The sequence below is a fragment of the Pseudomonas sp. genome (assembly GCF_033723075.1).
Taxonomy (GTDB): Bacteria; Pseudomonadota; Gammaproteobacteria; order Pseudomonadales; family Pseudomonadaceae; genus Aquipseudomonas.
Genome location: NZ_JAWVXU010000014.1, coordinates 114682 through 165448 on the forward strand (window position 1 = coordinate 114682; position 50767 = coordinate 165448).

Here is a 50767-nt window from a genome sequence, read left to right on the forward strand (position 1 = left end):
AGTTGCATGACAGATTCGCCGGCGAATACCTGGCGCGCTTCTCGGAAAGCCGGGTGAGTCACCAGGCCCGGCAAGTGCTGTGCCGCCTGTTACCCCAGGGCGAGCCCAAGCGCGAGGCGGTGGCGCAGGCGCTGCATGTGTCGCAGAGGACCTTGCAACGGCGTCTGCAGGACGAGGGGACGAGTTTCCAGCGCCTGCTCGATGACACCCGTCGCGAACTGGCCGAGCAGTACCTGGCCCAACCCAACCTGACCCTGCTGGAAGTGGCCTATCTGCTTGGCTTTGCCGATCCGAGCAATTTCTTCCGCGCATTCCGTCGTTGGTTCGCCATCACCCCAGGCGAGTACCGCGCGCGCTTGTAGCCCGCAGGCTCGGTAGCCGCAGGTGAGCGAGGATGTGGACAACCCGCCACCCGCCGTGCCGAGTCTGGTAGGCCGGTGAAATGTCGCTCAATGGCGCCAGAAGGCGCGGGTGACCAGCACCAGGACGGTCAGGATTTCCAGGCGACCCAGCAGCATGCCCAGCGATAGCAGCCATTTGGCGGCATCCGGCAGGCTGGCGAAGTTGCCGGCCGGGCCGATGATCGGGCCCAGGCCGGGGCCTACGTTGCACACCGCGGTGGCGGCGCCGGTCAGCGCGGTCATCCAGTCCAGGCCGAGCAGCGTCAATCCCAGGGCGATGGCACCGATGGTGACGGTGAAAAAGAACGAGAAGGTCAGGATCGAACGGACGATTTCTTCATCGAGATTGTGCCCGTTGTACTGCTGCTTGATCACCGCGCGCGGGTGAACGAGCTGGGTGAGGCCGCTACGCAATAGGGTGTAGGCCACCTGGAAACGAAATATCTTCAGCCCGCCCGAGGTCGAGCCGGAACAGCCACCAACGAAGGTCAGGTAGAAAAACATCATGACCGCGAAGTCGCCCCACAGGCTGTAATCGCCCAAAGCGTAGCCGGTGGTGGTCACCACGGAAACGACGTTCAAGGTGACGATGCGCAGCGCATCGAAGTAGTCGTGATCGGAGTGCAGCCAGAGCCAGATGCTGAACATCAGGCAGGTGACCGCCAGCATGCCGAGAAATCCACGCACCTGTTCGTCTTTGATCAACGCCTGGCGGTTGCCGCGGATGGTGGTGACGTAGAGGGTAAAGGGCAGGCCGCCCAAGAGCATCAGGACAATGGCCACCCAGTGCGAGGCCGGGCCGAAGTTGCCCATGGAGCTGTCGGAGGTGGAGTAGCCGCCGGTCGCGATTGAGGTCATCGAATGGTTGATTGCATCGAACCAGCTCATGCCCGCTAGCCAGAAGGCGAAGGTACCGAGCAGGGTAAAACCGATAAAGATGGAGATGATGTACTTGGCGGCTATATGCGAGCGCGGCATGACTTTCTCGCCCCAGTCCGAAGACTCGGTCTGGAACAGGCGCATGCCACCGACCCGCAGCAACGGCAGGATCGCCACGGCCATGCCGATAAAGCCGATGCCGCCGAGCCATTGCAGCATCGAGCGCCAGATCAGCAGGCCCGGCGAGGCGTTGTCGAGGTCGGATAACACCGTCGAGCCGGTGGTGGTGATGCCGGACATGGTCTCGAAGAAGGCATCGGTGTAGCTGATATGGTGAATCAGCGTCATCGGCAGGGCGGCGAATATGCACACGATCAGCCAACTGGCGGTGGTCAGCATGTACATGTCGCGCGGCCGTAATTGAACATCTTTCGGGCGCCCCTGGGCCACCATGGCCAGCCCGGCGACAAAGGTGATCATGCTCGACCAGAGGAAGGCATTGAGCTCGTAGGATCTGTCGAAGATCAGCAGGGTGAGCATCGGCACGATCATGCTGATGGCCAGTGTGATCAGGAAAATGCCGTTGATGAACGCGATGATCCGTAGGGTCGGCAAGGCCATGCAGGGGGGCTCGGAGTGAGGGCGGCAAAGGGCGCCATTGTACTCGCGCGGCAGGGGCTGTAAACCAGCCATTATCAGGGGCTTTACAAGCGCATGGCTCGGCATAGAATAGCGACCAGGTGCCGGCCCTTGCCGGTTTCTGAGCCCTCTAAAATCATGTCGAACGCTAATCCTTGCCTTACGTGTGGCGCCTGCTGCGCGCATTTTCGTGTGTCTTTCTTCTGGGGTGAGTGCCAATCGGCCGGCGGCACGGTGCCGGATGACCAGGTGGTGCTGATCACTCCGCATCGGGTCGCCATGCGCGGCACCGAGTTCAAACCGGCTCGCTGTGTCGCCCTGCTCGGTGAAGTGGGGCAGGGCGTACGCTGCACGCTCTATGAACAACGCGCCAGCCCATGCCGCGAATTCGAGGCGTCCTGGGCCAATGGCGAGCCTGAGCCACGCTGTGACGATGCACGGCGCGCCCACGGTCTGCCCCCGTTGACGCCGCCCGTACGGCCGAGTGTGGCGCCGGAGCGGGTTGCCTGATTGGCCCTGCTTCTCTCCCGCGTCGTATGCGACCGAGCTGCAATTTTTTCCCGCCATCCGCTGCCACGCTCTAGAATTCCCGCTTATTTTGTTCAAGAGGTGGCCGATGGATGCTCTCGATGCTCTGCTCAATCGTGTTTCAGTGCCGCGTTTGCGCGAGCCCGCACCGGATGCCGCGCAGCGCGAACTGCTGTTTCGCGCCGCATTGCGTGCACCGGATCACGGACAGTTGCGGCCGTGGCGCTTTCTTACGGTCGAGGGGGCGGCGCGTGAACATCTGGGTGAGTTGTTTGCCCAGGCCCTGACGGCCGGCGCTGGCGACGTCAGCGAGGAGGCCCTGGCCAAGGCGCGAGCCATGCCCATGCGGGCGCCTCTGCTGGTCGTGGCGGTCGCGCGCGTGCGGGGCCATGCCAAGGTGCCGCCGCAGGAGCAGGTGATCGCCGCGGGTTGCGCTGCCCATGCCATTCTGCTCGCCGCCCATGCCCAGGGTATTGGCGCGGTCTGGCGCACAGGTGAGCTGGCCTATAACGCTCAGGTGGCGACGGGTCTTGGCTTGGCCAGTGACGAACAAATCGTTGCCTTTCTCTACCTGGGAACTGCCGAACGCGAATTACGCAAACCCGCACCCTTGGCTGTCGCTGATTTCGTCAGCGCCTGGCCGGGCGCGTAACGGGCAATTCGCAGGGGGGATCGCCGCAGGCTGTGCACTGTGGTCTCATCGGCCCGGCCCAAATACTGGCGGGCTGTCGCTTCGCTACGAACGGATCATCGCCCGGGCCATCCCTTATAGTCTGGCCTGCGGCTTTAGCGGCAGCAGCAGGCTGGCGCTGAAACCGCCTTCGGGGTGGTTGTTCAGTACCAGTCGGCCGCCGTGACGCTCGGCGGCGCGGCGGGCAATCGCCAGGCCGAGCCCATGTCCGGGGGTGCTTTGCCCTGGGGCACGGAAGAAGGGTTCGCCCAGACGGGTCATGTATTCGGCGGGAACGCCCGGGCCGTGGTCACGTACGCTGAGGCAGAGTTCGTCGGCCTGACGCTCGACCTTGAGTTCGATCGGTTGGCCTGCCGGGTTGAAGCGCAAGGCATTGCGCAGCAGGTTGTCCAGCGCCCGTTCAAGCATGTCCGGCCAGCCGTGCAGGCTCGCGCCGGGTTTCAGTTTGATCTCCACTCGCTGCTCCGGGGTGTCGAGTTGTGCCTCTTCTTGCAGATTGCGCAGCAGCGCGACAAGGTCGACTGGTTGCGCTGCGCCAGGATCGGCGTCGAGGCGGGCGAGGGCGAGAATCTCGCTGATCAAGGCCTCCAGGCGGTCGCACTCGCGCGCCAGGCGTGGCCAGAGTTTTTCCCGTTCGGCGGCGTCGGCGCGTTCGGCCAGGGCCAGTGCCACGCGTAGGCGCGCCAGCGGCGAGCGCAGTTCGTGGGACACATCACGCAGCAGCTGACGCTGGCTGCCAATCAGCCCTTGCAGGCGCGCGCCCATGCGGTTGAAGTCGCGGGCCAGCACGCCCAGTTCGTCGCGTCTGTTGGCCAGGCGGGCCAGGCTGTTCTGCTGGTAGGCGGTCTGGCCGAGGTCGTGCACGGCGCCACGCAGACGATTCAGTGGACGGGTGATGGACAGGGTCACCAGCAGACTGAACAGGGTCAGTACCACCAGGGCGATGCTCAGTGCGCTGAGCGGCCAGAGCAGGCTGTCTTGATGCCAGGCGGCCAGTTCCCGGTGCGGGATACGGTAGATGAACAGGTAGGTTTCGCCGGTCTGCGGGCTGCTGTATTCGGTGGTCAGGCGGCGCCAGGGCAGGCGCTTGTCATTCTGCTGGCGCGCCTCGAAGGCGGCGGCACGCGGCGAGAAGGTGCCCTTGACCAGGGCTTGGCTGTTGTCGTCGAGCACTTGCACGTTGAGGCGCGAGGCTTCTTTGCGCTGCTCGAGAAAGGCCTGGGCGGCGTCGGCGCCGCGCTCTTCATAAAGACTGGTCCAGGTTTCGGCCAAGCCATCCAGAGCCGGGTGCTGGCTGAGAATCCAGGCGTCCTGGTTCAGCGCTCGTCCCAGCAGCATGGATAGCCCGGCAACCAGGGCAAGGGCCAGCCAGAAGCTGGCGAAGATGCGCCAGAACAATGAACGCACGGATGACTCCTCGGTAGCGAAAAAACCCATCAAGCCAGGGCTTGATGGGTGGGTTTGTGCTGGTATGTACGGCTGACCGGGGCCAGCCTGCTGCGCTTATTCGGCCTTGCTGGCCTGCTCGGCTTTCCAGGCGTTGAAGGCTGCACGTTCGGCGCGGCGCTCCTGCATTTTCTTCTGGTGCTCGTCGAAGGCCTTCTGCTGTTCGGGTTTGAGCAGGTCGCGAATGCTGCTGTGCTGCTTGTCCTTGGCGGCTTTCAGCTCATCCTGCATGGCTTTCTGTTCGGCGGCTGGCAGTTTTTCCAGATAGCTTCGGGTGATCTCGTGGCGGCTTTTCATCTGCTCGCCCATCAACTTGCGGATTTCACGGTGTTGCTCCCGGCTCAGGTCGAGGTCTTTGAACATCCGCGAACCGTGTCGGTTACCGTGGCCGCCGCCGTGGCCATAGCCGTCGCCATGGTGCGGACCACCTTCGGGCATGGCCATGGCCAGCGTCGGCAGAGTCAGTGCGAGTAACAGGGCGGTGAGAGTCTTGCGCATCATGTTGTGTCTCCTTGTCTCGATGCCGGTCAGTTACCGGATGTGCCCAGTCTAGGGCGGTCAAGGTCAAGGGCCGTCAGGCAAGGGTAAAGCCTGGGTAAAGTCGAGCAGAGCCTTTACCCACGGGTCAGGCACTGTAGTAGTAACCGCGGCTGCGCAAGGCGAGGATGCGCGGGCGCCCGTCCGGATGTGGGCCGAGCTTCTTGCGCAGGTTGCTGACGTGCATGTCCAGGCTGCGATCGTACAGCGTGAGCTTGCGGCCCAGCGCCAGTTGCGCCAGTTCTTGTTTGTCCACGGGTTCGCCGGGTTGCTGCAGCAGTGCTTCGAGCAGGCGGCTTTCCGACAGCGTGAGGACGACCTCGTGCTCGCCGATCGACGCCACGCCGCGCGCCTGGCTGAAGCACAGGTCACCCAACTGCAGTTGACTGGACACGGCAGGATGCAGGCTGCGCCGCAACACGGCGCGCAAGCGGGCGGTCAGCTCGCGGGGGTCGCAGGGCTTGGCCAGGTAGTCGTCGGCGCCGAGTTCCAGACCGAGGATCCGGTCCAGCGGCTCGCCGCGGGCAGATAGCATCAATACCGGCAGCCCGGGATGGTCGCTGCGCAATTGCTTGAGCAGTTCCAGGCCGCTGCCGTCGGGCAGCATCACATCGAGCACCACCGCGTCGGGAGCCTGATCGTCCAGGGCGCGGCGTGCGCTGTTGCCATCATGGCAGGCACTGACCTGGAAACCTTCCTGGGTCAGCCAACTGGCCAGCAGTTCGCACAGTTCGATGTCGTCGTCGATTAACAGGAGGGTGCTCATACGGGGTTCAGTTTATCCACTCACGCCGCGAGCGGCGTTTGCCGCGCAGCAATCCGCCGAGAATGACGCCCAGCAGTGCTGCGCCGGCGCCGACGGCAAACCATTGTTGCCGATCGTCGAGCAGAGGCTCGGGCGCATCGGCCTGGGTTTTCTTCAGCTGCAGCTTGAGGCGTTGGTTTTCCTGGCGCAGGCGCTGTATCAGCGCGCTATCGCTATTGCCACCACTGGCCTGCAGCTCTGCGCCCAGCGCTTCGCGTTGTTGCTCGCTGGTGGCCAGGCGCTGTTCGAGGGCATCAATCTGAGCTTGCTCTGCCGTAGCCGTTGCTGAGAGTGCAGGCGGGGTTTGTTCGGCGTGCAGAGCAAACGGCAGCAACAATAACGTAAACAGAAAAGACCTCGGGCCTGGGCGCATCGGAACTCCTATGTCCTAGTGGATTGTTGTCAGCAAGCAGCGACTAGCGGATTAAGGCAGAACCAGTTTGAACGGCTTGACCAGCACCGAGGCGTAGACACCCGCCGCTCGGTAAGGGTCGGCATCGGCCCAGCTTTGGGCTGCATTCAGGGACTCGAACTCGGCAACGATCAGGCTGCCGGAAAAGCCTGCCGCACCTGGATCGTTGCTGTCGACCGCAGGGTGCGGGCCGGCAAGTACCAGACGACCTTCGCTTTTCAGTTGCTCCAGCCGCGCGACGTGCGCAGGGCGAGCAGCCAAACGGTTTTCCAGGGAGTTTTCGACATCGGTGGCGATGATGGCGTAGAGCATCTCAATCCTTAGTGGCTGGTATGCCAGTCGGTATTAGCGCAGAAAAGCAGTACGGACTGGCAAAGTCGAGGAATTGTTTAGCAAGCTGTAGAACATTTTCCCGGCCTGCAGACTGCTGAAAAATTAGCGAACGAGGGTTGGTTGCCTCATTCATATGCTCATTTACAGCACGCGGACTGCGTTTCTGACTTGCTTGGTTTGCAAGTCTATTTCAACAGTCTACTTAGTGATATCAGCAAGAGTTCGCCAGTGTCGGCATAATAACAAACATAAATTCTTGAGAAGTCGTTCCTTATGGATGTTGATTTGCATTGTCACAGCACGGCCTCAGACGGTGCGCTTGCGCCAGCCGTGGTGGTCGCGCGGGCGCATGAGCGTGGCGTGCGGCTATTGGCGCTGACCGATCATGACACCCTGGAAGGACTCGAGGAAGCGCGTGCCGCGGCCGGGGTGCTGGATATGCAACTGGTCAATGGCATCGAGTTGTCCTGCACCTGGGGTGGCGCCACCATTCATGTTCTCGGTTATGCCTTCGTCAGCGATGCGCCGGCGTTGCTCCAGTCGATTGCCGAGTTGCATGAAGGCCGCTGGTTGCGTGCCGCAGAAATCAGCAAGCGCCTGGACAATAAAGGCATGCCCGGCGCACTGGAGGGCGCGCGGGCCATGCAGCAGGAATTGGGCGACAGTGGCAACGCCCCGGCCCGCCCGCACTTCGCCGAGTTCCTGGTGCGCGCCGGTCACGTCAAGGATCGCGCCGAAGCCTTTCGCAAGTGGCTTGGGTCGGGCAAGTTGGGTGACGTCAAACAGCATTGGCCGACGCTGGAGCAGGCCATTGGCACCTTGCTGCAGGCGGGGGGCTTGATCAGCCTGGCGCACCCGTGGCAGTACGACTTTACTCGTAGTAAGCGGCGCAAGTTGATCGCCGATTTTGTCGCTGCCGGAGGCCATGCGCTGGAGGTGGTCAACGGCATGCAGCCGGCCGAACAGGTTGGCGGTCTGGCGATTCTGGCTCGCGAATTCGGCCTGCTGGCAAGTGCCGGCAGTGACTTTCATGCACCTGGCGACTGGTCCGAACTGGGTATGTACCGCCCGGTACCCGAAGACTTGTCGCCCCTATGGGCGCGTTTTCAGCATGTCCAACAGCCTACTGCAATTTGAACAGGGAGTTAGCGTGAGTCAATTTTTCCAGGTTCACCCGGAAAACCCGCAGCTGCGCCTGATCAAACAGGCGGTGGAAATCATCAGAGCCGGCGGCGTGGTGATTTATCCCACCGATTCGTCCTATGCACTCGGTTGCCATATCGGTGACAAGAATGCGGTGGAGCGTATTCGCCGTTTGCGCCAGTTGGACGACAAACACAATTTCACCCTGGTCTGCCGTGACCTGTCGCAGATTGGTCTGTTCGCCAAGGTCGATACCGGCGCCTTTCGTTTATTGAAGAACCATACGCCTGGGCCTTACACCTTCATTCTCAGTGCCACGCGCGAAGTGCCGCGCATGTTGCTGCACCCCAAGCGCCGCACCATCGGTCTGCGGGTACCCAATCACCCTATTGCCCAGGCGTTGCTCAGCGAACTCGGCGAGCCGCTGATGAGCGTCAGTCTGATTCTGCCGGGCGAGACGCTGCCGATGAGCGACCCCTATGAAATGCGCCAGATCCTCGAACATCAGGTCGACCTGATCATCGATGGCGGTTTTGGCGGGCTGGAGGCCTCGACCGTGATCAATCTGGCTGATGACGAGCCGCAAATCATTCGTGTCGGCTGCGGCGATCCCGCACCTTTCGGCGCGGCGTGAGGGCCTCGCCATAGTGCGAAATCCCGCGAGCTCAGAGGTTGTGAAAATATCGAGCGCCGTAGGCGAGCGTTTTTCACAGGCTTTCCGCGGCTATAGAATGAGCACCACCAGCAGAGCAACCAGCAGGATGATGACGAAGTCGGTACCGCTGAGCGCGCCAGCGGCTGGCAACGCGTCAATCCGTTGCGCCAGTGTGGCGATTTCCGCGGGTGTCAGGGCATCCACCCGGCTGCGGGCCAGGGCCGCGGGGACATCCATGGCCTGCAAGCTCTGCTCGACATCGGCGCGGTTGAGGAACTCACTGACTTTGTCACGATCGGCCTGAGCGGTCTGCTCGGCGAGGACTTCTTGGGTGCCGATCATGCTGGCGTGGGCGGTTATCGGCGGTAGGAGTAGCAATGCTGCCAGTAGGGCGACGGCGAACCTTAGGGCGGGAATTTTCATGCTGTGACCCTCGACGAATGGTCGGGATTCGCGCCAAATCTGGCACTGCTGTTGGCGCGCAGTGCTGCCGTCAGTTTGCTCGGGCGGCTTCATTAATTAAGACTGGCCTTTTGCCCGAACGGTTCCATGGTCGTTTTTTCCGCGGCAGCGTCTGGCCTCGCTATACTCGCGTCTTGTCGATTCGCTTAGGTAACCTGGTTTGAGCCTTGTTGATTCCGAACGCCGCGTGCTGTCCGGCATGCGTCCCAGTGGCCGTTTGCACCTTGGCCATTATCATGGCGTGCTGAAAAGCTGGGTCAAGTTGCAGCACGAATACGAATGCTTTTTCTGCATCGTCGACTGGCATGCACTGACGACCAACTACCAGGATGTAGGGCAGATCTCCCAGCATGTCATGGACATGGCGGTGGATTGGCTGGCCGCCGGGGTCAGCCCCAGTTCCGCGACCTTGTTCATCCAGTCGCAAGTGCCGGAGCACGCCGAGCTGCATCTGCTGCTATCGATGATCAGCCCGCTCAGCTGGCTGGAGCGGGTGCCGTCCTACAAGGAACGGCAAGACCTGCTGCCGGGGCGGGAACTCGCCACCTATGGTTTTCTCGGTTATCCATTGCTGCAGGCGGCGGATATCCTGTTGTATCGGGCCGGGCTGGTGCCGGTTGGCGCCGATCAATTGGCGCATATCGAGTTCGCGCGCGAAGTGTCACGACGGTTCAATCATCTCTATGGTCGTGAGCCGGGCTTTGAACTGAAAGCCGAGGCGGCGATCCGCAAACTCGGCAAGAAAACCGCCACGCTCTACAACAATTTGCGCAAGGCGTATCAACAGCAGGGCGATGTCGAGGCTCTGGAAACCGCCAGGGCACTACTTAAAGACCAGCAGAGCATCACCCTGGGCGACAAGGAGCGTCTGTTCGGTTATCTGGAAGGTGGCGGCAAGGTCTTGTTGCCTGAGCCGCGGCCACTGCTCAGCGATGCGCCCAAGCTGCCGGGGCTGGATGGCTGCAAAATGTCCAAGTCCAGCGGTAATGCAATTTTTCTGCGTGACAGCAATGTCGAAGTCGAAGAAAAGATCAGGCGTATGCCCACTGACCCGGTGCGGGTGCATCGGGATGATCCTGGCAATCCTGATCATTGCCCGGTATGGCCGTTGCATGAGGTGTACACCAGTGAAGATGTGCGCGCTACGCTGCAGCAAGGCTGCAAGAGCGCCCGTATCGGTTGTCTGGAGTGCAAGGGGCTATTGATCGAGGCCGTGCAGAAAGAGCTGCAGCCCTTGCAGGCGCGTGCCGCCGATTATCAGGACAACCCCGAGTTGCTGCGCAGCATCCTGGCCGAGGGCGCCGAGCGCGCGCGCAATGAAGCCCGGGAAACCTTGACCGAGGTGCGTTTGGCCCTGGGTCTGAATTACCGCTGAGCAGGAATTTCATAAATAGTTATGCACAGCCAGTCAGCCGATAGGCCCGTCGAGAGTCAAGAAGGCGCTCAGCAGGAGCTGCCGTTCGCCTTGGTATACGGCCGGGCGGTGACCGAGATGCCGCTGGATCTGTATATCCCGCCGGACGCACTGGAGGTGTTTCTCGAGGCATTCGAGGGCCCCCTGGATCTGCTGCTCTACCTGATTCGCAAACAAAATATCGATGTGCTGGATATTCCCGTGGCGGAAATCACCCGGCAGTACATGGGGTATGTCGAATTGATGCAGTCGGTGCGCCTGGAGTTGGCCGCCGAGTACCTGGTGATGGCGGCGATGCTCGCCGAGATCAAGTCGCGCATGCTCCTGCCGCGTTCGAGCGAGGCCCCGGAGGAAGAAGACGATCCGCGCGCCGAGCTGATCCGCCGTCTGCAGGAATACGAACGCTACAAGGCTGCTGCCGAAGGCCTCGATATGCTGCCCCGGGTCGGCCGCGACCTGACGGTACCGCGCCTGGAGGCGCCGCAGGCACAGGCGCGCAAGCTGCTGCCGGACGTCGCTCTGGAGGAATTGTTGTTGTCGATGGCGCAGGTGCTGCGCCGCGCCGATATGTTCGAGAGTCACCAGGTCAGCCGTGAGACGCTGTCGACCCGCGAGCGCATGAGTGAAGTGCTGGAGCGCCTCAAGGGTGGGGCTTTTGTGCCCTTTGTCGAGCTCTTCACGGCCGAGGAGGGGCGTCTGGGCGTGGTGGTGACCTTTATGGCGGTGCTCGAGCTGATCAAGGAGTCCCTGGTCGAGCTGGTGCAGAATGAAGCCTTTGGACCCATCCACGTGCGTGCTCGAGCCGAATGACCATGAATCTGACCGATCCCCGTGAACTGGCCAGCCTGCTGGAAGCCTTCTTGTTTGCCTCCGGCAAGCCGCAATCGTTGGAGCGCCTGTTCGAGTTGTTCGAAGAGGCTGAGCGCCCGGCGCCTGCGGTGTTCAAAAAAGCCCTGGAACGGCTGCGTCAGTCCTGCGCGGGTCGTGCCTTCGAATTGGTCGAGGTGGCTTCCGGTTACCGTCTGCAGGTGCGCGAATGCTATGCGCCCTGGGTCGGACGCTTGTGGGAAGAGCGCCCGCAGCGTTATTCGCGGGCCATGCTGGAGACCCTGGCGCTGATTGCCTACCGCCAGCCGATTACCCGCGGCGAGATCGAGGATATTCGCGGCGTGGCGGTCAACAGCCACATCGTCAAAACCCTGCTGGAGCGCGAGTGGATCCGCGTGGTCGGTCACCGCGACGTGCCGGGCAAGCCGGCGATGCTGGCGACCACCAAGGCGTTTCTCGATCACTTCAATTTGAAGAGTCTCGACCAGCTACCGCCGCTGGCGGCCCTGCGTGAGCTTGAGCCCGAACCCATGCTGGCCTTCGATGACGAGCTTGCTGCGCCACAAAGCCTGCAGGCCCGCGCCGACCTGGCGTTGGCCGATGAACAGGTAGTGGAGACGAGCGAGGAAACCAGTTTCGGCAGCCTGCTGGCCGAGCTGGATTCCATGGAGCAGGGCTTGAAGACCGATTTCGATGATTTTTCGGTGCAGGCGCTGGATGGGACCGACGGCGACGAACTGACCGAGGCGGCGGATGAAGAGGAGTTGCCGCGTCATAGCTAGCCCGGATTGCATCCGGGCTGCGGGTAACAATGCCATTGCGGATGCACCGGCCGTCGAAAAGACCGATGACTGCTCGTCTGCGGGCTAGCCTAAAACGGTGCGTGTGCTGCGCGTTTCGCGTATGATCCGCGCCCCTTCGACGACTTGCTGTCGTCCATCACTAGAGATACACCGGGAGGTGCCCAGATGAGTGAATCCGAAGAATACAGTCCAGCCGGCGAAAAACTGCAGAAAGTCATGGCGCGCATGGGTCTGGCTTCACGCCGCGAAATCGAAGGCTGGATCAGCGCCGGCCGGGTCAAGGTCAATGGCGCCGTTGCCGGCCTCGGCCAGCGTGTTGACCTGCACGATGCCATCGCCATCGATGGCCGCCTGATCAAGCGCGAAGAAGCCGCCGAAAGCGTGCGCCGTGTGATCATCTATAACAAACCCGAAGGCGAGATCTGCACCCGCGACGACCCAGAAGGTCGCCCGACCGTATTCGACCGCCTGCCGCGGCCGAAAGAGGGCCGTTGGATCAACATCGGTCGCCTCGACATCAACACCACCGGTTTGCTGATGTTCACCACCGACGGTGAGCTGGCCAACCGCTTGATGCATCCGTCCTACCAGATGGACCGCGAGTACGCGGTGCGCGTGCGCGGCGAAGTCGACGAGGAAATGATCGAGCGGCTGAAAGCCGGCGTGATGCTCGAAGACGGTCCGGCCAAGTTCACCGATATCAAGGTGGCTCCGGGCGGTGTTGGCTTCAACCACTGGTATCACTGCGTGGTGATGGAAGGCCGTAACCGCGAAGTGCGCCGCCTGTGGGAATCCCAGGGCCTGGTGGTCAGTCGCTTGAAGCGCGTGCGTTTCGGGCCGGTATTTATCACCTCGGATCTGACCATGGGCCGCTGGCGCGAAATGAGCCAGCGCGAAGTGGATATTCTCAGTGAGGAGGTCGGCCTCAAGTCGGTCGCCTTGCCGGATATGAAAGAGAAAACCCGCGACAAGCTCGAGCGTCTGCAGCGTAAGTCGGCCAAGCCGGTCGGCCGCGGCGAGCGTCCGCAGCGGACCCTGCGTCCAGCCCATGGCGGTCCGGTGACCGGTGAGCGTGCTGGCTCCGGTCGTAGCCCGCGTGGCGAAGATGGTGAGCGTGCCGTGCGTACTCCGCGTAGCGAAGGTGGTGAACGTGCAGTGCGTACCCCGCGCAACGAAGGTGGTGAGCAGGCCGTACGTACTCCGCGCAGTGAAGGCAGTGCGGTACGTACGCCGCGCCCGCCGCGCGCAGACAAGGGCCGTACGGAGCAAAGTCGTCCGGCTTCAGGCAAGGGCACGCCAGTCGCCGAGCGGCCGCGGGATGTCAACAAGAAGACGCCGGGCAAGTCCAAAGCTGTGCGTCCGGGCGTCGAGCTGAGCGAGCGCCCGGGGCGCAAGCCGGCCGCTCCAGCCAAGCGCCGCAGCCAGCCGGCGGGCGAAGGTCAGCGTCCCGGTTTTGGTCGTGGTGCGCGCAAGCCCCAGTAAACTGAGGGGTCGCGCTCTTGCGGCATAAAAAAGGGACTCGATTGAGTCCCTTTTTTACGTGCTGCTTTTAGCCGGCCATGCTCAGGCGATTGCGCCCGTCGCGCTTGGCTACATAGAGCGCGCTGTCGGCGCGCCGTAACAGGCTCTCTGCCGACTCGCCCGTCAGCAGGGTTGCGCAGCCGAGGCTGATGGACACCTCTATCGGTCGGCCTTGGGCCAGGCATTGCAGCTCTTGCACGGCATGCCGCAGGCGTTCGCCGACCATGCAGGCCGCTTCGCGGCAGGTACCCGAGAGAACTACGAGAAATTCTTCGCCGCCATAACGGAACACCATGTCGATGTTGCGTAGCTGGCTTTTCAGGGTAGCGGCAACGTCGATCAAGACCTCGTCGCCGATGCTGTGGCCGTGGTTGTCGTTGATCCGCTTGAAATGGTCGAGGTCAAGCATCAGCAGCGAGAGCGGTTGCTGATTGCGTTGCGCCAGATCGATTTCACGCTGCAGAATCTGGTCCATGGCAATGCGGTTGCCGGTGTTGGTCAGAGGGTCACGCAGCGCGCTCTGGATCGCCGCGCGGTAGAGCAGGGCATTGCGCAGCGGGAACAGCAAGCTGGCCAGCAGGGACTCCAGTTGGCCGAGTTCCTCGTCGCTGAAGCGCTGCTGGCGGCGGAAAATCAGCTCGCCGAGGTATTCGCCCTCATGGCTTAGTCGATAACCGGCCGAGTGGCTGGCACGTTCACCCAACTCCAGGCGCAGGTCAGAAGTTGGCTGTTGATAGGTCAGGGCATTCAGTGGCACCAGACTCTGCACGGCGGTGAAGAACAGTTTCAGGATGCGCTCGGCATCCAGGCTGGTTTGCAGTTGCATGCTGAGTTGCTGGCGTAGTTGCGCCAGACTGATCGGGCGCAGGGATGGCGCGCGATTGCCGGAAAAACCCAGGCGCTGAAGCTTGGCTGCATCAAAATCGATGGTGTTGGTTTGGCTGGGGGTAATCATAAATGCTGAGCCTCTGGCGCATTGATGCGGCAACACTGGCTATAGAGCGAATTTCATGCCAGAGGGTTCAGAAAATATGAAAATTATTTGAAGTCAGTCACTTACGCCGGTTTTGCGCGGCAAATGGCCAGTATCGGCAATTCCCTTGCCTGGTCGGCCGGCAAGCTGTTGCCGGTTTGTGCATGAGTCGCCATTTTTCTGCCGCTTCAGCTCGTGGGTTCTGGCTTTACTGGGCGTCGAATGCCTGGCCATTGACGCCGTTGCTGTCAGGGCCCATCAGGTACAGGTAAACCGGCATTATCGCCTCGGGTAGCGGGTTGCTCGCCGGATTTTCCCCTGGATAAGCCTGGGCGCGCATGTCTGTGCGAGTAGCGCCCGGGTTAACGCTGTTGGCGCGTACCGGCGCCACGCCGTCGACTTCATCGGCCAGCACTTGCATCAGGCCCTCGGTGGCGAACTTGGAGACCGCATAAGCGCCCCAGTAGGCGCGGCCTTTGCGTCCGACACTGCTCGAGGTGAACACCACCGAGGCATCACTGGAGAGTTTCAGCAGGGGCAGCAGGGTGCTGGTGAGCATGAAGGTGGCGTTGACATTGACCTGCATCACCCGCATGAAGTTGTCGCCGGAGAGCTGCTCCAGTGGTGTGCGCGGGCCGACGATCGAGGCGTTGTGCAGCAGGCCATCGAGCTTGCCGAATTCGTTTTCGATCATCGCTGCCAGTTCGTCGTACTGGTGTGGCAGGGCGGTTTCCAGGTTGAACGGGATCACTGCGGGCTGCGGGTGGCCGGCGGCCTCGATGGCGTCGTAGACCCGGCCGAGGTTGCCTTCGGTCTTGCCCAGCAGCAGCACGGTCGCCCCATGGGCGGCAAAGGTCTGCGCGGCGGCGGCGCCAATCCCGCGGCCGGCGCCGGTGACCAGAATCACCCGATCCTTGAGCAGGTCGGGACGGGCTGAATATTGGAACATGGGGGCTCCTTCGGGGAGTGGCACGCTGCAAGCCATAAGCGACAAGTTGCGCGGCTGAATATGAATATTGATACGGGCAAGGCCGGGCCGCGTTGGCTGAGCGCCGCGAAGCCCAGCATTACGTTTGCATGGCGCTCAGCAGCGGCACAGCGCCCGTTCGAGCACTGCACGCAGTTCCAGTGGATGATCGACGACTACGTCGGCCCCCCAGTTTCTCGGGTTGTCGTCCGGGTGGATATAGCCGTAGGTCACTGCCGCTGTTCTGGTGCCGGCGGCGCGTCCCGACTCGATGTCGCGCAGGTCGTCGCCGACGAACAGGACGCTGGCCGGATCCAGGCCCAGTTGGCTGCAGGCAAGTATCATCGGTTCTGGGTCAGGTTTGCTGTGGGTCACATGATCCGGACAGATCAGGATAGCGGAGCGCTCGGCCAGGCCCAGTTGCTGCATGATCGGTTCGGCGAAGCGCAGCGGCTTGTTGGTCACCACGCCCCAGATCAGCTTGGCCTGCTCGATATCGGCGAGCAGTTGATTGATGCCGTCGAAAGGTCGGGTCAGCACTGCGCAGTGATCCTGATAGCGCTCGAGAAACTCCAGGCGCAGGGCCTCGAACTGTTCGGCCAGCGGATCCATGGCGAAGCTCGCGGCAACCATGGCGCGGGCGCCGCCGGAAATCTGATCGCGGATCAGCTTGTCATCCACTGCTGCCAGGCCGCGCTCGGCGCGCATCGCCTGGCAGATGGCAATAAAGTCCGGCGCACTGTCGAGCAGGGTGCCATCCATATCGAAAAGAACTGCGTGCAAACGCATCAGGCCTCCTTCAGCGTCTGGATCATGTAATTGACGTCGACATCCGCTTGCAGTTTGTAGTGTTTGGTCAGCGGGTTGTAGGTCAGGCCGATGATGTCTTTGACTTGCAGGCCGGTGTCGCGGCTCCAGGCGCCCAGTTCCGAGGGGCGGATGAATTTCTTGAAGTCATGGGTGCCGCGCGGCAGCAGGCGCAGCAGGTATTCCGCGCCTATCACCGCGAACATATAGGCCTTGGGGTTGCGGTTGATGGTGGAGAAAAACACCTGGCCACCAGGTTTGACCAGGGTGTGGCAGGCGCGGATCACCGAGGCCGGATCCGGGACGTGTTCGAGCATTTCCAGGCAGGTGACCACGTCGAACTGCTCGGGCATTTCCGCGGCCAGGGCTTCGGCGGTGATTTGCCGGTACTCCACCGAGACGCCGGATTCCAGTTGGTGCAGCCGGGCCACGGCCAGGGGCGCTTCGCCCATGTCGATGCCGGTTACCTCGGCGCCGCGCTGGGCCATGGCTTCGCTGAGGATGCCGCCGCCGCAGCCGATGTCGAGCACCTTCTTGCCGGCCAGGCTGACGCGCTCCTCAATCCAGTTGACTCGCAGTGGATTGATGTCGTGCAGGGGTTTGAATTCGCTTTCGCGGTCCCACCAGCGGTGGGCGAGGGCTTCGAATTTGGCGATTTCGGCGTGATCGACGTTGCTCATAATGTTCCCTGAATAGAACTGGAGGCGGGAAGCCTGACGCTTGAAACGTCTATGGTGCCAGTTTCACGCTGTGGGGTGGACGCCTGTGGGCGAATCAATGTATGTCAGTTTGTCGCACTATCTAGGTGTTGGCCGGTGTTGGCCGGAGGGGCTTTAGCCGCGATTGGTCAAATGAGATGCCTGCTCATCGCGGCTAAAGCCCCTCCCATAAGCCCTTCCGGCTGGTGTTTTCGTGCTATCGCCGAGCGATCTTCGCGCCCCAGGTGCGGGCGTTGGCGATGATCCGTTGCTCGTCCAAGCGCGTCAGTCGGCCGCTGTCGAGCAGGTGCTTGCCGCCGACCCAGACATCCTCGACGCAGTCGCGGTTGCTGGTATAGATCAGTTGCGAAACCGGGTCGTAAATCGGCTGCTGGGCCAGGCCGGACAGGTTGAATACCGCCAGGTCGGCGGCTTTGCCGACTTCCAGCGAGCCGATCTGCTCATCCAGGCCGAGTGCGCGCGCGCCATTCAGGGTTGCCATGCGCAGTGCGCGATGTGCGTCCAGGGCGCTGGCCGAGCCGGCCACGGCTTTGGCCAGCAGGGCGGCCGTGCGGGTTTCGCCGAGCAGATCCAGGTCGTTGTTGCTGGCGGCGCCGTCGGTGCCGATGGCCACATTGACCCCGGCCTGCCAGAGCTGTTCTACCGGGCAGAAGCCGCAGGCCAGCTTGAGGTTGGACTCCGGGCAATGGATCACGCTGCTGTTGCTAGCCACCAGCAGGGCCAGATCCTCATCATCGATCTGGGTCATGTGCACGGCCTGGAAGCGCGGGCCTAGCAGGCCGAGTCGCGCCAGTCGCGCCAGCGGTCGCTCGCCATGTTGTTGCAGGCTCTGTTGCACCTCGAAGGCGGTCTCATGCACGTGCATATGGATGCCGGCATCCAGTTCCGCGGCGAGCAGGCGGATGTTTTCCAGCTTGTCGTCGCTCACCGTATAGGGCGCATGGGGGCCGAAGGCGACGCTCAGGCGCGGGTGGTGCTTGAGGTCGTCGAACAATGCCAGCCCTTTGCGCAGGGCCTCGTCGGCATCGCGGGCGCCGGGAATGGGGAAATCCAGTACTGGAATGGTTATCTGGGCGCGAATGCCGCTCTTGTGCACCATCTCGCTGGCCACTTCGGGAAAGAAGTACATGTCCGAGAAGCAGGTGATGCCGCCCTTGAGCTGCTCGGCGATGGCCAGTTCGGTGCCGTCCAGGATGAACTGCTCGTCGACCCACTTGGCCTCGGCGGGCCAGATGTGTTGCTGCAGCCAGTCGCTCAGCGGCAGCTCGTCGGCCATGCCGCGGAACAGGGTCATGGCCGCGTGGCCATGGGCGTTGACCAGTCCCGGTGTCAGCAGCCTGCCGGGCAGTTCGCGCACTTCCAGTGCCTTGTGCTTGAGCGCTTCGGCGCGCGGGGCGATCAGGGCGATGCGTCCGTCGCGGATACCCAGGCCATGCTCGTGCAGCACCACTCCCGCCGGCTCGATTGGCACCAGCCAGGTTGGGAGTAGGAGGAGATCGAGCGGGGCTTCGGGCATGCCTGGGGCTTCCTGCGGGTGTCTGAGAGGCTGAGTTTATAGGGGAACGGCGTGCGCTTGAAGCGGCGCAGCACCATGCCATAAGTTCCAGGCGGAAAGTAAGCTGACCCGTTCCGGGGGGTGGCGCTGATTCGCTTGCAGCTTGCGGCCTGCTTCTCTGGGTATAATGATCGGCTTTTCCGGGGGTGGGGTGTGTCATGCGCGAGCAATTGCTAGCTGCAGAGAAGGTTCAGGCCATTGAATGGCGCGATGGCGCTCTGCACCTGCTCGATCAGCGTGTGTTGCCGTTCGAGGAAACCTGGCATGTCTGTCATTCTGCTGCGGCCGTAGCCGAGGCGATTCGCCTGATGGTAGTGCGCGGGGCGCCGGCCATCGGTATCAGTGCGGCCTATGGCGTGGTGCTTGGCGCGCGCGCGCGGGTGGCCGAGGGTGGCGACTGGCGTGTGGCCCTGGAGGCGGATTTTCAAGCGTTGGCCGACTCGCGACCGACCGCAGTCAATCTGTTCTGGGCGCTCAATCGAATGCGCGAGCGCATGGCGCGTATTAAGGAAGGTGACGATCCGCTTGCGCTGCTGGAGGCCGAGGCGCTGGGTATCCACCTGAGCGATCGTGAAGCCAATCTGACCATGGCGCAGCTCGGTGTCGACCTGATTCGCAAGCATCAGGGCAATCAACAGAACCTGTTGACCCACTGCAATGCCGGTGCCCTGGCCACTGGCGGCTTCGGCACGGCGCTGGGGGTGATTCGCGCGGCCTATCTGGAGGGTTTGGTCGAGCGCGTCTATGTCGACGAGACCCGGCCTTGGCTGCAAGGGTCGCGCCTGACCGCCTGGGAGTTGGCCGGCGAAGGCATTCCGGTTTGCCTGAATGTCGATTCGGCCGCCGCGCACCTGATGAAGACCCGCGGTATCACCTGGGTCATCGTCGGTGCCGACCGGATTGCCGCCAATGGCGATGTGGCGAACAAGATCGGCACTTACCAGTTGGCGGTCAATGCCATGCACCATGGCGTGCGCTTCATGGTGGTGGCGCCGAGTTCGACCATCGACATGGCGCTGGAGAGTGGTGACGACATCCCTCTCGAGGAGCGTGACGCCAGTGAGTTGCTGGAGCTCAATGGGCAGCGAGTGGCAGCGGGCGTGGATGCGCTCAATCCGGTGTTCGATGTGACGCCGGCCGACCTGATCGATTTCATCGTCACCGAGAAGGGTGTGGTCGAGCGGCCGGATGCGACAAAAATGACCAGGCTGATGTGCCGCAAGCGTCTGCATTGAACGTGTTGCGGCTGGTCGGCGGGCGTTGCAGTGGCGGCTGCCTGGGGATAGGTGCAGGGCGCCAATTGTGGTAAGATCCGGCCGTTTTCAGGGGCGCTGGCAACGGTCGCCTTAACTGCGCAGATACATGGCATAACTCATTGATTTGTCGTGAGTCGCTGCTGGCCAAGAGCCGCGCGGCACGCTTCGCCTCGTTCGGGATGAATGGTGCGGAGTATCACCAGAAAAAGGAACCAGGCTACTCATGGGCGAACTGGCCAAAGAAATCCTCCCGGTCAATATCGAAGACGAACTCAAGCAGTCCTACCTCGACTACGCGATGAGCGTAATCGTCGGGCGCGCCTTGCCGGATGCACGCGATGGCTTGAAGCCCGTGCACCGCCGCGTGCTGTTTGCGATGAGCGAGTTGGGCAACGACTGGAACAAGGCATACAAGAAGTCCGCCCGCGTGGTCGGTGACGTGATCGGTAAGTACCACCCGCATGGCGATACCGCGGTGTACGACACCATCGTCCGTATGGCTCAGCCATTCTCCCTGCGCTACCTGCTGGTGGATGGTCAGGGCAACTTCGGTTCGGTGGACGGCGACAACGCCGCCGCCATGCGATACACCGAAGTACGCATGACCAAGCTGGCCCATGAGCTGCTGGCCGATCTGCATAAGGAAACCGTCGACTGGGTGCCGAACTACGACGGCACCGAGATGATTCCGGCGGTGATGCCGACCAAGGTGCCCAACCTGTTGGTCAACGGTTCCAGCGGTATCGCCGTGGGCATGGCCACCAATATTCCGCCGCACAACCTCACGGAAGTGATCAACGGCTGCCTGGCGCTGATCGACAACCCCGAGCTGACGATCGATGAGCTGATGCAGTTCATCCCGGGCCCGGATTTCCCGACAGCGGCGATCATCAACGGCCGTGCCGGCATCATCGAGGCCTATCGCACCGGCCGCGGGCGCATTTACATGCGCGCCCGGGCGATCATCGAAGACATCGACAAGGTTGGCGGTCGCCAGCAGATCATCGTCAGCGAGCTGCCGTACCAGCTGAACAAGGCGCGACTGATCGAGAAGATCGCCGAGCTGGTTAAAGAGAAGAAGCTCGAAGGCATCACCGAGCTGCGTGACGAGTCCGACAAGGACGGCATGCGCATCGTGATCGAGCTGCGCCGCGGCGAAGTGCCGGAGGTCGTGCTCAACAACCTCTACGCCCAGACCCAGATGCAGAGTGTGTTCGGCATCAACGTCGTGGCGCTGATCGACGGCCAGCCGAAAGTCCTGAATCTCAAGGACATGCTCGAAGCCTTCGTCCTGCACCGGCGTGAAGTGGTCACCCGGCGCACGGTGTTCGAGCTGCGCAAGGCGCGTGAGCGTGGGCACATCCTCGAAGGTCAGGCCGTTGCGCTGTCCAACATCGATCCGGTGATCGCCCTGATCAAGGCTTCGCCGACTCCGGCCGAAGCCAAGTCCGCGCTGATTGCCACCGCCTGGGAATCCACTGCGGTGGAAGCCATGGTCGAGCGCGCCGGCGCCGACTCCTGCCGTCCGGAAACCCTCGAGCCGCAGTATGGTCTGCGCGATGGCAAGTACTACCTGTCGCCGGAGCAGGCTCAGGCCATCCTCGAGTTGCGCCTGCACCGCCTGACCGGTCTGGAGCACGAGAAGCTGCTGGCTGAATACCAGGAAATTCTCACCCAGATCGGCGAGTTGATCCGCATCCTCACCAGCGCCGTGCGCCTGATGGAAGTGATTCGCGAAGAGCTGGAAGCGGTCAAGGCCGAGTTCGGCGATGCCCGGCGCACCGAAATTCTAGATGCCCGCCTGGATCTGACCCTGGGTGATCTGATCACCGAAGAAGAGCGGGTAGTGACCATCTCCCACACCGGTTACGCTAAATCGCAGCCCCTGAGTGCTTATCAGGCGCAGCGTCGCGGCGGTAAAGGCAAGTCGGCCACCGGCATCAAGGATGAGGACTACATCGCTCACCTGCTGGTCGCCAACAGCCACTCCACCCTGTTGCTGTTCTCCAGCAAGGGCAAGGTGTACTGGCTGAAGACCTACGAAATTCCCGAGGCCTCGCGTGCCGCCCGTGGTCGTCCGCTGGTCAATCTGTTGCCGCTGGGTGAGGGTGAGTACATCACCACCATGCTGCAGATCGACCTGGAAGCCCTGCAGCAGAGTGCCGGTGTCGATGAAGAGCTGGACGACGCCGAGGACGGGGTGATCGAGGGCGAGCTGGTTGAAGCCGACGATGCTGCCGATGTGGCCGAGGCCGAGGAAGTCGACGGCGAGACGGCGGAACTGGTGGCCGAACCCACCGGCGCCTACATCTTCATGGCCACCGCTTTCGGTACGGTGAAAAGGGCCCCGCTGGCGCAATTCAGCCGGCCTCGTTCCAGTGGCCTGATCGCCCTCAAACTCAAGGAAGGCGACACGCTGATCGCCGCCGCCATCACTGACGGTTCCACGGAGGTCATGCTGTTCTCCGAGGCTGGCAAGGTGATTCGTTTCGCCGAGAGCGCGGTGAAGGTCAGGAACCGTGTCGCGGGTGGTATCCGCGGCATGCGGCTGGGCAAGGGCAAGCAGTTGATCTCCATGTTGATTCCCGAGTCGGGGGCGCAGATTCTCACCGCTTCCGAGCGTGGCTTCGGCAAGCGCACGCCGTTGAGCAAGTTCCCCCGTCGCGGGCGTGGAGGGCAGGGCGTGATCGCCATGGTCAGCAACGAACGCAACGGCAAGCTGGTTGGTGCCGTGCAGGTGCTCGACGACGAGGAGATCATGCTGATTTCCGATCAGGGTACCCTGGTGCGGACCCGCGTCGGCGAAGTCTCCAGCCTGGGCCGTAACACCCAGGGTGTGACCCTGATCAAGCTGGCCAAGGATGAAAAGCTGGTCGGCCTCGAGCGGGTGCAGGAGCCTTCGGCCGAGGAAGACGAGGAACTGCTGGAAGGTGGCGAAGTGCTGGGTGACGATGCCGTCGAGGCTTCGGATGCTGGCGCTGACGAGAGTCCAGCCAGCGAAGAGTGATCTGCGTGAGCGAGGCTGGACCTCGCTCGTTGCAGCGTTGGATTCGACGACTGACCGGCAGTGGTCAGTCGTCCAACATTTGAGCGAGAGTGGATGTGAGCAAGCGAGCCTATAACTTCTGCGCCGGCCCGGCCGCGCTTCCCGAAGCTGTTCTGCAACGCGCCCAGGCGGAACTCCTTGACTGGCACGGCAAGGGCCTGTCCGTGATGGAGATGAGCCACCGCAGTGACGACTACATGGGCATTGCGGCAAAGGCCGAACAGGACCTGCGCGACCTGCTCGCCATCCCCTCCGACTATAAGGTGCTGTTCCTGCAGGGCGGCGCCAGCCAGCAGTTCGCCGAGATTCCGCTTAACTTGCTGCCGGAAGACGGTGTCGCCGACTATATCGATACCGGTATCTGGTCGAAGAAGAGCATCGACGAGGCGCGTCGCTACGGCAACATCAACGTCGCCGCCAGCGCCAAGCCCTACGACTACTTCGCCATTCCCGGGCAGAACGACTGGCAACTGTCGAAAGACGCCGCCTATCTGCACTACACGCCGAACGAGACCATCGGCGGCCTGGAGTTCGACTGGATTCCCGAAACCGGCGACGTGCCGCTGGTGGCGGACATGTCTTCCGACATCCTCTCGCGCACCCTCGATGTCTCGAAGTTCGGCCTGATTTATGCCGGTGCACAGAAGAACATCGGTCCCAGCGGCCTGGTGGTGACCATTGTGCGTGAAGACCTGCTCGGGCGCGCCCGCAGCATCTGTCCGACCATGCTCAATTACAAGGTCGCTGCCGACAATGGCTCGATGTACAACACTCCGGCGACCTTCTCCTGGTACCTGTCCGGCCTGGTGTTCGAGTGGCTTAAAGAGCAGGGCGGGGTCGAAGCCATGGAGCGGATCAACCGCGCAAAGAAGGACCTGCTGTACAAGGCCATCGATACCAGCGATTTCTACAGTAACCCGATTGCCGTGAATGCCCGTTCCTGGATGAACGTGCCGTTCCGCCTGGCCGATGAGAAGCTGGACAAAGCCTTCCTCGCCGGTGCCGAGGCCCGCAGCCTGCTCAACCTCAAGGGCCATCGTTCGGTCGGCGGCATGCGTGCCTCCATCTATAACGCCGTGGGTCTGGATGCCGTTGAGGCGTTGGTGGCTTATATGGCGGAATTCGAGAAGGAACACGGCTGATGACGGATCCAATCTCCGAGCAGGAACTGCAAGCCCTGCGCCTGCGCATCGACGGCCTGGATGAGAAAATCCTCGAGCTGATCAGCGATCGCGCGCGCTGCGCCGAAGAAGTGGCGAGGGTCAAGATGGCCTCGCTGCCGGCTGGCGAGAAGCCGGTGTTCTACCGCCCGGAGCGGGAGGCCCAGGTGCTTAAACGCATCATGGAGCGCAATCAGGGGCCGTTGGGCAATGAGGAAATGGCGCGGTTGTTCCGTGAAATCATGTCGTCCTGCCTGGCCCTGGAAAACCCGCTGAAAGTCGCCTACCTCGGCCCGGAAGGTACCTTTACCCAGGCCGCCGCGATGAAGCACTTCGGTCATGCGGTAATCAGCGAGCCGATGGCGGCGATCGACGAGGTGTTCCGCGAGGTGGCCGCCGGCGCGGTCAACTTCGGCGTGGTGCCGGTGGAGAACTCCACCGAGGGCGCGGTCAACCACACCCTGGACAGCTTCCTCGAACACGACATGGTGATCTGTGGCGAGGTCGAGTTGCGCATCCACCACCATCTGCTGGTCGGCGAAACCACCAAGGTCGACAAGATCACTCGCATCTACTCCCACGCCCAGTCCCTGGCGCAATGCCGCAAGTGGCTGGACGCGCATTACCCGAACGTCGAGCGCGTGGCGGTGTCGAGCAACGCCGATGCGGCCAAGCGGGTCAAGAGCGAGTGGAACAGCGCGGCGATCGCCGGTGACATGGCGGCCAGCCTGTACGGCCTGACCAAGCTGGCCGAGAAGATCGAGGACCGCCCGGACAACTCCACGCGTTTCTTGATCATCGGCAGCCAGGAAGTGCCGCCGACCGGCGACGACAAGACCTCGATCATCGTCTCCATGCGCAACAAGCCGGGCGCCCTGCACGAGCTGTTGGTGCCGTTCCATAACAACGGCATCGACCTGACCCGCATCGAAACCCGCCCCTCGCGCAGCGGCAAGTGGACCTATGTGTTCTTCATCGACTTCGTCGGCCATCACCGCGATCCACTGATCAAGGATGTGCTGGAGAAAATCAATCAGGAAGCCGTGGCGCTGAAAGTATTGGGGTCGTATCCGAAGGCGGTACTTTAAAACTGCAGCGGCAAGTGCCAAGCCTAAAGCTACAAGCGGATCGACGCCTGGCTGTGCTTGGGCTTGCAGCTTTTAGCTTGAGGCTTATGTTATGACCGATTTCCTCGCCCTGGCCCAGCCAGGCGTGCAAAAGCTGTCGCCCTATGTGCCGGGCAAGCCGGTGGATGAGTTGGCCCGCGAGCTGGATCTGGATCCGGCCACCATCGTCAAGCTGGCCAGCAACGAAAATCCGCTGGGCCCCAGCCCCAAGGCGCTGGAGGCGATCCGCGCCGAGCTGGCCGAGCTGACCCGTTACCCCGATGGCAACGGTTTCGCCCTGAAGAGCCGCCTGGCCACGCGCTATGGCGTACAGGCGCAGCAGGTCACCCTGGGCAACGGTTCCAACGATATTCTCGAACTGGTCGCCCGTGCCTACCTGGCGCCGGGTCTGAACGCGGTGTTCAGCGAACACGCCTTCGCCGTCTACCCGATTGCCACCCAGGCAGTCGGTGCGCAAGGCAAGGTGGTGCCGGCCAGGAACTTCGGCCATGACCTGGACGCCATGCTCGCGGCCATCGACGCCAACACCCGGGTGGTGTTCATCGCCAACCCGAACAACCCCACCGGCACCTGGTTCGGTCCGCAGGCGCTAAGCGATTTCCTTGCCCGGGTGCCGGAGCATGTGCTGGTGGTGCTGGATGAGGCCTACATCGAATACGCCGAAGGCGATGAGCTGCCGGACGGGCTGGAATACCTGGCTAGTCACGAGAACCTGCTGGTGTCGCGCACCTTCTCCAAGGCCTATGGCCTGGCCGCGTTGCGCGTCGGTTACGCCATCAGTTCGGCGCAGATCGCCGACGTGCTCAATCGCGTGCGTCAGCCGTTCAACGTCAACAGTCTGGCCCTGGCGGCGGCCTGTGCGGCCCTGGACGATAGCGACTACCTGGTGCGAAGTCGCCAGGTGAACGATGCCGGCATGGCCCAGTTGGAGGCGGGCTGCCGCGCCCTGGGACTGGGCTGGATTCCGTCCAAGGGCAACTTCATCGCCATCGATTTCGCTCGCGACACTGCGGCGATCAACCGGGCCCTGCTGCGTGAAGGGGTGATAGTGCGGCCGGTGGGCGGTTACGGCATGCCCAACTACCTGCGTGTCTCCATCGGCTTGCCCGAAGAAAACGCCCGCTTCCTCGATGCGCTGGCCAAGGTGCTGGGCGAGTGAGCGAAGCGAAAAGCGCTGTCACCAAGGCGCAACCCGGCAAGCCTATGATCGGTCGGCTGGTGGTGATCGGCCTCGGCCTGATCGGAGGCTCGTTCGCCAAGGGTTTGCGTGAGCGTGGCCTGTGCCGGGAAGTGGTGGGGGTCGATCTCGATCCGCAGTCGCGTCGCCTGGCTGTCGAGCAGGGGGTGGTCGACCGCTGTGAAGAGCAGTTGGTCGCCGCCTGTCAGGGCGCCGAGGTGATCCAGCTGGCGGTGCCGATCCTGGCCATGGAAAAACTGCTGGTGGAGCTGGCCAGGCTCGACCTGGGCGATGCGGTGCTTACCGATGTTGGCAGTGCCAAAGGCAATGTGGTGCGCGCAGCGCGTCTGGCGTTCGGCGAGTTGCCTGCTCGTTTTGTGCCGGGTCACCCGATTGCCGGTTCCGAGCAAAGCGGGGTGGAGGCAGCCAATGCCGAGCTGTTCCGCCGGCATAAGGTGATCTTGACGCCGCTTGCGCAAACCGATCCGCAGGCCTTGCAGCTGGTCGACCGGCTCTGGCGCGAGCTGGGGGCCAAGGTCGAGCATATGCAGGTCGAACACCATGATCAGGTGCTCGCCGCGACCAGTCATCTGCCCCATTTATTGGCGTTTGGTCTGGTCGACTCGCTGGCCAAGCGCAGCGAGAATCTGGAGATTTTCCGTTATGCCGCTGGCGGTTTTCGTGATTTCACGCGGATTGCCGGCAGTGACCCGGTGATGTGGCACGACATCTTTCTCGCCAATCGCGAGGCCGTGCTGCATACCCTGGATCTATTTCGCGGCGACCTCGACGCCTTGCGCGACGCGGTCGACGCTGGGGATGGCCATCAGTTGCTGGGGGTGTTTACCCGCGCTCGTGTGGCCCGCGAACATTTCAGCAAAATTCTAGCCCGACGGGCCTATGTGGACGCTATGCACTCGAATGATCTGATTTTTCTGGCTAACCCCGGTGGCAAGCTGTCCGGGCGGATTCGTGTTCCGGGCGACAAGTCCATCTCGCACCGCTCGATCATGCTGGGTTCGCTAGCCGAAGGTACTACCGAAGTCGAAGGTTTCCTCGAGGGCGAAGATGCCCTGGCCACCCTGCAGGCCTTCCGCGACATGGGGGTGGTGATCGAAGGCCCGCAGCATGGTCGGGTAACCATTCATGGCGTTGGTCTGCATGGTTTGCAGGCGCCACCCGGGCCGATCTATCTGGGTAACTCGGGCACCTCCATGCGCCTGCTCGCCGGTTTGCTGGCCGGGCAGTCGTTCGACACCGTCCTGACCGGCGATGCGTCGCTGTCCAAGCGGCCGATGAATCGTGTAGCCAAACCGCTGCGCGAGATGGGCGCGGTGATCGAAACCGCTCCGGAAGGGCGGCCACCCTTGACCATTCGTGGCGGCCAGCGCCTGAGCGGCATGCATTATGAAATGCCGATGGCCAGTGCCCAGGTGAAATCCTGCCTGTTGCTGGCGGGCTTGTATGCGACGGGGCAGACCTCGGTGACCGAGCCCGCGCCCACCCGCGATCATACCGAGCGCATGCTGCGCGGCTTTGGTTATCCGGTGGCGGTCGACGGCAGTACGGCCAGCGTCGAGTCGGGCCACAAATTGACGGCTTGCCATATCGAAGTACCGGCGGATATTTCCTCGGCAGCTTTCTTCCTGGTCGCCGGTAGCATTGCCGAAGGCTCCGAGCTGGTGCTGGAGCACGTCGGCATCAACCCGACCCGTACCGGGGTAATCGATATCCTCAAGTTGATGGGGGGCGATATCGGCCTGGAGAATCAGCGCATCGTGGGTGGCGAGCCGGTGGCGGACATTCGCGTGCGCAGCGCCAAGCTCAAGGGCATCGATATTCCTGAGCACCTGGTGCCGCTGGCCATCGACGAATTCCCCGTGCTGTTCGTGGCGGCTTCGTGTGCCGAGGGTCGTACCGTGCTGCGCGGTGCCGAGGAGTTGCGGGTCAAGGAATCCGACCGCATCCAGGTCATGGCCGATGGCCTGCTGACACTGGGCGTCAAGGCTGAGCCCACTCCTGATGGCATCGTCATTGAAGGAGGTGGCATTGGTGGTGGCGAGGTCTGGAGTCATGGCGATCACCGGATCGCGATGGCCTTCAGCGTGGCATCGCTGCGGGCTACGGCACCGATCCGGATTCATGATTGCGCCAATGTCGCGACCTCGTTCCCGAACTTCCTCGCCCTGGCTGCGCAGGTCGGTATCCGCGTGGCTGAGGAGACCGAGTCATGATTGCTCTGGCACCGATAGTCGCCATCGATGGGCCAAGCGGCTCCGGCAAGGGCACGATCGCCGGCTTGTTGGCGCAGAAACTGGGTTGGAATCTGCTGGATTCCGGCGCCCTGTACCGTCTGCTGGCTTTTGCCGCGCGCAATCATGGCGTCGATCTGACCAATGAAGAGGCCATGAAGGTGCTGGCCGCGCACCTGGATGTGCAGTTCCTCGCCGGTGCCCAAGGGCAGGGCCAGCGGATCATTCTCGAGGGCGAGGAGGTCACCGATGCCATCCGCAATGAAGGTATTGGTGCCGGTGCCTCGCAGGTGGCTTCGTTGCCCGCTGTGCGCGAGGCCTTGCTCCAGCGTCAGCGGGCGTTTCAGGAGATGCCAGGGTTGGTCGCCGATGGTCGCGATATGGGTACCGTGGTGTTTCCCGATGCACCGCTGAAGATTTTTTTGACCGCCAGCGCCGAGGAACGTGCCCGGCGACGTTACTTGCAGTTGAAGGCCAAGGGCGATGATGTTAATCTCGCGAGTCTTCTCGATGAGATTCGGGCGCGTGATGAGCGCGATACCCAGCGTGCAGTGGCTCCGCTCAAACCGGCAGTCGATGCGATCCAGCTGGATTCCACCGAACTTTCCATCGAGCAGGTAATGGAACGTATTCTGAGTGAGATCGCCAATCGCGATCTTGCCGGATGACAAGAGCCCCGGCTGCTTAAGTCGGTCAGCTCACAAGGAGGCATGCGGGAATCCAGTCCTAGACCCGTAGGCCTCTTTTTATATGAACGTACCCACATTGTCTGGAATGTGGTTTGGGCGGATTCCCCGCCCTGAATCAACAGGAATTAAAATGAGCGAAAGCTTTGCTGAACTATTTGAAGAAAGCCTAAAAACCCTGAATCTTCAGGCTGGCTCGATCATCACCGCTATCATCGTCGACATCGATTACCAAGCTGGTTGGGTAACCGTTCACGCTGGCTTGAAGTCGGAAGGCCTCATCCCGCTGGAGCAGTTCCACAACGACGCTGGCGAGCTGACCATCAAGGTCGGTGACGAAGTTCACGTTGCGCTGGACGCGGTTGAAGATGGCTTTGGTGAAACCAAGCTGTCCCGCGAAAAAGCCAAGCGTGCCGAGTGCTGGATTGTTCTGGAAGCAGCTTTCGCCGCTGAGGAAGTGGTCAAGGGCGTTATCAACGGTAAGGTTAAAGGCGGCTTCACTGTCGACGTTAACGGCATCCGTGCGTTCCTCCCAGGTTCCTTGGTCGATGTTCGTCCGGTGCGTGATACCACTCACCTGGAAGGCAAAGAGCTCGAATTCAAAGTCATCAAGCTGGACCAGAAGCGCAACAACGTTGTCGTTTCCCGCCGCAGCGTGCTGGAAGCCGAGAACAGCGCCGAGCGCGAAGCTCTGCTGGAATCCCTGCAGGAAGGTCAGCAAGTCAAGGGTATCGTCAAGAACCTCACGGATTACGGCGCATTCGTCGATCTGGGTGGCGTCGATGGCCTGTTGCACATCACCGACATGGCCTGGAAGCGTATCAAGCACCCGTCCGAGATCGTCAATGTTGGCGACGAGATCGATGTCAAGGTACTGAAGTACGATCGCGAGCGTAACCGCGTTTCCCTGGGTCTGAAGCAACTGGGCGAAGACCCATGGGTTGCTATCAAGGCGCGTTACCCGGAAGGCACTCGCGTCAATGCACGCGTAACCAACCTGACCGACTACGGCTGCTTCGCAGAGCTGGAAGAAGGCGTGGAAGGCCTGGTGCACGTATCCGAAATGGATTGGACCAACAAGAACATCCACCCGTCCAAAGTCGTACAGGTTGGCGATGAAGTGGAAGTTCAGGTTCTGGATATCGACGAAGAGCGTCGTCGTATCTCCCTGGGTATCAAGCAGTGCAAAACCAACCCGTGGGAAGACTTCTCCGGTCAGTTCAACAAGGGCGACAAGATCTCCGGCACCATCAAGTCGATCACCGATTTCGGTATCTTCATTGGTCTGGATGGCGGCATCGACGGCCTCGTTCACCTGTCCGACATCTCCTGGAACGAAGTAGGCGAAGAAGCTGTACGCCGCTTCAAGAAGGGCGACGAGCTGGAAACCGTGATCCTCTCCGTTGATCCGGAGCGTGAGCGCATTTCCCTCGGCATCAAGCAGCTGGAAGAAGATCCGTTCTCCGACTACGTTGCTGTTAACGATAAAGGCACCATCGTGCGCGGTATCGTTAAGGAAGTTGACGCCAAAGGCGCCATCATCACTCTGGCCGATGGTATCGAAGCCACACTGAAAGCCTCCGAAATCAGCCGCGATCGCGTTGAAGATGCGCGCAACGTGCTGAAAGAAGGCGAAGAAGTAGAAGCCAAGATCATCAGCGTCGATCGTAAGAGCCGTGTAATCAGCTTGTCGGTCAAGTCGAAAGACGTTGAAGACGAGAAAGAAGCTATCAAGGAAATGCGCAAGCAGGAAGTTGATGCTTCGGGTCCGACCACCATTGGTGATCTGCTCCGTGCGCAAATGGAAAAACAGAACTAAGTTCGGTTAATCCAGAAAAAGGGCGACTTCGGTCGCCCTTTTTTGTACCTGCGTTTTAGCCAGTTGTCAGCTTGCCGGGCGCGGGCAGCGGTTCGGCTGCCGCGACTCGGCGCAGGGCGCGTCGTGCGCAGGTCTCTACAGGTTGCCATCTGGCTCGGCATTTAACTGCTACAGCGTCTTTTGTAACGGCCAGCCAATCCGTGCCCTACGGACGGTCTAGCCTGGCAGGCGGCTGGACTGCGCTGCTTGCCGTGGTGGCGGCCGTGCTCGGTCGCACCACCAGCCACAGGGCGATGGCGATCAATACGCCGCCATACAGGTAGGCCCAGGACAGGGGTTCGTCCAGTAGCAGGGCGCCCCACAACACACCGAATGGCGGGATTAGAAAGGTGGTGGTCGATGCCTTGATCGGGCCAATATCCGTCAGCAGGCGGAAGTACAGCACGTAAGCGAAGGCCGTACAGATAAAGCCAAGTCCGGCAAGGGACAGCCACACGTGAAGGTCGCCCCAGCTGGCTGGTGGTTGCACGATCAAGCTGCCGGCGAACAGGGGTAGAAGGAACAGGCTGGCGCCGCAGAGGCTGCTGAATGCGGTGAGGCGATTGTCCAGGCCACCTTGTTGGCCGATCCAGCGTCGGGTGAGAAAACCGGCGAATCCATAGCAGGTGGTGGCTATCAGGCAGGCCGCTGCGCCGAACAGCAGTTGTAAATCAACCTCGATCGGACCGGTTCGGGTCAGCACGGCGACACCAAACAGTCCAAGTGCCACCCCGGCGGCTTTGCTCAACGTCAGCGCCTCGGCGAAGAACAGCATGCCGATCAGCACGCCCATCATCGGCGTGGTGGCATTGAAAATCGCCGAATAGCCGGCAGGAAGCACCAGTGCCGCCAGACAATACATGGCCGATGGCAGGCCCGCACTGATCACCCCGAGTACCAGGCATTGCTTGAGCTTGCCGCGAAAGTCCCACTGCACACGCATGATCAGCAGAATCGCGAGCAGGCCGAGAGCGCCCAGACTGGCACGGAAGAACGCGGTCGGCATGCTGCCGAGCACCGGTGCAATGATCCGCATGAATAGAAAACTCGCGCCCCAGATGGCGGCGAGCAATAACAGGCGCAGCAGGTCGGCGGGACGCACGACGGACTCCAAATCGGCTCAGGGACGAGCAGTGTTGCCGGGCATGCCGGGCAAGGCAATGCGGAAGTGGCTTTTAAATCGTCTCAGGCGGTAATGTTGTGCGGGGGATAAAGCCTTAACGACCTTTGCTGGCTTTTCCCCGGTGCCACTACTGGCTAAGCTCGGCAGTCGATACAGTCGGTTCATTTTTCACTTAGAGGTTTGCCCATGCCGCAGCAATGGCCCGCCAGCGCGATCGCCACGCTTATCCTCGAAGGTTTCGACGATTATCGTGAGCAGTTCCGTCAGATCACCAATGGGGCCCGGGAGCGTTTCGAGCAGGCGCAGTGGCAGGAAATCCAGCGGGCTGCGGCCGCTCGTATCGCCCTGTACGAGGAGTTCGTCAGCGAAGTCAGTGAGCGGCTACGCCAGGCTTACCCGCCTGAGGTGTTGCTGGATGTGGCGCAGTGGCCACTGGTCAAGTCGGCCTACATCACCTTGATTGATCTGCGTTGCGACGATGAACTGGCGGAAACCTGGTTCAACTCGATCTTCTGCGGGCTGTTCAGCCATGACCAGATCAGCGATGGCTGCATGTTCATTCACACCACGCGCCCGGCGTTACGCGCCAATGCCCCGGCACCGCTGACCCGGATATATCGACCCCAAGGTAATATCGAGCAGGCGCTGCGGCAGATCTTCGAGGATTACCGTTTTGAAGTGGCTTACGAAAGCGTCGAGCGAGACCTGGCACGACTGATCAAGCAGATGCGTGAGAACCTGCCGGACTGGGTGTGCAAGGATCCGGAGTTGAGTATCGAGCTGTTCTCCTCGCGTCTGTATCGCAACAAGGGCGCCTATCTGGTCGGGCGCATCAATACTCGTGACGAGCAATGGCCGCTGGTGATCCCGCTGTTGCACCGTGAGGGCCAGGGTATCCAGATCGATACGCTGATCACCGATGAGGCCGAGGTGTCGATCATCTTCTCGTTCACCCGTTCCTATTTCATGGTGCGGGTTGGCTACCCGGCGGAGTTTGTCGGCTTTCTCAAGCGCATCCTGCCAGGCAAGCATGTCGCCGAGCTGTACACCTCGATTGGCTTCTACAAACATGGCAAGTCGGAGTTCTACCGAGCGCTGATCAATCACCTGGCCAGCACCGATGACAAGTTCGTCATGGCGCCCGGGGTGCGCGGCATGGTCATGAGCGTATTCACCCTGACCGGCTTCAACACCGTGTTCAAGATCATCAAGGATCGTTTCGCGCCGTCGAAGAACGTCAGTCGCGCCACTGTGATCGAAAAATATCGCCTGGTTAAAAATGTCGACCGGGTCGGCAGGATGGCCGATACCCAGGAATTCGCCGATTTCCGCTTCCCGCTCAGCAAGTTCGAGCCGCAATGCCTGGCCGAACTGCTGGAGGTGGCACCGTCGACCGTCGAGGTCGACGGCGATACCGTGCTGGTGCGTCACTGCTGGACCGAGCGGCGCATGACCCCGCTGAACCTGTATGTCGAAAATGCCAGCGAAGCCCAGGCGCGCGAAGCGCTCGACGATTACGGCCTGGCGATCAAGCAGCTGGCCGCCGCCAATATCTTCCCCGGCGACATGCTGCTGAAGAACTTCGGCGTCACCCGTCACGGTCGGGTGGTGTTCTACGATTACGACGAAATCAGCTTCCTTACCGAGGTCAATTTCCGGCATATCCCGCCGCCGCGCTACCCGGAGGATGAGATGGCCTCCGAACCCTGGTATTCCGTGGCGCCGATGGACGTGTTCCCCGAGGAGTTCCCGCCTTTTCTGTTCGCCGATATCAAGCAGCGTCGCTTGTTCAGCCAACTGCACGGCGAACTGTATGACGCCGATTACTGGAAAAGCCTGCAGGGTACGATTCGCGCCGGTAAGGTGATCGATGTATTTCCATACCGGCGCAAAGCCGAGCAGGCCGAGTAGGGGCTGGCAAGGGTGGGGCTGCTGCCACTGGTTGCGTGACCGGGCCGACAGCCGGTCATGTTCAGGGCTGTTTGATTTGCATCATGCTTCTGCAAGTGCGCTGGGTTAACCTATGCTGACAGAAGGTGCTCTCGAGCGCCTTGTCGAAGTCCTTGGCAGGAGGGAATTCCATGAGCGCCAAGTTGCATAACGCCTTACACGATCTGCTGGTTGCCCTGGGTTTGCTTGATCGGCCGAAACTGCAACCGGTGCCGGTGCGTGATGACGACCAGCGCCGCCCGCAAGCGCCGCGCCGACGCCGCTGATATTTCAAGGTGGGGGTTGCTTCAAGGTAGGGTGGGCTTTAGCTCGCCAAGATTATTGATCGGCAACTGCCATTCATCGGCAGCACAAATTGAGCTGGTTCACAGGCAAGCTAAGTTAGCTGCGGGTGGTCGGTAAACCACATCGCGATCAGTTCGCGCATGCGCTCACCGGAAAAGCTCGGGAAGTGTCCGCCATGTACGTTGCGTACCGGCAGTTTGCTCAGCCGTTCCAGGCTTTGCACGTAATCCTGCAGATTCGAATGGTAAGCATCTTCGATCAATGGGCCGTCGTAGAGGATGTCGCCGGAGAACAACGTCTGCGTCCTCGCCTCCCACAAGCTGATACCACCGGGTGAATGACCCGGGGTATGCAGCACCTGCAATACCCGGTCGCCCAACTCCAGCACATCACCGTCCTCGATCAAGCGCGTTGCGGGCGCAGCCCTGACCCGGTACTCGGCATAGCACAGCGGGCAATCTGGATGCGCCTCGAACATGTCGTCGCCGACGAAGTCTGCGGCCAGGGTATTGGCCCCGCTCGGTGCGGCGAGGATGTCTGCTTCTGCGGGATGCACCAGGCGTTCGGGGAATTCGTGATGGCCGGCAATATGGTCGAAGTGGGTGTGACTGGCCACGGCCAGCAGTGGCTTCTCGGTCAGCCAGGGCAGTTGCTCGCGCAGGCTGACCAGGCCGGAGCCGGAGTCGACCAGCAGATCCCGTTCACGACCCTGAATGTGCCAGATATTGCAGCGATAGAAGGGGCGGATATAGGGCTCATGGATCAGTGTGACGCCATCCTGCAGGTGGCGTACTTCGAACCAACTGTTGCGGCTGACGATTTTCATACTGATCCCGCTCGTAGTTCGCCCCCAAATTGTAGGCGCCAGGGCGACGCCGGACCGCAGAAAGCTGACTTCTGCGCACCTGCATCTTGATCATTGGGCCACCTGCGTCCGCGGCGCCAGCACTCAGCGGCGCAGCATGCCACGACCTTAGAGCGTACTGCTTCGCGAGTACGGTCTAAGGTCGTGCGTTCACGGATGGAACGGCGGCGCCTCCAGGATTTCGATCAGCAGCGGGCGATCTGCCGGGGCGCTGTGCAGCAGCTCGGCCAGGTGCGCGTGGTCGCGGGCGCGTTCGGCGGCGCAGCCGAAGCCGCGGGCGATGGCCAACAGGTCCGGGGTGTAGATGTCCACGCCGAGCGGGGTGATGTCGCGCTTTTCCATATAGCGCTTGATCTCGCCGTAGCCGCTGTTGTTCCACAACAGCACGATGATGCCGACCCCAGCTTCTACTGCGCTGGCCAGCTCGGGCAGGGTGAACTGGATGCCGCCGTCGCCCATAAGGCTGATCACCGGGCGGCCCGGTTCGGCCAGTTTGGCGCCGATCGCCGCCGGCAGGCCGTAACCCAGGGTGCCGTAGCCGGTGGAGGCATTGAACCAGCGCCGCGCTCCGTCCAGCTCGACCAGGTGGTTGCCGCTGTACACGGTCTGGGTCGAGTCGCCGACGAAGCGCGCGTCGGGAAGCGTTTCCAGCAGCGTGTCGAACAGCTGGCGGTAATGCGCCCAACCGGAAAAATCCTCGGCCAGCCGCGCCTGCACGGCGGCGGTGCGCATGGCGCCCGGGCTGTTGGCGCGTAGCTCGCCGGGATTCAGCTCGGCCATCAGCATACGCATGGCCAGGCGTGCATCGCCCTGGATCGCCAGGCTCGGGGTGAAGTTGCGTTGCAGCTGCTGGGCGTCGATATCGATGCGGATCAGTTGGCCGCTCAGCTGGAAGTTGCCGTCGAACACCACGTCGTAGTCGGTCTCGCCCAGCTCGGTGCCGATGGCCAGTACCACGTCCGCTTCTTGCGCCAGTTGGCGCACTGGCAGCAGCGACTGGTTGCTGCCGAGCAACAGTGGATGGCCCGGCGGCAGCAAGCCCTTGGCATTGATGGTCTGCGCGGTCGGCGCATCCAGGGCCACCGCCAGGGCGCGGGCCTCGGCTTGCGCGCTGACACAGCCGCCACCGAGCAGCAGCAGCGGGCGTTTGGCGTTTTTCAGCATGGCCGCCGCTTCGCGGATCAGTGCGCGATTGGGTGACGGACGCTGGATGCTCGGTCGTGGCGCCAGCTGCATGTGATCTGCCGGCGCGGTGATGATGTCCAGTGGCAGCTCGATGTGCACCGGGCGCGGTCGTTCGCCCTCGAACACGGCAAAGGCGCGTGCCAGCACGCCAGGCAGTTCCTCGACGCTCATCAGGGTATGGCTGAAGGCGGTGACGCCGGCGGTCATGGCGCGCTGGTTGGGCAGTTCGTGCAGGTAACCCTTGCCCAGACCTAAACGGTTGCGCTCGTTGACGCTGGAAATCACCAGCATCGGGATCGAGTCCGCATAGGCCTGGCCCATGGCCGTGAGAATGTTGGTCATGCCCGGCCCGGTGATGATGAAGCACACCCCCGGCTTACCCGAGACGCGCGCATAACCGTCGGCCATAAAGCCGGCACCTTGCTCGTGACGCGGGGTGATGTGGCGGATGTTGCTGTGCGGCAAGCCGCGGTACAGCTCGACGGTGTGTACGCCGGGAATGCCAAACACGGTGTCGACGCCCCAGGCTTCGAGTTGTTTGACGAGAAATTCGCCGCAAGTGGTCATGTAATCGAGTCCTGTTGATTGCCTGGATAGCATCGTAGGAGCGGGCCGCGCCCGCGATGCTTGCATGCCGCGCGGTGTTCGCGGGCATGGAACTAGGCGTCCCTCCGCGCTCCTACGGTTTGAGTTTGACGCTGCCTCTCAACCGACTATCCAGTGGGCCATCAGCGCGATGATCGGCAGGGTGATCAGGGTGCGGATGATAAAGATGGCGAACAGTTCGAGCAGGTTCAGCGGCAGCTTGGCCTTGATGATCAGTACGCCGACTTCCGACATATAGATCAACTGGGTCAGCGACACGCAGGCCACCACGAAGCGGGTCAGCTCGCTCTCGATGCCCTTGCCCAGCACCGCCGGCAGGAACATGTCGGCAAAACCCACCAGCATGGCTGGCGCGGCCTTGGCGGCTTCCGGTAGTTGCAGGGCTTCGAGCAGCGGTACCAGGGGGTAGGACAGCCAGTTGAAGATCGGCGTGTACTCGGCAATCGCCAGGGAAACGGTGCCGATTGCCATCACCAGCGGCAGCAGGCCGAGCCAGATATCCACCACGTTATGCACGCCGACCTTGACCATCTGCGCCGGCGAAGGGTTGTTGTTGGCGCGTTTCACCGCCTGCAGCACGCCCCAGCGCAACAGCGAGCTGCCAGTGGGGACGTCTTCCTTGATCTGCTTGCCGACACCGGCGACGTAGTCGTCCTTCTTCCACGACAGCGGCGGGATGCGCGGGGTGATGATGGCGGCAGCCAGGCCGGCCACCACTACCGTCAGGTAGAAAGGTACGAACAGATGGTCGAGCTTCATGAAGCTGGTGATTAGCAGGCTGAAGGCGATCGAGGCGACCGAGAAATTGGTGGCGATCACCGCCGCTTCCCGGGCGCTGTAGAAACCCTTCTGGTATTGCTGGGCGGTGATCAGTACGCCGACGGTGCCCGAGCCGAGCCAGGAGGCGATGGCATCGATGGCCGAGCGGCCCGGCAGGCCGAAGATCTTGCGGAACACATTGCGTACCAGGGTGCCGCAGAATTCCATCAGGCCGAAGTCGGTGAGCAGTGGCAGGATCAGCCCAGCGACCAGGAAGAAGGTGATCAGCACCGGGGCCAGGTCTTTCAATACCACGCCGCCGGTGTTGGCGTTCCAGATCCACTCCGGGCCGAACTGCCAGAAGGTCATTGCCGCGAAAATTGCGCCAAGCACACGCAGGCCAAGCCATAGCGGGTGCAGGTTGAACAGCTCGTTGAGCGTGTGGCGCTGGGTGAGCCAGCGCGGCTTGAGGGCCGAGCCGAGTAGGCCGAGGGCGGCGGAGAACAGCAACAGGCCGGTGGCGATGGCCGGCAACCAGGCGCTCAACGAGGTCTTCAGGGCATCGGCCATTACGCCGAGGCCGATGGTGACCTTGCCGTCGTAGACGATTGGGGTGAGAAACAACAGTACGCCGAGCAGCGAGGGGATCAGGAAGATCAGCAGCTGGCGCAGGCTGTAGGACGTATCCGCTGGTGGTTGGTCGTCCAGCAGGGGCATGGCTTGTTCAGAGTTCATCTTGGCACCCTATTTTATTGTTGTAGTGCGCGGGCACCGCACGCGGTGCCCGTTCAGTATAAAAAATCCGGGTTAGCTTCAGCGGTGCTGCACACCCGGCAATACGCAGAGCATTTCGTAGAGCAGGTTGGCCCCGAGCAACGAGGTGTTGCCGGTGGTGTCGTAGGGCGGCGAGACCTCGACCAGATCGCCGCCGATCAGCTGCAGACCCTGGCAACCGCGAATGATCTCGATCGCCTGGATGGTGGTCAGGCCGCCGATTTCCGGGGTGCCGGTGCCTGGCGCCCAGGCCGGGTCGATGCCGTCGATGTCGAACGACAGGTAGACCGGGCCGCCGTCGACCTTGGCGCGCACTTCCGCCATCAACGGCGCCAGGGATTTGTGCCAGCATTCTTCGGCCTGGACCACACGGAAGCCCTGCTTACGGCTCCAGTTGAAGTCCTCGGCGGTGTAGCCCTGGGCACGCAGACCGATCTGCACCACGCGGTCGCAGTCGAGCAGGTCTTCCTCGACGGCGCGGCGGAAGGTGGTGCCGTGGGCGATTTTCTCGCCGAACATATGATCGTTGACATCCGCATGGGCGTCGATATGTACCAGGCCGACCTTGCCGTGCTTCTTCTTCAACGCGCGCAGGATCGGCAGGGTGATGGTGTGGTCGCCGCCGAGGGTCAGCGGGATGATCCCGTGTTCGAGAACGTTGTCGTAGAACTCCTCGATGATGCGTACCGCTTCCAGCATGTTGAAGGTATTGATCGGGACGTCGCCGATGTCGGCCACGTTCAGCGAGTCGAAGGGGGCGGCGCCGGTGGCCATGTTGTAAGGGCGGATCATCACCGACTGGGCGCGGATCTCGCGCGGGCCGAAGCGGGTGCCGGAACGCAGCGAGGTGCCGATATCCAGCGGTACGCCGATGAAGCCGACATCGAGATCGCGCTGCTCGACGGACGTCTGGATATGCGGCAGGCGCATCATGGTGGCTATGCCACCAAAACGGGGCATCTCATTGCCGCCCAGGGGCTGGTGCAGAATCTTGTCCATAGCTAGGCCTCGGAGTTCTTGTGGTTATTGGAGTCGTTGGGCGGATTCTTGACCAGGTCGTCCCTGCGACAAATCGCTGCAGGCAAAAACTTAGTTCAGAAATTTCTAAACTATCGGCCGCTTCTGTAGCATGAGTGGGACCGCCCAGGTCGGGCCGCGCAGGTTGAGTGCAGCGCTACCCCATGCCGCCATGCCATGGGTTACGCCGCTACGCGTCTAACCTGCGTAGCCCGTCTCATCCTGCGAGGACCCCTGATCGATGAGCCAAACTCTGCCCGACCTCAAGTTGCTGCGCATCTTCGTCAGCGTGGTGCGCCAGCAGGGTTTCGCCGCGGCGCAGCAGGAGCTAAACCTGTCGACTTCGGCGATCAGCACCTACATGAGTCAGCTGGAAGGTCAGCTCGGCCTGAGCCTCTGCCATCGCGGGCGTGGCGGCTTCAGCCTGACCAGCAAAGGCGAGCTGTTCTACCAGGAAACCCTGCGCCTGCTCGGGGAACTGGAGGGTTTCGAGCGCTACTCCGCCGCGCTCAAGGGCGAACTGCGCGGCACCCTCAACCTGGGCGTACTCGACTCCACCGTCGGTGACCCGGCGTTGCCGCTGGCCGAAGTGATTGGCGCTTACAGTCAGGAGCACCCGGCCGTGCACCTGCACCTGTCGGTGATGAGCCCCTATGAGTTGCAACTGGCGGTGCTGGACAACCGCCTGGACCTGGCCATCGGCGCTTTTTCCACGCGGATGAACGGCCTGGTCTATCAGCCGTTGTACCGCGAGCAGCACTGGTTGTACTGCAGCGAGCGTCATCCGCTGTTCGGCGAGCGGCGCATCCCCGAGGAGGTGATTGCCCAGCAACGCATGGTTGGTCGCGGCTACTGGAGTCAGGCCGAACTGGCGCGGCATGGTTTCAAGCACAGCGCAGCGACGGTGGAGTCGATGGAAGCGCAGCTGATCCTGGTGCTGTCCGGCGCCTACATCGGCTACCTGCCGGAACACTACGCACAGCCCTGGGTCGATCAGGGGCGCTTGCGTGTATTGCTGCCGGCGACCTTCGGCTATCAGGCGCCGTTTTCTCTGATCCTGCGCCGCGGGCGTTCGCGCGAGCCGCTGATCCAGACCTTCAGGGACTTGCTGAAAGCGCAGCTCAACGCTCGCTGAGGCAGGGTGGCAGGTTGAGCTGTTTTAACGTTCGTGCCGACATGGCGTATTACCACCTGTGGTGCTAGACCTGAACGCTTGTGAATAAACTCTCGCCTACTGCGGCCGCCTTCCAGCGCCCGCTGCGGCGTTGCGCTACGTGAGCGCCTGGGTACGGTCTCGCGACGGTGCTCGATATTTTCACAACCCCTGAGCGTTACCTGATTAGCCATGAACCTCTGCCCGAGCCAGCGCAAGTCGGCTGGGGATCACAGCAGGCGATTTTCCAGTTCACTGTGCCAAACAAATGCGGGTAACCCCGTGATATTCGCCTCCTGGTTCGTTCGCGAAGAACCCTGGCGGTAGTTGTTTGCTAATCAGGTGCTCATCTGTGCGACAGCGCACCGACTCTGCTTTACTCCAGTGAGATGGTTTTTACTCTGGTTCGCCGCAATCTCGCGGAATCGTGTGCTCAATCGAGATCGCGATTAAATACTGCGCGCGAACACAGTGAGGCCAGCCGTAAATAACCCGCAGTTTTCAGCCGCTACCCTGTGCTGGTGCGCATCGCGCGGCGAGCGATTCAGACCACCAACCATGCAAGGTCTTTCTCAATGTAAGAGGCGTGTGTGAACTAAAAACCACCTGATTAGCAATGAACTCTGCCGGAGCCATCGCCTGCCGGCCGGGACTTCGGTACGGCGACTTCCCCGCTCACCGTGCCAAACACCTGCGGGTAAAACGGTGATTTTTGACTCCCGGTCAGTTCGCAAAGGATCGCTGGAGGTAGTTGCTGAGCCTCATTGCTAATCAGGAAGCGTCATGAATAGGGACATAAAATTCATCAACAACAGGGATTGCATGCGATGCGCCAGAATCTTCCGGTGACACAGCGGGAAAGAACCTTTGCCGCCCACGAGCGACTGATTTCAACCACCGACCTCAATAGCAACGTCACCTACTGCAACGATGCTTTCGTCGCCATCAGCGGTTTTACCCGGGAAGAGCTGATCGGCAATCCGCACAATCAGGTGCGCCACCCCGATATGCCGGCAATGGTATTTGCCCAGATGTGGGAAACCATCAAACAGGGCAAACCCTGGATGGGAATCGTCAAGAACCGTGCGAAAAGCGGTGACTTCTACTGGGTAAGCGCTTATGTCACGCCGATTTATGAAGGTGGCAAGGTGTCCGGATACGAGTCGGTACGCACCTTGCCCAGCGAGGCACAGAAGCGCCGGGCCGAGGCGCTCTATGCACGACTCCGGGCTGGCAAGTCAGCGATACCGGTGTTCGAGTCCTGGACTCAGGGCCTGGTTCGCTCCTGGCCACTGATTCTCGCCGGCCTGACGATTTTTGCGGCGCATTGGTTGGTTGCGGGCCCCTGGTTGCTGACCTTCATCGCGGCAACCTTGTTTATTTTGGGCGTCTATCAACTATCCAGTAGTAATCAGTCGATTCGGCGAACCCTGGCCGAACACCCCAAAGCCTTCACCAGCAGCTTGGTGGCCTTGACCTATAGCGACAATCGTGGCGCCCAAGCCCTGCTGGATATGGCGATGTTCAGCGAAGAGGCGCGTTTGCAGACGGCGCTTACCCGCCTGGAAGATGCCGGCATCAACGTCAAGAAACATGCGGCGCAGTCGGCGCAGCTGTCGCGTTCCGGTGCCGAGATGCTCGATCAGCAGCGCAGCGAGGCCGATCAGTCGGCCACCGCGATCAACCAGATGGCCGCGACCATTCAGGAGGTCACGCACAACGTGCAGAACACCTCCCATGCGGCCGAAGAAGCGGATGGGTTGGCCAAGCAAGGCCTGCAACTGGCCGCAGACAGCCTGCTGTCGATGCAGCATATGGCCAAGTCGGTAGTCGATATTGGCCAGGCGGTGAATGATCTGGCCAGCTCGACCCAGTCGATCGGCAGTGTGGCCGATGTGATCACCGCGATTGCCGAACAGACCAACCTGCTCGCGCTCAATGCCGCCATCGAAGCGGCGCGTGCGGGTGAACAGGGGCGTGGTTTCGCCGTGGTAGCCGACGAGGTGCGGGCACTGGCTGCGCGTACTCGCGAGTCGACCGAGCAAATTCACCAGATCATCGCCTCCCTGCGCGCCGGTGCCGAACGGGCGGTGGTTACCGCGGGCAGGGGTGAGGAGATCTCGCGCGCGAGTGTACAGAGCGTCGAAGCGGTGCGCTCGGCGCTGGATGGCATCAGCACGTCAGTCAGCCGTATCACCGGCATGAGTCAGCAGATTGCTGCCGCCTCGGAGGAGCAAAGCCACGTGGCCGAGGACCTCAGCCGGCAGATTACCCGGATTGCCCAACTGTCCGACCAGAGCGCCGGGCAGGCACACCAGGGCGCAACCGTCGGCAAGGAGCTGGAGCAGATGGCCGACTACCTGCACAGCCTGGCCGAGCGGTTCAATCGCTGACAGCAGGCTGCTCATCTGTAAGGATCGGCAGTCAGGCAATTCTGCTGATTGACGCCAGGTGAGCAGCATTTTTGTCGCCCGGATGAAATCCGAATCTCGCGCCGGCATCCTGCCCGGGATTGCATCCGGGTTACGTGCAGGGCATTGCCCCCGGAACGGATGCGATCCCTTATGTGAATAGCTTGGCGCCAAGGGGATCGTTTGACTCTGGTGGCTCCTGCATCGAAGGCGCTGGCATAGCGCAAACCGCCTTTCGATATGTTTGGGCAAGTGGCTTGCAGCTGGGCCTGTGGCAAACTGTTCGGCCAAGGAGATGCCGATGTCACGCCCCCATTGCACGCGCTGTTGCCGCCCGCGAGGCCACTGTTTATGTGCGCTGATCCCGCAGTTGTCGAGCCGTACGCGGGTGTTGGTCCTGCAGCACCCGAGCGAGGTCAGGCATGCACTGAATACCGCGCGTTTGGCGGCGCTGGGTCTGAGCAACGCCGAGTTGCGCGTTGGCGAGGTGTTTGAGGATTTAGCCGGGTTGCTGGCGCAGCCGGGTTACCAGGCTTGTCTGTTGTTTCCGGGGGAGGGTGCGCTGCCGCTGGCGCAATTCGTCGAACGGGTTGACGAGCAGCCGTTGTTGCTGGTGGTACCAGACGGCACCTGGCGCAAGGCGCGCAAATTGTTGCACTGCAATCCGCTGCTGGCGGCGTTGCCGCGAGTCACGCTCGCGCCCGGACTGCAGTCGCGCTATCGCTTGCGCAAGGCGCCAATGCCGGGGGCTTTGTCGACCATAGAGGCGGTTGTCTGTGCGCTGGATATCCTGGAGGCGCCAGCGCAATTCGATGCGTTGCTCAAGCCGTTCGAGGCCTTGATCGAAGGACAGATCGCGGCGATGGGCGAGCAGACTTACCTGCGCAATCACCGCGATGGTGCATAGCCTCGGATGTTGTGAAAATATCGAGCGCAACGTCAGCAGCGGGCGTCTGGAGGCGGTCGCAGTTTTTCACAAACTCTCAAGTATTAACCCGCGGATTGACACCAACAGCTTTGTAGCCCGGAGCAGCCTTGGCGCAAACCGGGTTACGCTACCCGGATTGCGCTTATCCAGGCTAAGGGATTGCGCGCTCTTGTAGCGCGGATGAAATCCGGGAACGGCTTGGTAGGCGCAGGATTTCCCCGGATCGCATCCGGCTACAAAAACGCTTTGCGGCTCTCCATCATTGACTTCTAGCGCTCGCGCAACGCTTCGGCACGGGCCTTGAGCACGGGTTTGAGCAGGTAGTCCAGCACGCTTTTCTCGCCGGTGATGATGTCCACGGTGGCGATCATGCCGGGAATGATCAGCAAGGGATGCTCATCGCTGCCCAGGTGGCTTTTATCCGTACGCAACTGGATCAGGTAGAAGCTGTTGCCTTCCTCATCGGTGATGGTGTCGGCGCTGATCAGTTCCAGATTGGCCCTGAGTCCGCCATAGATGGTGTAGTCGTAGGCGCTGAACTTGACCATGGCCCTCTGCCCCGGATGGAGAAAGGCTACATCCTGCGGGCGCACCTTGGCCTCTATCAGTAGATTGTCTTCCAGCGGTACGATTTCCAGCATGTCGCTGCCTGGCTGGACGACGCCGCCAATGGTGTTGATCTTCAATTGTTTTATGACGCCGTTGACCGGAGACAGCACGGTGGTGCGGCTGACCCTGTCCTGAATCGCCGAACTGGAGGCGGTGATTTTCTTCAGTTCGGTGCGGGCATCATTGAGCTCCTTGAAGGCCTCGGAGCGAAAGCCCAGCTCGGATTCCTCGATCTTGCTCTTGATTTCGTTGACCGCCGCTTCCGCCCTGGGGATGGCCAGGTTGGTTGCATTCAGTGAACCACGCATTTCGACCGCGCTGCGGCGCAGGCGGAGTATTTCCACCGGGGAAATTGCCCCGGAGGCTACCAAGGGTTGCGACATGTTCAGCTCTTGCTGAATCAGGCCCAGGCTGGAGCTGTATTGCTGAGCCTTGGAGCGAAATTCCGCGAGCTCCTGGGTTTTCTGCAGCAGCTGTTCGCCGAGTGTTCGTTGTTCGCTGTGCAGACGTTGTTGCCGCGAGCGGTAGAGGGCCCGTTCGTCCTCGGCCAGTTGCGCTGCCGTGCGGGTGATTTCTTCGGGCATGGCGATGGGCCGGCCTTCGGCTTCGGCGGTCAGTCGTTCGATACGGGCTATCAGTGCCAGGCGATCTGCTTCGGTCTCGCCCTTGTTCGAGAGAAACCGCGTGTCGTCAAGCCGCAGCAGTACATCGTCCTTGCTCACCAATTGGCCTTCGCGCACGAATATTTCACTGACGATGCCACCCTCGAGGTTCTGGATGACCTGGATTTTGCTCGAGGGAATCGCTTTGCCCTCGCCGGTGGTGACTTCTTCGAGCACGGCAAAATGAGCCCAGAGCAAGGCAGCGATCAGGCAGGCACAGACCACCCAGATGGTGATTCGCGACATCCAGGGAGAATCCTCGAGAATTGCCCCCTCGACTTCCGGCATGAACTCGGTGTCCTGCTTGCGCCTGCCCAGGCTGGCGAAGTAGGCGAGGATGGCTCGATGCGGTTGCATAAGTACCTTCCTATTCTGCTGCCGGGCCGACGCGGCCCTTGCGCAAGGCTTCGATCACCACCTCTTTCGGGCCATCGGCAACGATATGGCCGTTGTCCAGAACCACCAGGCGGTCGACCAGGCTGAGCATCGAACTGCGGTGGGTGATCAGCAGTAGGGTCTTGCCCTGGGCCCAGGTGTGCAGGCGGTTGCGCAGGATTTCCTCGCTGGTGTTATCCATCGCGCTGGTCGGCTCGTCGAACAGCAGAATCTGTGGATCGAGCAGCAGCGCGCGGGCCAGCAGCACGGCTTGGCGCTGGCCGCCGGAGAGTTGTTGGCCACGCTCGCCGACCGGGCGATCGAAGCCCTGCGGGTGCTGCCGGGCCAGTTCACCGACGCCGGTCAGCTCGGCCACTTCGAGCATGCGCGCGTCGCTGACATAGCGTGCGCCGAGGGTCAGGTTGTCGCGCAGGCTGCCGGCCAATAACGGCAGGTCGTGCGCAACGTAGCCGATCTGGTGGCGCAGGTCGGCCACGTCGAGCTGGCGCAGATCCAGTCCGTCGAGCAGGATTTGCCCTTCATCCGGGGTGTAGAAGCCCATCAGCAGGCGGGCCAGGGTGCTCTTGCCCGAGCCGCTGCGGCCGATGATGCCGACGCGCTCGCCAGCGTTCAGGCGCAGGCTGACTTTGGCCAGTGCCGGACTGCTCTGGCCGGGGTAGCTGAAGCTGACCTGGCGCACATTGAGGCCCCCCTTCAGCAGGGTGCGCTCCAGCGGCCGCTGCTTGGTCTGGCGTTCCTGCGGCAACCCCATCAGGGCATCGGTACTCTTCATGGTCAGGCGCGCCTGCTGGTAGCGGGTGATCAGCCCGGCAACCTGGCCGAGCGGCGCCAGCACCCGGCTATTGAGCATGTAGCAGGCGATCAGCGCGCCGACGCTCATGTCGCCCGCGATGATCGCGTAAACCCCGGTGATGATGATGGCCATGCCGGCGCATTGCTGGAGAAACAGGGTGCCGTTGGTGGCCAGCGATGAGAGGAAGCGGGCGTGGGTATCCAGCCGGGTCAGGGCGCCATGGGTGGTTTCCCACTGGTGCTGGCGTTCGCTTTCTGCGCCGCAGGCCTTGAGGGTTTCCAGACCGCCGAGGGTTTCGATCAACAGGGCCTGGCGCTCCGCACCCAATGCCAGGCTGCGTTGCACGGTGTCGCGCAGGCGGCCCTGAATGATCAGGGCAAAGATCGCCGTGAGCGGAAAGGCCAGAAGCGGAATGGCGACCAACGAGCCGCCGAGCAAGCCGATCACCACTATCATCAGCAGGGCGAAAGGCAGGTCGATGAGGCTGGTCAGGGTCACCGCAGTAAGGAATTCGCGCAGGCCCTGGAAGTCGTGGATGTTCTGCGCGAAGCCGCCGACAGTGGCCGGACGCGCCTTCATGGACATGCCGGTGATGCGTTCGAACAGGGTGGCTGAGAGCACCACGTCGGTCTTCTTGCCCGCGCTGTCCAGCAGATTGGCGCGCAGCACCCGCAGCAGCAGTTCGAAGGAGGTGCCGATGAACAGGCCGATGGCCAGCACCCAGAGGGTTGAGGTGGCTTGGTTGGGCACCACACGGTCGTAGGTCTGCATGACGAACAGCGGCACCATCAGACCAAGCACGTTGACCAGCAGGCTGGCCAGCATGGCATCGGCATACAGCCAGCGGGACAGCTTGAGCGTATCGCGGAACCAGGCGTCGATGCGTGGTAGCAGTGGTGTGCGAGCGTCTTCCAGGGCATGTCGTGGGCGGGCGAAGAATGCCTGCCCACTGTAGCCCTCGGCCAGTTGCTCGCGCGTAACGCGCTGTTCACCACCGTCTGCTTCGCACGGCAGAATCAGCGCCTGATCGCTGTCCAGCCATTTGCGCAGAACTGCGCTGCGCCCGTCCTTGAGCAAGAGCAGCACCGGCAGATTCAGGGCCGAAATGGCCGTCAGTTCGCGGCGCAGCAAGCGGCCTTGCAAACCTGCCCGCGCAGCTGCACGCGGCAGCAGGTCGGCACTCAGGCGTTGTTCCGGCATCGGCAAACCGGCGCTCAGGCTGCCACGGCTGGCGGTACAGCCATGGAGCTTGCAGAGGATCAGCAAGCCGTCCAACAATGGATCGTCATGGCTCAAGCGTGGATCGCTGGTGGGGCCAGCCCTTTCCATTGTCGTCACGATTTACTACTCCTTGACCGGTACTACTTGATTTCCGGCAGGCGTGCCTCGCTCTTTACATCGGAAAGGGCTACAGCCTCGGCCGGAATAACCACCTGTTGCTGGCGCAGCAGGTCACCCATGGCAGCCAGCACGCGGTACATGGCGAACTCTTCGGTGTAGCGCACTTCGGTGTAGCGACGGTTGGCGGTGAAGAGTTCGTTCTCACTGTCCAGCAAGTCGAGCAGGGTGCGCTGGCTCAGGCTGAATTGCTGCTGATAGGCCTCGCGAACCCGGGTGGTGTAGTCGGCATAGTCGCGCGCCTTCGGGGTTTGCAGAAGGGCGTTTTCCATGGCGTTCCAGGCCAGCGCAAGGTTTTCGTTGAGCACGCGCAATGCGTTGTTGCGAATGTCCATCGATTCGTTGATCTGGTGGGCAGAGGATTGCAAGCGCGCTTTGTCGCGATTGCCATTGAACAGGTTGTAGTTCATTACCACGGCGGCCCGCCAGCTGTTGTAGTGGCCTTCATCGCCCTGGATGTTGTCGTTGGCGTTGGTCGCCAGTTCGACATCGAAGCGGGGGTAGAACGGTGATTTGGCAACCTCATACTGCTTTTCGGCGGCCTGCACGTCGGCTTGCGCCGATTTCAGGAAGGGGTTGTTTTGCATAACCGCCTGCCGGGCAGCGTTCAAGTCTTCTGGCAAGGCGTTGCGAATCGAGACCGGGGCTACCAGCTCGTCCGGCATGCGACCGGTGGTGCTGATGAAGTTCGCCTCGGCATCCGCCAGATTGACCTGCTCGGTGTAGAGGTTGTTTTCCGCCAGGGCCAGGCGTGCGTTGGATTGGTCGAAGTCGGCAGTGCTGCCGACGCCTTGGCGACTGCGCAGATCGATTTGATCGGTGATGCGTTGGTGGGCAAGCAGGTTGTTCTTGGCCAGATCGACCATTTCACGGCGCTTGAGGATATCCAGATAAACCTCGACGGTGCGCAGTGCCAGGCTCTCTGTCGTGCCAAGTACCCGGTAGGCCCGCGAGTTCACTACCGCTTCGGTGCGTGCGACTTCATTGGGGGTGTTGAAACCATCGAACAGCATCTGCCGCAGGCGCAGTTCGGCGTTGCGAGTGTTGAGCGTTTCGGTGTTGTGATCGCCCAATGCCCGGGTGCTGGGGCTGTCTGTATGTTCCCGGCCGTAACCGACGAGCAGGTCAACAGTCGGCAGATAGCCGCCTTTGGCGATCTTCACTTCTTCGTCTGAAGAAAGGCGGTTGTTGATTCCCGCATGGATTTCAGGGTGGTTGTCCAGGGTGCTTTGAATCGCTTCGGTTAATGTCATCGCCTGGCCATGGGAACACGTCAGAGCCAGCAGCATGCTGCTCCACAGAGGATTGAGAACTCGCATGTGATGAATCTCCTTTTCTACCGTTATGTTCTTGCCGTCAGATATTTGACTTTTTTCTTATAAAACCGTTTCAGGTTTTTAACAACACAGCTAAGAACATCTTTAAGCAAAGCCTAAGAAAAAATTCTCACAAGCTTTATGAGGAAAAAATCTTATGCGGTCTGGAAAAGCGGGACCATTGTTTATATCAAAGGTCGCGTAATTCGCGGGTTATCCGCTTTGTGCGTGACGATAACAGGCGGTCGAGCACGATTCGCAATACCTAGGGCGGGGATGGTTCTGATGGAGTAGTACGGCAGCCAAGATGCGTTATTTTTTTGGCGCTTTTGCAGAGCAGGTATGCCGTTTCATTTCACTCAGTTGCTTCTTGTGTCGCGCCCGGTGTTTGGAAAGGTGCATTGACCCTTTTCAGGCGTGTCAGCGGTGGCTGGCAGCTGTAGTGAGGAAGGACTCATGGCTACTTTGATCGGTATCGTCAGTCAGGTTGTCGGCGAGGTTTTTGTGGTAGCTGGCGATGGAACGCGTCGGCCCCTTGTCGAAGGTGACCGGGTTTTCGCCGGTGAACAGTTGGTTACCGGGGCGGGTGGTGCGGTAGCCATCGCCTTGGCCGGAGGTGGCGAGCTGACCCTCGGGCGTGACAGCAACCTGATGCTCGACACGCAACTGCTGGCAGGTATGCGCGGTGACGGCGGCGTAGCGCCGGCGTCGCAAACAGCGGCTAGCGAACAGGACCTGAGCGAAGTCGAGCAACTACAGGCGGCCATTGAAGCCGGCGTCGACCCGACCACCGCTCTTGCAGCCACGGCTGCCGGGCCTGGGACGGGTGGCGCAGGCGGTGGTGGCCATTCGTTCGTCTTGTTGGGTGAAACTGCCGGAGCCCTTGAACCGGTCATCGGTTTCCCTACCGAGGGCCTGGGTTTCGCTCCCGAGTTTCCCGAGCCGGATATCGAACAGGCTGACGAGTTGCCGGATGAGGAACCGGGCATTCCTCAAGTTATTCTGGGTGAACGCCAATCGGTATCGGAATCCGCTCTGGCAACGGGTTCGAATGCGGATTCGGACGGCGAGTTTGCCAGTGGTACTTTCCGATTGGCGCATGCCGACGGGCTAAGCGCTCTGCAGAGCCTCACCATTAACGGCGTGACGGTGTCCATCGTTAGCTTGGTGGGCGTAAGTTTTGTCGGTGAGCATGGCGAGCTCACCATCACCGGCTACGACGGTGTGACTGGGTTGGTCAGCTATAGCTATGAGCTGACCAGTCCTGCCGATAGCGGCTCCGGTAACCCAACTGGCGTATTCGTCTTGAGCGCCTCGGACGGCTCACAGTCATCGGCACCGACGAGTCTCATCATCGAGATATTCGACGATGTGCCCAACGCGGTGGACGACAGCCACAGCATTGCCGAAGACACGCTGACGCCGATCAGCGGCAACGTGCTCAGCAACGACCTGCA

42 protein-coding genes and 2 pseudogenes (1 of these 44 cut by a window edge) are annotated in these 50767 nt (G+C 61.7%); 24 read left to right on the top strand and 20 right to left on the bottom strand.

The window, feature by feature from the left end; all coding sequences use genetic code 11:
- A protein-coding gene (locus R3355_RS17080) for an AraC family transcriptional regulator (protein WP_318962268.1) crosses the window boundary here: on the top strand, positions 1–362 show its end. The gene continues 640 nt to the left of window position 1, outside the view; only the last 362 of its 1002 coding nucleotides appear in the window; its start codon lies beyond the left edge, outside the window; it ends in the stop codon at positions 360–362.
- A gap of 87 nt (positions 363–449) precedes the next feature.
- On the opposite strand, the gene R3355_RS17085 is transcribed toward R3355_RS17080, so the two are convergent.
- The gene (locus tag R3355_RS17085) at positions 450–1901 is read right to left on the bottom strand and encodes a TrkH family potassium uptake protein (RefSeq protein WP_318962269.1); all 1452 of its coding nucleotides are present in this window, start codon (positions 1899–1901) and stop codon (positions 450–452) included.
- A 156-nt stretch (positions 1902–2057) separates the two neighbouring features.
- Between R3355_RS17085 and R3355_RS17090 the strand changes: the two genes are divergently transcribed.
- Positions 2058–2429, top strand: a complete 372-nt coding sequence (locus R3355_RS17090) for a YkgJ family cysteine cluster protein (protein WP_318947339.1) — start codon at positions 2058–2060, stop codon at positions 2427–2429.
- 106 nt (positions 2430–2535) lie between these two features.
- Positions 2536–3099 carry a nitroreductase family protein gene (locus tag R3355_RS17095; protein WP_318947340.1) on the top strand — a complete coding sequence of 188 codons (564 nt, stop codon included), beginning with the start codon at positions 2536–2538 and terminating at the stop codon, positions 3097–3099.
- Positions 3100–3213: 114 nt separating this feature from the next.
- On the opposite strand, the gene R3355_RS17100 is transcribed toward R3355_RS17095, so the two are convergent.
- The 5 genes from R3355_RS17100 to R3355_RS17120 form a co-directional block, all read right to left on the bottom strand.
- On the bottom strand, positions 3214–4545 hold the full coding sequence (locus tag R3355_RS17100) for a HAMP domain-containing sensor histidine kinase (RefSeq protein WP_318962270.1): 1332 nt from the start codon (positions 4543–4545) through the stop codon (positions 3214–3216).
- A gap of 96 nt (positions 4546–4641) precedes the next feature.
- Positions 4642–5082 carry a Spy/CpxP family protein refolding chaperone gene (locus R3355_RS17105; RefSeq protein ID WP_318962306.1) on the bottom strand — a complete coding sequence of 147 codons (441 nt, stop codon included), beginning with the start codon at positions 5080–5082 and terminating at the stop codon, positions 4642–4644.
- Between the two features lie 127 nt (positions 5083–5209).
- Positions 5210–5887 (bottom strand): response regulator transcription factor, encoded by a 678-nt coding sequence (locus R3355_RS17110; RefSeq protein WP_318962271.1) that lies wholly within the window; start codon positions 5885–5887, stop codon positions 5210–5212.
- A 7-nt stretch (positions 5888–5894) separates the two neighbouring features.
- Positions 5895–6299 carry a translation initiation factor 2 gene (locus R3355_RS17115; RefSeq protein WP_318962272.1) on the bottom strand — a complete coding sequence of 135 codons (405 nt, stop codon included), beginning with the start codon at positions 6297–6299 and terminating at the stop codon, positions 5895–5897.
- A gap of 51 nt (positions 6300–6350) precedes the next feature.
- Positions 6351–6650, bottom strand: a complete 300-nt coding sequence (locus R3355_RS17120) for a YciI family protein (protein WP_318947344.1) — start codon at positions 6648–6650, stop codon at positions 6351–6353.
- Between the two features lie 294 nt (positions 6651–6944).
- Between R3355_RS17120 and R3355_RS17125 the strand changes: the two genes are divergently transcribed.
- Both R3355_RS17125 and R3355_RS17130 read left to right on the top strand, forming a co-directional pair.
- Positions 6945–7808: a PHP domain-containing protein gene (locus tag R3355_RS17125; RefSeq protein WP_318962273.1), complete on the top strand. Its 864-nt coding sequence runs from the start codon at positions 6945–6947 to the stop codon at positions 7806–7808.
- Between the two features lie 13 nt (positions 7809–7821).
- The gene (locus R3355_RS17130) at positions 7822–8448 is read left to right on the top strand and encodes an L-threonylcarbamoyladenylate synthase (RefSeq protein WP_318962274.1); all 627 of its coding nucleotides are present in this window, start codon (positions 7822–7824) and stop codon (positions 8446–8448) included.
- Positions 8449–8538: 90 nt separating this feature from the next.
- Here R3355_RS17130 and R3355_RS17135 read toward each other — a convergent pair whose 3' ends face one another.
- A complete protein-coding gene (locus tag R3355_RS17135) occupies positions 8539–8892 on the bottom strand; it encodes a PA2779 family protein (protein WP_318962275.1) in 354 nt (117 codons plus the stop codon).
- Between the two features lie 199 nt (positions 8893–9091).
- Here R3355_RS17135 and R3355_RS17140 point away from each other — a divergent pair, with 199 nt between their 5' ends.
- The 4 genes from R3355_RS17140 (at position 9092) to rluB (ending at position 13458) form a co-directional block, all read left to right on the top strand.
- On the top strand, positions 9092–10306 hold the full coding sequence (locus R3355_RS17140) for a tryptophan--tRNA ligase (RefSeq protein ID WP_318962276.1): 1215 nt from the start codon (positions 9092–9094) through the stop codon (positions 10304–10306).
- Between the two features lie 150 nt (positions 10307–10456).
- Positions 10457–11155, top strand: coding sequence for a ScpA family protein (locus tag R3355_RS17145; protein ID WP_318951145.1), 699 nt, complete (start codon positions 10457–10459; stop codon positions 11153–11155).
- 2 nt (positions 11156–11157) lie between these two features.
- The gene (gene scpB / locus R3355_RS17150; protein WP_318962277.1) at positions 11158–11955 is read left to right on the top strand and encodes an SMC-Scp complex subunit ScpB; all 798 of its coding nucleotides are present in this window, start codon (positions 11158–11160) and stop codon (positions 11953–11955) included.
- A gap of 186 nt (positions 11956–12141) precedes the next feature.
- Positions 12142–13458, top strand: coding sequence for a 23S rRNA pseudouridine(2605) synthase RluB (rluB, locus tag R3355_RS17155; protein ID WP_318962279.1), 1317 nt, complete (start codon positions 12142–12144; stop codon positions 13456–13458).
- Between the two features lie 67 nt (positions 13459–13525).
- Here rluB and R3355_RS17160 read toward each other — a convergent pair whose 3' ends face one another.
- From R3355_RS17160 to R3355_RS17180, 5 genes are all read right to left on the bottom strand, one after another.
- Positions 13526–14452 carry a GGDEF domain-containing protein gene (locus R3355_RS17160; RefSeq protein ID WP_318962281.1) on the bottom strand — a complete coding sequence of 309 codons (927 nt, stop codon included), beginning with the start codon at positions 14450–14452 and terminating at the stop codon, positions 13526–13528.
- Positions 14453–14678: 226 nt separating this feature from the next.
- On the bottom strand, positions 14679–15419 hold the full coding sequence (locus R3355_RS17165) for a YciK family oxidoreductase (RefSeq protein WP_318962283.1): 741 nt from the start codon (positions 15417–15419) through the stop codon (positions 14679–14681).
- Between the two features lie 135 nt (positions 15420–15554).
- Positions 15555–16226 carry an N-acetylmuramic acid 6-phosphate phosphatase MupP gene (gene mupP / locus R3355_RS17170; protein ID WP_318951140.1) on the bottom strand — a complete coding sequence of 224 codons (672 nt, stop codon included), beginning with the start codon at positions 16224–16226 and terminating at the stop codon, positions 15555–15557.
- Positions 16226–16924, bottom strand: a complete 699-nt coding sequence (ubiG, locus tag R3355_RS17175; protein ID WP_318962285.1) for a bifunctional 2-polyprenyl-6-hydroxyphenol methylase/3-demethylubiquinol 3-O-methyltransferase UbiG — start codon at positions 16922–16924, stop codon at positions 16226–16228. Before ubiG ends, mupP begins: the two co-directional genes overlap by 1 nt.
- A 235-nt stretch (positions 16925–17159) precedes the next feature.
- Complete coding sequence (locus tag R3355_RS17180) at positions 17160–18479, bottom strand: TRZ/ATZ family hydrolase (protein ID WP_318962286.1); 1320 nt, start codon at positions 18477–18479, stop codon at positions 17160–17162.
- Between the two features lie 197 nt (positions 18480–18676).
- Here R3355_RS17180 and mtnA point away from each other — a divergent pair, with 197 nt between their 5' ends.
- From mtnA to rpsA, 8 genes are all read left to right on the top strand, one after another.
- Positions 18677–19753 carry an S-methyl-5-thioribose-1-phosphate isomerase gene (gene mtnA, locus R3355_RS17185; RefSeq protein ID WP_318950153.1) on the top strand — a complete coding sequence of 359 codons (1077 nt, stop codon included), beginning with the start codon at positions 18677–18679 and terminating at the stop codon, positions 19751–19753.
- Positions 19754–19997: 244 nt separating this feature from the next.
- Complete coding sequence (gene gyrA / locus R3355_RS17190; protein WP_318962287.1) at positions 19998–22781, top strand: DNA gyrase subunit A; 2784 nt, start codon at positions 19998–20000, stop codon at positions 22779–22781.
- Between the two features lie 95 nt (positions 22782–22876).
- A complete protein-coding gene (gene serC / locus R3355_RS17195) occupies positions 22877–23962 on the top strand; it encodes a 3-phosphoserine/phosphohydroxythreonine transaminase (RefSeq protein WP_318962288.1) in 1086 nt (361 codons plus the stop codon).
- On the top strand, positions 23962–25068 hold the full coding sequence (gene pheA / locus R3355_RS17200) for a prephenate dehydratase (RefSeq protein ID WP_318950159.1): 1107 nt from the start codon (positions 23962–23964) through the stop codon (positions 25066–25068). The genes serC and pheA overlap by 1 nt, the downstream gene beginning before the upstream one ends.
- A gap of 91 nt (positions 25069–25159) precedes the next feature.
- Positions 25160–26266 (top strand): histidinol-phosphate transaminase, encoded by a 1107-nt coding sequence (hisC, locus tag R3355_RS17205; RefSeq protein ID WP_318962289.1) that lies wholly within the window; start codon positions 25160–25162, stop codon positions 26264–26266.
- Between the two features lie 44 nt (positions 26267–26310).
- A complete protein-coding gene (locus R3355_RS17210) occupies positions 26311–28518 on the top strand; it encodes a bifunctional prephenate dehydrogenase/3-phosphoshikimate 1-carboxyvinyltransferase (RefSeq protein ID WP_318962307.1) in 2208 nt (735 codons plus the stop codon).
- Positions 28515–29204: a (d)CMP kinase gene (gene cmk, locus R3355_RS17215; protein WP_318950162.1), complete on the top strand. Its 690-nt coding sequence runs from the start codon at positions 28515–28517 to the stop codon at positions 29202–29204. The genes R3355_RS17210 and cmk overlap by 4 nt, the downstream gene beginning before the upstream one ends.
- Before the next feature lie 151 nt (positions 29205–29355).
- Positions 29356–31041 (top strand): 30S ribosomal protein S1, encoded by a 1686-nt coding sequence (gene rpsA, locus R3355_RS17220; RefSeq protein ID WP_079202462.1) that lies wholly within the window; start codon positions 29356–29358, stop codon positions 31039–31041.
- A 205-nt stretch (positions 31042–31246) separates the two neighbouring features.
- Here the strand turns inward: rpsA and R3355_RS17225 are convergent, their stop codons facing one another.
- Positions 31247–32182: a DMT family transporter gene (locus R3355_RS17225; RefSeq protein ID WP_318962290.1), complete on the bottom strand. Its 936-nt coding sequence runs from the start codon at positions 32180–32182 to the stop codon at positions 31247–31249.
- A gap of 207 nt (positions 32183–32389) precedes the next feature.
- Between R3355_RS17225 and aceK the strand changes: the two genes are divergently transcribed.
- Complete coding sequence (gene aceK / locus R3355_RS17230) at positions 32390–34114, top strand: bifunctional isocitrate dehydrogenase kinase/phosphatase (RefSeq protein WP_318962291.1); 1725 nt, start codon at positions 32390–32392, stop codon at positions 34112–34114.
- A gap of 170 nt (positions 34115–34284) precedes the next feature.
- Positions 34285–34419 carry a PA1414 family protein gene (locus R3355_RS17235; protein WP_318962292.1) on the top strand — a complete coding sequence of 45 codons (135 nt, stop codon included), beginning with the start codon at positions 34285–34287 and terminating at the stop codon, positions 34417–34419.
- Positions 34420–34529: 110 nt separating this feature from the next.
- Here R3355_RS17235 and R3355_RS17240 read toward each other — a convergent pair whose 3' ends face one another.
- The 4 genes from R3355_RS17240 to speB form a co-directional block, all read right to left on the bottom strand.
- Positions 34530–35264: an MBL fold metallo-hydrolase gene (locus tag R3355_RS17240; protein ID WP_318962293.1), complete on the bottom strand. Its 735-nt coding sequence runs from the start codon at positions 35262–35264 to the stop codon at positions 34530–34532.
- A 189-nt stretch (positions 35265–35453) separates the two neighbouring features.
- The gene (locus R3355_RS17245; protein WP_318962294.1) at positions 35454–37055 is read right to left on the bottom strand and encodes a 5-guanidino-2-oxopentanoate decarboxylase; all 1602 of its coding nucleotides are present in this window, start codon (positions 37053–37055) and stop codon (positions 35454–35456) included.
- Between the two features lie 138 nt (positions 37056–37193).
- Positions 37194–38588 carry a YjiH family protein gene (locus tag R3355_RS17250; RefSeq protein ID WP_318962295.1) on the bottom strand — a complete coding sequence of 465 codons (1395 nt, stop codon included), beginning with the start codon at positions 38586–38588 and terminating at the stop codon, positions 37194–37196.
- Positions 38589–38666: 78 nt separating this feature from the next.
- A complete protein-coding gene (gene speB / locus R3355_RS17255; protein WP_318962296.1) occupies positions 38667–39626 on the bottom strand; it encodes an agmatinase in 960 nt (319 codons plus the stop codon).
- A 259-nt stretch (positions 39627–39885) separates the two neighbouring features.
- On the opposite strand from speB, the gene R3355_RS17260 reads away from it, so the two are divergent.
- The 4 genes and pseudogenes from R3355_RS17260 to R3355_RS17270 all read left to right on the top strand — a co-directional run bounded on the left by R3355_RS17260 (position 39886) and on the right by R3355_RS17270 (position 44115).
- Positions 39886–40779 (top strand): LysR family transcriptional regulator, encoded by an 894-nt coding sequence (locus R3355_RS17260; RefSeq protein ID WP_318949343.1) that lies wholly within the window; start codon positions 39886–39888, stop codon positions 40777–40779.
- Positions 40780–41624: 845 nt separating this feature from the next.
- Positions 41625–41906 (top strand): annotated as a pseudogene (locus R3355_RS24410) (PAS domain-containing protein); the annotation flags it as partial.
- Positions 41907–42215: 309 nt separating this feature from the next.
- Positions 42216–43190, top strand: a pseudogene (locus tag R3355_RS24415) (methyl-accepting chemotaxis protein); the annotation flags it as partial.
- A gap of 319 nt (positions 43191–43509) precedes the next feature.
- A complete protein-coding gene (locus R3355_RS17270) occupies positions 43510–44115 on the top strand; it encodes a tRNA-uridine aminocarboxypropyltransferase (protein ID WP_318962298.1) in 606 nt (201 codons plus the stop codon).
- Between the two features lie 290 nt (positions 44116–44405).
- On the opposite strand, the gene R3355_RS17275 is transcribed toward R3355_RS17270, so the two are convergent.
- The 3 genes from R3355_RS17275 to R3355_RS17285 are packed head-to-tail and all read right to left on the bottom strand — an operon-like array spanning position 44406 to position 49313.
- Positions 44406–45764: an HlyD family type I secretion periplasmic adaptor subunit gene (locus tag R3355_RS17275; RefSeq protein WP_318949340.1), complete on the bottom strand. Its 1359-nt coding sequence runs from the start codon at positions 45762–45764 to the stop codon at positions 44406–44408.
- 10 nt (positions 45765–45774) lie between these two features.
- Positions 45775–47925: a type I secretion system permease/ATPase gene (locus R3355_RS17280; protein WP_318962308.1), complete on the bottom strand. Its 2151-nt coding sequence runs from the start codon at positions 47923–47925 to the stop codon at positions 45775–45777.
- A 32-nt stretch (positions 47926–47957) separates the two neighbouring features.
- On the bottom strand, positions 47958–49313 hold the full coding sequence (locus tag R3355_RS17285; RefSeq protein ID WP_318962299.1) for a TolC family outer membrane protein: 1356 nt from the start codon (positions 49311–49313) through the stop codon (positions 47958–47960).
- A 453-nt stretch (positions 49314–49766) separates the two neighbouring features.
- On the opposite strand from R3355_RS17285, the gene R3355_RS17290 reads away from it, so the two are divergent.
- A partial coding sequence (locus R3355_RS17290) for a retention module-containing protein (RefSeq protein ID WP_318962300.1) occupies positions 49767–50767 on the top strand: 1001 nt, incomplete at its 3' end.

Coding starts and splice junctions, on each gene's coding strand:
- R3355_RS17085 (WP_318962269.1), bottom strand. CDS start 1,901: ATGGCCTTGCCGACCCTACGGATCATCGCGTTCATCAACGGCATTTTC.
- R3355_RS17090 (WP_318947339.1), top strand. CDS start 2,058: ATGTCGAACGCTAATCCTTGCCTTACGTGTGGCGCCTGCTGCGCGCAT.
- R3355_RS17095 (WP_318947340.1), top strand. CDS start 2,536: ATGGATGCTCTCGATGCTCTGCTCAATCGTGTTTCAGTGCCGCGTTTG.
- R3355_RS17105 (WP_318962306.1), bottom strand. CDS start 5,082: ATGCGCAAGACTCTCACCGCCCTGTTACTCGCACTGACTCTGCCGACG.
- R3355_RS17110 (WP_318962271.1), bottom strand. CDS start 5,887: ATGAGCACCCTCCTGTTAATCGACGACGACATCGAACTGTGCGAACTG.
- R3355_RS17115 (WP_318962272.1), bottom strand. CDS start 6,299: ATGCGCCCAGGCCCGAGGTCTTTTCTGTTTACGTTATTGTTGCTGCCG.
- R3355_RS17120 (WP_318947344.1), bottom strand. CDS start 6,650: ATGCTCTACGCCATCATCGCCACCGATGTCGAAAACTCCCTGGAAAAC.
- R3355_RS17125 (WP_318962273.1), top strand. CDS start 6,945: ATGGATGTTGATTTGCATTGTCACAGCACGGCCTCAGACGGTGCGCTT.
- R3355_RS17135 (WP_318962275.1), bottom strand. CDS start 8,892: ATGAAAATTCCCGCCCTAAGGTTCGCCGTCGCCCTACTGGCAGCATTG.
- scpB (WP_318962277.1), top strand. CDS start 11,158: ATGAATCTGACCGATCCCCGTGAACTGGCCAGCCTGCTGGAAGCCTTC.
- rluB (WP_318962279.1), top strand. CDS start 12,142: ATGAGTGAATCCGAAGAATACAGTCCAGCCGGCGAAAAACTGCAGAAA.
- R3355_RS17160 (WP_318962281.1), bottom strand. CDS start 14,452: ATGATTACCCCCAGCCAAACCAACACCATCGATTTTGATGCAGCCAAG.
- R3355_RS17165 (WP_318962283.1), bottom strand. CDS start 15,419: ATGTTCCAATATTCAGCCCGTCCCGACCTGCTCAAGGATCGGGTGATT.
- mupP (WP_318951140.1), bottom strand. CDS start 16,226: ATGCGTTTGCACGCAGTTCTTTTCGATATGGATGGCACCCTGCTCGAC.
- ubiG (WP_318962285.1), bottom strand. CDS start 16,924: ATGAGCAACGTCGATCACGCCGAAATCGCCAAATTCGAAGCCCTCGCC.
- R3355_RS17180 (WP_318962286.1), bottom strand. CDS start 18,479: ATGCCCGAAGCCCCGCTCGATCTCCTCCTACTCCCAACCTGGCTGGTG.
- mtnA (WP_318950153.1), top strand. CDS start 18,677: ATGCGCGAGCAATTGCTAGCTGCAGAGAAGGTTCAGGCCATTGAATGG.
- gyrA (WP_318962287.1), top strand. CDS start 19,998: ATGGGCGAACTGGCCAAAGAAATCCTCCCGGTCAATATCGAAGACGAA.
- pheA (WP_318950159.1), top strand. CDS start 23,962: ATGACGGATCCAATCTCCGAGCAGGAACTGCAAGCCCTGCGCCTGCGC.
- hisC (WP_318962289.1), top strand. CDS start 25,160: ATGACCGATTTCCTCGCCCTGGCCCAGCCAGGCGTGCAAAAGCTGTCG.
- R3355_RS17210 (WP_318962307.1), top strand. CDS start 26,311: ATGATCGGTCGGCTGGTGGTGATCGGCCTCGGCCTGATCGGAGGCTCG.
- cmk (WP_318950162.1), top strand. CDS start 28,515: ATGATTGCTCTGGCACCGATAGTCGCCATCGATGGGCCAAGCGGCTCC.
- rpsA (WP_079202462.1), top strand. CDS start 29,356: ATGAGCGAAAGCTTTGCTGAACTATTTGAAGAAAGCCTAAAAACCCTG.
- aceK (WP_318962291.1), top strand. CDS start 32,390: ATGCCGCAGCAATGGCCCGCCAGCGCGATCGCCACGCTTATCCTCGAA.
- R3355_RS17235 (WP_318962292.1), top strand. CDS start 34,285: ATGAGCGCCAAGTTGCATAACGCCTTACACGATCTGCTGGTTGCCCTG.
- R3355_RS17240 (WP_318962293.1), bottom strand. CDS start 35,264: ATGAAAATCGTCAGCCGCAACAGTTGGTTCGAAGTACGCCACCTGCAG.
- R3355_RS17245 (WP_318962294.1), bottom strand. CDS start 37,055: ATGACCACTTGCGGCGAATTTCTCGTCAAACAACTCGAAGCCTGGGGC.
- R3355_RS17250 (WP_318962295.1), bottom strand. CDS start 38,588: ATGAACTCTGAACAAGCCATGCCCCTGCTGGACGACCAACCACCAGCG.
- speB (WP_318962296.1), bottom strand. CDS start 39,626: ATGGACAAGATTCTGCACCAGCCCCTGGGCGGCAATGAGATGCCCCGT.
- R3355_RS17260 (WP_318949343.1), top strand. CDS start 39,886: ATGAGCCAAACTCTGCCCGACCTCAAGTTGCTGCGCATCTTCGTCAGC.
- R3355_RS17270 (WP_318962298.1), top strand. CDS start 43,510: ATGTCACGCCCCCATTGCACGCGCTGTTGCCGCCCGCGAGGCCACTGT.
- R3355_RS17275 (WP_318949340.1), bottom strand. CDS start 45,764: ATGCAACCGCATCGAGCCATCCTCGCCTACTTCGCCAGCCTGGGCAGG.
- R3355_RS17280 (WP_318962308.1), bottom strand. CDS start 47,925: ATGGAAAGGGCTGGCCCCACCAGCGATCCACGCTTGAGCCATGACGAT.
- R3355_RS17285 (WP_318962299.1), bottom strand. CDS start 49,313: ATGCGAGTTCTCAATCCTCTGTGGAGCAGCATGCTGCTGGCTCTGACG.